Annotated in this window: 50 protein-coding genes; 28 read left to right on the top strand and 22 right to left on the bottom strand. The window is 67.3% G+C overall.

What is annotated here, in order from left to right:
• Positions 1-232 precede the first annotated feature (232 nt).
• The 6 genes from motA to repC all read left to right on the top strand — a co-directional run bounded on the left by motA (position 233) and on the right by repC (position 5,422).
• Positions 233-1,099 (top strand): flagellar motor stator protein MotA, encoded by an 867-nt coding sequence (gene motA / locus AC6RA4_RS01030; protein ID WP_500156527.1) that lies wholly within the window; start codon positions 233-235, stop codon positions 1,097-1,099.
• On the top strand, positions 1,096-1,365 hold the full coding sequence (locus AC6RA4_RS01025; RefSeq protein WP_500156525.1) for a hypothetical protein: 270 nt from the start codon (positions 1,096-1,098) through the stop codon (positions 1,363-1,365). Before motA ends, AC6RA4_RS01025 begins: the two co-directional genes overlap by 4 nt.
• Positions 1,355-1,783, top strand: coding sequence for a flagellar export protein FliJ (locus AC6RA4_RS01020; RefSeq protein ID WP_500156523.1), 429 nt, complete (start codon positions 1,355-1,357; stop codon positions 1,781-1,783). The genes AC6RA4_RS01025 and AC6RA4_RS01020 overlap by 11 nt, the downstream gene beginning before the upstream one ends.
• A gap of 157 nt (positions 1,784-1,940) precedes the next feature.
• Positions 1,941-3,116, top strand: coding sequence for a plasmid partitioning protein RepA (gene repA / locus AC6RA4_RS01015; RefSeq protein ID WP_500156521.1), 1,176 nt, complete (start codon positions 1,941-1,943; stop codon positions 3,114-3,116).
• Positions 3,116-4,063, top strand: a complete 948-nt coding sequence (gene repB, locus AC6RA4_RS01010) for a plasmid partitioning protein RepB (RefSeq protein WP_500156519.1) — start codon at positions 3,116-3,118, stop codon at positions 4,061-4,063. Before repA ends, repB begins: the two co-directional genes overlap by 1 nt.
• Positions 4,064-4,255: 192 nt before the next feature.
• Complete coding sequence (gene repC, locus AC6RA4_RS01005) at positions 4,256-5,422, top strand: plasmid replication protein RepC (protein WP_500156517.1); 1,167 nt, start codon at positions 4,256-4,258, stop codon at positions 5,420-5,422.
• 56 nt (positions 5,423-5,478) lie between these two features.
• On the opposite strand, the gene fliI is transcribed toward repC, so the two are convergent.
• Positions 5,479-6,825 carry a flagellar protein export ATPase FliI gene (gene fliI / locus AC6RA4_RS01000; protein ID WP_500156515.1) on the bottom strand — a complete coding sequence of 449 codons (1,347 nt, stop codon included), beginning with the start codon at positions 6,823-6,825 and terminating at the stop codon, positions 5,479-5,481.
• Positions 6,826-6,891: 66 nt separating this feature from the next.
• On the opposite strand from fliI, the gene flgB reads away from it, so the two are divergent.
• From flgB to AC6RA4_RS00930, 14 genes are all read left to right on the top strand, one after another.
• Positions 6,892-7,293, top strand: a complete 402-nt coding sequence (flgB, locus tag AC6RA4_RS00995) for a flagellar basal body rod protein FlgB (RefSeq protein ID WP_500156513.1) — start codon at positions 6,892-6,894, stop codon at positions 7,291-7,293.
• Between the two features lie 11 nt (positions 7,294-7,304).
• Positions 7,305-7,715 (top strand): flagellar basal body rod protein FlgC, encoded by a 411-nt coding sequence (gene flgC, locus AC6RA4_RS00990; protein ID WP_500156511.1) that lies wholly within the window; start codon positions 7,305-7,307, stop codon positions 7,713-7,715.
• A gap of 12 nt (positions 7,716-7,727) precedes the next feature.
• Positions 7,728-8,057, top strand: a complete 330-nt coding sequence (fliE, locus tag AC6RA4_RS00985; protein ID WP_500156509.1) for a flagellar hook-basal body complex protein FliE — start codon at positions 7,728-7,730, stop codon at positions 8,055-8,057.
• Between the two features lie 17 nt (positions 8,058-8,074).
• A complete protein-coding gene (locus tag AC6RA4_RS00980) occupies positions 8,075-8,344 on the top strand; it encodes a flagellar biosynthetic protein FliQ (RefSeq protein WP_500156507.1) in 270 nt (89 codons plus the stop codon).
• On the top strand, positions 8,344-9,168 hold the full coding sequence (locus tag AC6RA4_RS00975; protein ID WP_500156505.1) for a lytic transglycosylase domain-containing protein: 825 nt from the start codon (positions 8,344-8,346) through the stop codon (positions 9,166-9,168). The genes AC6RA4_RS00980 and AC6RA4_RS00975 overlap by 1 nt, the downstream gene beginning before the upstream one ends.
• Complete coding sequence (gene flhA, locus AC6RA4_RS00970; protein WP_500156503.1) at positions 9,168-11,264, top strand: flagellar biosynthesis protein FlhA; 2,097 nt, start codon at positions 9,168-9,170, stop codon at positions 11,262-11,264. The genes AC6RA4_RS00975 and flhA overlap by 1 nt, the downstream gene beginning before the upstream one ends.
• Position 11,265: 1 nt before the next feature.
• Positions 11,266-12,021: a flagellar biosynthetic protein FliR gene (locus tag AC6RA4_RS00965; protein ID WP_500156501.1), complete on the top strand. Its 756-nt coding sequence runs from the start codon at positions 11,266-11,268 to the stop codon at positions 12,019-12,021.
• A 3-nt stretch (positions 12,022-12,024) separates the two neighbouring features.
• On the top strand, positions 12,025-13,152 hold the full coding sequence (gene flhB / locus AC6RA4_RS00960) for a flagellar biosynthesis protein FlhB (RefSeq protein ID WP_500156499.1): 1,128 nt from the start codon (positions 12,025-12,027) through the stop codon (positions 13,150-13,152).
• Positions 13,153-13,236: 84 nt separating this feature from the next.
• Positions 13,237-13,464 carry an AbrB/MazE/SpoVT family DNA-binding domain-containing protein gene (locus tag AC6RA4_RS00955; RefSeq protein ID WP_500156497.1) on the top strand — a complete coding sequence of 76 codons (228 nt, stop codon included), beginning with the start codon at positions 13,237-13,239 and terminating at the stop codon, positions 13,462-13,464.
• Positions 13,454-13,849 (top strand): PIN domain-containing protein, encoded by a 396-nt coding sequence (locus tag AC6RA4_RS00950; RefSeq protein ID WP_500156495.1) that lies wholly within the window; start codon positions 13,454-13,456, stop codon positions 13,847-13,849. Before AC6RA4_RS00955 ends, AC6RA4_RS00950 begins: the two co-directional genes overlap by 11 nt.
• A gap of 135 nt (positions 13,850-13,984) precedes the next feature.
• A complete protein-coding gene (locus tag AC6RA4_RS00945) occupies positions 13,985-14,890 on the top strand; it encodes a sugar ABC transporter substrate-binding protein (RefSeq protein ID WP_500156493.1) in 906 nt (301 codons plus the stop codon).
• 16 nt (positions 14,891-14,906) lie between these two features.
• A complete protein-coding gene (locus AC6RA4_RS00940) occupies positions 14,907-15,917 on the top strand; it encodes a TAXI family TRAP transporter solute-binding subunit (protein ID WP_500156491.1) in 1,011 nt (336 codons plus the stop codon).
• 25 nt (positions 15,918-15,942) lie between these two features.
• Positions 15,943-18,078: a TRAP transporter permease gene (locus AC6RA4_RS00935; protein WP_500156490.1), complete on the top strand. Its 2,136-nt coding sequence runs from the start codon at positions 15,943-15,945 to the stop codon at positions 18,076-18,078.
• The gene (locus AC6RA4_RS00930) at positions 18,075-19,451 is read left to right on the top strand and encodes a hypothetical protein (protein ID WP_500156488.1); all 1,377 of its coding nucleotides are present in this window, start codon (positions 18,075-18,077) and stop codon (positions 19,449-19,451) included. The genes AC6RA4_RS00935 and AC6RA4_RS00930 overlap by 4 nt, the downstream gene beginning before the upstream one ends.
• A gap of 65 nt (positions 19,452-19,516) precedes the next feature.
• Here the strand turns inward: AC6RA4_RS00930 and AC6RA4_RS00925 are convergent, their stop codons facing one another.
• The 5 genes from AC6RA4_RS00925 to AC6RA4_RS00905 all read right to left on the bottom strand — a co-directional run bounded on the left by AC6RA4_RS00925 (position 19,517) and on the right by AC6RA4_RS00905 (position 26,504).
• Positions 19,517-20,242, bottom strand: coding sequence for an SDR family oxidoreductase (locus AC6RA4_RS00925; protein WP_500156487.1), 726 nt, complete (start codon positions 20,240-20,242; stop codon positions 19,517-19,519).
• Between the two features lie 42 nt (positions 20,243-20,284).
• The gene (locus AC6RA4_RS00920) at positions 20,285-21,769 is read right to left on the bottom strand and encodes an aldehyde dehydrogenase family protein (RefSeq protein WP_500156485.1); all 1,485 of its coding nucleotides are present in this window, start codon (positions 21,767-21,769) and stop codon (positions 20,285-20,287) included.
• A complete protein-coding gene (locus AC6RA4_RS00915; RefSeq protein ID WP_500156483.1) occupies positions 21,760-24,285 on the bottom strand; it encodes a branched-chain amino acid ABC transporter ATP-binding protein/permease in 2,526 nt (841 codons plus the stop codon). The genes AC6RA4_RS00920 and AC6RA4_RS00915 overlap by 10 nt, the downstream gene beginning before the upstream one ends.
• A gap of 4 nt (positions 24,286-24,289) precedes the next feature.
• On the bottom strand, positions 24,290-25,168 hold the full coding sequence (locus AC6RA4_RS00910) for a branched-chain amino acid ABC transporter permease (RefSeq protein WP_500156481.1): 879 nt from the start codon (positions 25,166-25,168) through the stop codon (positions 24,290-24,292).
• Positions 25,169-25,235: 67 nt separating this feature from the next.
• Positions 25,236-26,504: an ABC transporter substrate-binding protein gene (locus AC6RA4_RS00905; protein ID WP_500156479.1), complete on the bottom strand. Its 1,269-nt coding sequence runs from the start codon at positions 26,502-26,504 to the stop codon at positions 25,236-25,238.
• Between the two features lie 138 nt (positions 26,505-26,642).
• Between AC6RA4_RS00905 and AC6RA4_RS00900 the strand changes: the two genes are divergently transcribed.
• Positions 26,643-27,620 carry a LysR substrate-binding domain-containing protein gene (locus AC6RA4_RS00900; RefSeq protein WP_500156477.1) on the top strand — a complete coding sequence of 326 codons (978 nt, stop codon included), beginning with the start codon at positions 26,643-26,645 and terminating at the stop codon, positions 27,618-27,620.
• A gap of 21 nt (positions 27,621-27,641) precedes the next feature.
• Here AC6RA4_RS00900 and AC6RA4_RS00895 read toward each other — a convergent pair whose 3' ends face one another.
• The 5 genes from AC6RA4_RS00895 to tcuA all read right to left on the bottom strand — a co-directional run bounded on the left by AC6RA4_RS00895 (position 27,642) and on the right by tcuA (position 34,122).
• Entirely contained in the window at positions 27,642-28,019 is a 378-nt protein-coding gene (locus tag AC6RA4_RS00895) for a cupin domain-containing protein (protein WP_500156476.1), read from the bottom strand.
• Positions 28,020-28,045: 26 nt separating this feature from the next.
• Complete coding sequence (locus AC6RA4_RS00890) at positions 28,046-29,824, bottom strand: thiamine pyrophosphate-binding protein (RefSeq protein WP_500156474.1); 1,779 nt, start codon at positions 29,822-29,824, stop codon at positions 28,046-28,048.
• 13 nt (positions 29,825-29,837) lie between these two features.
• The gene (locus AC6RA4_RS00885; RefSeq protein ID WP_500156472.1) at positions 29,838-31,550 is read right to left on the bottom strand and encodes an FAD-dependent oxidoreductase; all 1,713 of its coding nucleotides are present in this window, start codon (positions 31,548-31,550) and stop codon (positions 29,838-29,840) included.
• A 120-nt stretch (positions 31,551-31,670) separates the two neighbouring features.
• Entirely contained in the window at positions 31,671-32,729 is a 1,059-nt protein-coding gene (gene tcuB, locus AC6RA4_RS00880) for a tricarballylate utilization 4Fe-4S protein TcuB (RefSeq protein ID WP_500156470.1), read from the bottom strand.
• Positions 32,719-34,122 (bottom strand): FAD-dependent tricarballylate dehydrogenase TcuA, encoded by a 1,404-nt coding sequence (gene tcuA, locus AC6RA4_RS00875; protein WP_500156468.1) that lies wholly within the window; start codon positions 34,120-34,122, stop codon positions 32,719-32,721. Before tcuA ends, tcuB begins: the two co-directional genes overlap by 11 nt.
• Before the next feature lie 80 nt (positions 34,123-34,202).
• On the opposite strand from tcuA, the gene AC6RA4_RS00870 reads away from it, so the two are divergent.
• Positions 34,203-35,114, top strand: a complete 912-nt coding sequence (locus AC6RA4_RS00870) for a LysR family transcriptional regulator (protein ID WP_500156466.1) — start codon at positions 34,203-34,205, stop codon at positions 35,112-35,114.
• A 137-nt stretch (positions 35,115-35,251) separates the two neighbouring features.
• On the opposite strand, the gene AC6RA4_RS00865 is transcribed toward AC6RA4_RS00870, so the two are convergent.
• From AC6RA4_RS00865 to AC6RA4_RS00850, 4 genes are all read right to left on the bottom strand, one after another.
• Positions 35,252-36,556 (bottom strand): TRAP transporter large permease, encoded by a 1,305-nt coding sequence (locus tag AC6RA4_RS00865; protein ID WP_500156464.1) that lies wholly within the window; start codon positions 36,554-36,556, stop codon positions 35,252-35,254.
• A complete protein-coding gene (locus AC6RA4_RS00860; protein WP_500156462.1) occupies positions 36,553-37,059 on the bottom strand; it encodes a TRAP transporter small permease in 507 nt (168 codons plus the stop codon). Before AC6RA4_RS00860 ends, AC6RA4_RS00865 begins: the two co-directional genes overlap by 4 nt.
• Positions 37,059-38,030 carry a TRAP transporter substrate-binding protein gene (locus AC6RA4_RS00855; RefSeq protein ID WP_500156460.1) on the bottom strand — a complete coding sequence of 324 codons (972 nt, stop codon included), beginning with the start codon at positions 38,028-38,030 and terminating at the stop codon, positions 37,059-37,061. Before AC6RA4_RS00855 ends, AC6RA4_RS00860 begins: the two co-directional genes overlap by 1 nt.
• A 112-nt stretch (positions 38,031-38,142) precedes the next feature.
• Positions 38,143-39,327 (bottom strand): LysR family transcriptional regulator, encoded by a 1,185-nt coding sequence (locus AC6RA4_RS00850; RefSeq protein ID WP_500156458.1) that lies wholly within the window; start codon positions 39,325-39,327, stop codon positions 38,143-38,145.
• A 206-nt stretch (positions 39,328-39,533) separates the two neighbouring features.
• Here AC6RA4_RS00850 and AC6RA4_RS00845 point away from each other — a divergent pair, with 206 nt between their 5' ends.
• The 5 genes from AC6RA4_RS00845 (at position 39,534) to AC6RA4_RS00825 (ending at position 44,501) form a co-directional block, all read left to right on the top strand.
• Positions 39,534-40,265 (top strand): PIG-L deacetylase family protein, encoded by a 732-nt coding sequence (locus AC6RA4_RS00845; RefSeq protein WP_500156456.1) that lies wholly within the window; start codon positions 39,534-39,536, stop codon positions 40,263-40,265.
• A gap of 114 nt (positions 40,266-40,379) precedes the next feature.
• Positions 40,380-41,345, top strand: coding sequence for a VOC family protein (locus tag AC6RA4_RS00840; protein ID WP_500156453.1), 966 nt, complete (start codon positions 40,380-40,382; stop codon positions 41,343-41,345).
• A 217-nt stretch (positions 41,346-41,562) separates the two neighbouring features.
• Positions 41,563-42,234, top strand: coding sequence for a 4-carboxy-4-hydroxy-2-oxoadipate aldolase/oxaloacetate decarboxylase (locus AC6RA4_RS00835; protein WP_500156452.1), 672 nt, complete (start codon positions 41,563-41,565; stop codon positions 42,232-42,234).
• Between the two features lie 43 nt (positions 42,235-42,277).
• Entirely contained in the window at positions 42,278-43,342 is a 1,065-nt protein-coding gene (locus AC6RA4_RS00830) for a 4-oxalomesaconate tautomerase (protein ID WP_500156450.1), read from the top strand.
• A gap of 208 nt (positions 43,343-43,550) precedes the next feature.
• On the top strand, positions 43,551-44,501 hold the full coding sequence (locus AC6RA4_RS00825; RefSeq protein WP_500156448.1) for a D-2-hydroxyacid dehydrogenase family protein: 951 nt from the start codon (positions 43,551-43,553) through the stop codon (positions 44,499-44,501).
• Between the two features lie 40 nt (positions 44,502-44,541).
• Here AC6RA4_RS00825 and AC6RA4_RS00820 read toward each other — a convergent pair whose 3' ends face one another.
• The 7 genes from AC6RA4_RS00820 to AC6RA4_RS00790 all read right to left on the bottom strand — a co-directional run bounded on the left by AC6RA4_RS00820 (position 44,542) and on the right by AC6RA4_RS00790 (position 51,236).
• Positions 44,542-45,549: an amidohydrolase family protein gene (locus tag AC6RA4_RS00820; RefSeq protein WP_500156447.1), complete on the bottom strand. Its 1,008-nt coding sequence runs from the start codon at positions 45,547-45,549 to the stop codon at positions 44,542-44,544.
• Positions 45,550-45,653: 104 nt separating this feature from the next.
• A complete protein-coding gene (locus tag AC6RA4_RS00815) occupies positions 45,654-46,334 on the bottom strand; it encodes an FCD domain-containing protein (RefSeq protein ID WP_500156445.1) in 681 nt (226 codons plus the stop codon).
• Positions 46,335-46,365: 31 nt separating this feature from the next.
• Positions 46,366-47,415 carry an Ldh family oxidoreductase gene (locus AC6RA4_RS00810; protein ID WP_500156443.1) on the bottom strand — a complete coding sequence of 350 codons (1,050 nt, stop codon included), beginning with the start codon at positions 47,413-47,415 and terminating at the stop codon, positions 46,366-46,368.
• A gap of 2 nt (positions 47,416-47,417) precedes the next feature.
• On the bottom strand, positions 47,418-48,941 hold the full coding sequence (locus AC6RA4_RS00805; RefSeq protein ID WP_500156441.1) for a tripartite tricarboxylate transporter permease: 1,524 nt from the start codon (positions 48,939-48,941) through the stop codon (positions 47,418-47,420).
• 42 nt (positions 48,942-48,983) lie between these two features.
• Entirely contained in the window at positions 48,984-49,436 is a 453-nt protein-coding gene (locus AC6RA4_RS00800; protein WP_500156439.1) for a tripartite tricarboxylate transporter TctB family protein, read from the bottom strand.
• 61 nt (positions 49,437-49,497) lie between these two features.
• A complete protein-coding gene (locus AC6RA4_RS00795) occupies positions 49,498-50,484 on the bottom strand; it encodes a Bug family tripartite tricarboxylate transporter substrate binding protein (protein WP_500156437.1) in 987 nt (328 codons plus the stop codon).
• Between the two features lie 65 nt (positions 50,485-50,549).
• Positions 50,550-51,236 (bottom strand): GntR family transcriptional regulator, encoded by a 687-nt coding sequence (locus AC6RA4_RS00790; RefSeq protein ID WP_500156435.1) that lies wholly within the window; start codon positions 51,234-51,236, stop codon positions 50,550-50,552.
• Between the two features lie 195 nt (positions 51,237-51,431).
• Here AC6RA4_RS00790 and AC6RA4_RS00785 point away from each other — a divergent pair.
• A partial coding sequence (locus AC6RA4_RS00785) for an SDR family NAD(P)-dependent oxidoreductase (RefSeq protein WP_500156433.1) occupies positions 51,432-52,040 on the top strand: 609 nt, incomplete at its 3' end.

Below are 52,040 nucleotides of genomic sequence, written 5' to 3'. Positions count from 1 at the left end.
CAAGGCACAGCACAAGCCCGATCTCCTCGGGCCAGTCCTCGAACACACTGCCGAGGTCGGAAGCATCGAAAAAGTAAGCCAGCTTCTCGGCGATCATGGTCTGTTGCCCCAACTGTCCTTCTAATTGCCAATCTATTCTTGTTTATACTTGAAAGAAAGTCAAATTTACTTATGAATTGATATAGATTGCCGGTGTGCCGGCATGGTGACCACAGAGCAGAGACCGCACCCGATGACGATGATACTGGGACTTGCCCTTGTGTTCGGCCTTGTTTTTGGGGGGTTTATGCTCTCCGGCGGCAAGATGGACATCGTGCTGCACGCCCTGCCCTTCGAAGGCATGATGATTGGCGGCGCGGCGCTTGGAGCGTTCGTCATCGCCAACAGTGTCGACGTGATCAAGAAATCCGCAGGCGGCATCGTCAAGGTTCTCAAAGGTCCGCGCTGGAAGGCCAAGGATTACGGCGACCTGCTCAACCTGATGTACGAGCTGACGCGCATCTATAAGGCCAAGGGCATCCTGGCGCTCGACAGCCACATCGAGTCGCCCTCGGACAGCGACATCTTCAACCGCTACCCGCGCATCGCCAGCGACCATTTCGCCATCGACCTGATTCGCGACAGCTTCCGCATGCTGTCGATGCAGTTCGACGACAAATACGCCACCGAGGATGTGATCAATCGCAAGATCAAGAAGCATCACCACGAGTCGCTGGCTTCGGTGCACGCGATCCAGCAGGTCGCCGACGGCCTGCCCGCCATCGGCATCGTCGCGGCGGTTCTGGGCGTGATCAAGACCATGTCTTCGATCGACCAGCCGCCGGAGATCCTCGGCAGCATGATCGGCGGCGCGCTGGTCGGCACGTTCCTCGGCGTGTTCCTGGCCTATTGCATGGTGCAGCCGATCTCCGGCCGCCTGAAGCAGATCGAGGAAGAGGACGGCGCGTTCTACCTGATCATCCGCGACGTCTTTGTCGCCATGGTCTCGGACCACCCGCCGAGCATCTGCGTCGAGATCGGGCGCGGCAACATTCCGACCCGGATGCAGCCCGATTTCTACGAGGTCGAGGCGGCACAGAAAGAGCTGCCTGCGGCATGATCCGCTGGGCCCCCCTGCCCTGTCTTCTGCTCTCTGCCGGGCTCGCCTCGGCCGCAGGCGCGCCTGCGCCGAAAGAGCCCGAAGAGGAAGAGACCAGCTTCACCTCTGCCGCTGTCGGCGGAACGTTCAGCGCCCTGCCGCCTTCGGAATACGGCTTTCCCATCGAGATCCTCGGCCAGATGCGCATCCGTCTTGGCGGCGAACCGCCTGTCACAGAGCCTGTTGTCGAGCAAGCGCCGGAACCGGAGCACTCCGGTGGCCACTGACGCAACCCGCCGCAGACTGCGCGCGCTCGAAGTGATGGAGCGGCTCAAGCGGCTCGATACCGAGCGCGAGGCCCGCAGCACCGCACAGCTGCGCGACCGGATGAACCAGCTCGATTCGGAAAAACAGGCTCTATTGCACCGTCTTTCGGGTGAATCGCGGATCGAGGGCCTCGAAGGTGCTCCCTATCTGGGCCGCTTCATCCGCTCGATCCGTGCCGAGGTGGACCGGATTTCGCATGAAACCTCCAAGCTCGCGCCCGAGGTTTCCGCAGCGGAAGAACGGCTTCGGGCCGCGCTGGCAGAGCAGAAAACCTATGAAATCCTGAGGCTTAAACGCCTTTCTGAAGAGCGCCACGCGCAGAAGAAACGCGAGGCCAAGGACCAGGACGAGCTGTCGCTGCTGCGCTGGAAGCGCTGACAGACCCTGTTTCCGCTTAGTGTCTACGGAAATCGCAGACACTAGATATTGCAGAAAAATCTTGCCCGAATCCGTAAACGAAGGCATTCAATTACGGAGAAACTCCAACAATACTAAAATAAGCGTAACAAACGCTTGTGGCACGAGGGCAGAATAGATGACACGACAGGACCGGATCGACCTTCTTGTGGGCGATCACGCGGCCAGATTGTCGGAGAGGCTGCAGGCGCACCGCGCCCAGCTCTTTCCCCCGCACGCGCGCAAGGAGTTGCGCAAGTTCACCTCCGGCGAGGTCGCAGCACTGCTTGGCGTCAAGGACGCCTACCTGCGCAAGCTGCATCTCGACGGCAAGGGCCCCGAGGTCGAGATCCGCGGCAATGGCCGCCGCTTTTATGCCCCCTCCGACATCGCCGAGCTGCGCAAGTTTCTCGAGAAAGGCGCCAAGGCGCCGGGAACCTACCTGCCCGGGCGGCGCGAGGGCGACCATCTCCAGGTCATCACGGTGATCAATTTCAAGGGCGGCTCGGGCAAGACCACGACAGCCGCCCATTTGGCACAGAAGGCGGCGCTCGATGGCTACCGCGTGCTGGCCATCGACCTCGACCCGCAGGCCTCGTTCTCGGCCCTGCATGGCTACCAGCCCGAGTTCGACATGATCGATGGCGGCACGCTTTACGACGCGATCCGCTACGACGATCCGGTCGCCATGCGCGACGTGATCCAGAAGACCTATTTCCACGATCTCGACATCGTGCCGGGCAATCTCGACCTGATGGAATTCGAGCACGAAACGCCCCGCGCGCTGGCGGAGCGCTCTGGCGAGATGTTCTTTACCCGGGTCGGCGACAAGCTTGCCGAGGTGCAGGACGATTACGACCTCGTCATCATGGATTGCCCGCCGCAGCTGGGCTTTTTGACCATGTCGGCGCTGTCCGCGGCGACTGCGGTCCTGGTGACGGTCCACCCGCAGATGCTCGACGTGATGTCGATGTGCCAGTTCCTGCTGATGACCTCGAACCTTCTGGGCGTGGTCAGCGAGGCCGGCGGCGACATGAGCTATGACTGGATGCGCTACGTCGTGACCCGCTACGAGCCGGGCGACGGGCCGCAGAACCAGATGGTCAGTTTCATGCGCTCGATGTTCGGCGAATACGTGCTGAACCATCCGGTGCTGAAATCGACCGCGATTTCCGACGCCGGCATCACCAAGCAGACGCTCTACGAGGTGGAAAAGAGCCAGTTCACCCGCTCGACCTATGAGCGGGCGATGGAGAGCCTCGATGCCGCGAATGGCGAGATCCTCGATCTCGTACAGAAAAGCTGGGGGCGCTGATGGCACGCAAGGATCTTCTCAAAAGCCTGATGGGCGATGCGCCCGCGCCAAGCCCCGAGACGACCGACGCCGCCGCCCCGCGACAGGCCCGCTACAGCAAAGGCGCCATCGGCGCGGTCAGCCAGTCGATCGCGCAGCTCAAGAGCCGCGCCATGGTCGAGGTCTCCGCCAGCCAGATCGAGGATGGCGGCCTGCAGGACCGTCTTGGCGAGGATCCGGCCGAGCATGAACGGCTCAAGGCCTCGCTGGCGGAATACGGCCAGCAGGTTCCCGTGCTCTTGCGCCATGTCGAAGGCAGCGAGGACCGTTTTCAGGTGGTCTATGGTCGCCGCCGGGTCGCGGCGCTGCGTGATCTCGGCCTGCCGGTCAAGGCGATGGTCCGCGATCTCTCGGATCGCGACCTGATCATCGCGCAGGGACAGGAAAACGCCGCCCGGCGCGATCTGAGCTTCATCGAGAAGGCCAATTTCGCGCGCCAGATGCGCGATGAAGGCTTCGAGCGCAAGATCATCTGCGACGCGCTGCACATCGACAAGACGGTGATCAGCCGGATGCTGAGCGTTGCCGACACGGTGCCGCAGGTGCTGATCGAGGCCATCGGCCCGGCACCCTCGGCCGGGCGCGACCGCTGGCGCAAGCTCGCCGACTCGCTGAGCGCGGGCGGGTTTTCACCGGATCGCGTCGCCAACGCCCTGACCGGCACGAATTCCGACGCGCGGTTCGAGGATGCGCTGCGCATCGTCACCCGTCAGCCCGCCAAGACCGCCCCTGCCCCGGCCCCTGAACAAGAGCTGCGTGGCGAGAGCGGGCGCATTGGTCGGGCGAAGAAATCGGGGAGGAAAACGGTGCTGACCTTTGACGCCGCCGAAGCCCAGGGCTTCGAAGACTGGCTCATCGACAACATCGAAGAGATCCACCGCAACTGGCGCAGCCAGACCGGCGAATAAGGGCGGAAGCCCCGAGGAAACCGAGCAGCAACAGGAGGCACAACACGGCAGAACCAAAGAAAAAGCCCCCCAGGACATAACATCCCGAGAGGCCTGATTTCGTTTTCGCACCTCGAATTTAGCCCCTTTTGTTGACAGCTGTCAACGCCGTGTGAGTCCGGCGGCCAGAAAAGTTTTGCCCCGTGAAACGATATGCAGAGACTGACAACGACGTCCTTCGGACGGCGGCCGGTGACGGCTGCCCAACTGGAGGCGGTGGCCCGGCTCGACCGCCCTGCCCCGCTGTCTTCCATCGACAAATGGGAGCTTCTCACGCAACTGACCTCGGCCCGCGAGGCCTATGAGCTCTCCGACCGGACGCTGCGGGTTCTCGCCGTGCTTCTCGGCGTACATCGCGAGCGCGAGCTGACCGATGGCGCACCGCTGATCGTCTACGCCTCGAACGCCACGCTCTGCGAGCGTGCCCACGGGATGCCGGAAAGCACCCTGCGGCGGCACCTCGCGGCGTTGGTCCAAAGCGGCCTCATCGCCCGTCATGACAGTCCGAACGGCAAACGGTACCAGCGCCGGGACGCCTCGGGCGCCGTGGTGCGCGCCTATGGGTTCGATCTTCGCCCGCTGCTGCTGCGCGCCGGTGAAATCGCCCACCATGCACGCGCCGCCGAGATCCAGCGCGCCGAGATCGCCCTGCTCCGCGAAGAGGTTGTGCTGCTTGTGCGCGACGCCTCGGAGCTTGCTCAGCTCGGACGCGCCTCTGAGCTCGACGAAGAACTCGACGCCATCGAAGACGCCGTGATCCTCGTCAAGCGCCACCTGCGCCGCAAGCTCGGGCTCGATGAGCTTGGCCAGATCCGCGCCCGTCTTCAGCCCCTTGTCACAGACCTTGTGGACAAGCTCACCCCCGAGGTCGAGGACACCGAGACTCTCACGCCTGAAATGATCACCTCGGACAGTCAAAATGAGCGGCACATACAGGTTTCAGATAAGACTCTTATTGATCTGAAAGAGCACGCTGCGGACAAACCGGACACTCGGCGCAGTCAGAAGGCGCTCAACCCCATTCTCAGCGCCTGTCCCGACATCCTGCCATATGCAGAGAAAACCGTGTCCGATTGGGGAAGCTTCGTGCATCTCATGGCCCGTGTCGCGCCAATGGCCGGGGTCGATGCAGCGACATGGCACGAGGCATGTCGGGCGATGGGACCCCAAGATGCCGCGACCACGCTGGCCGGGATCGTTCAGAATATCGGAAATATCCGGTCGCCGGGCGCGTATCTTCGCAGCTTGTCACGGAAAGCACGGGAAGGTGGGTTCACCCCGGATGCGATGATCTCGAGCCTTCAGAGGAAGGCGGCATGATCGCGCGGGCAGGGGCCGAGTTGACAGCTGTCAACTTGACGGCCCCTTGCCAATGGTTAGTCGTTGGAGACCTTGATCCCGGCCTCGGTCAGGCAAGCGAGGATGCCTTCGAAGGTTTCGGATGACTCCATCGCATCGCGCTTGCCTTGGCGGAGCAGATCCTCGAGCGGTTGGAACAGCTTGATCGCGGCGTCGACCTCGGCATCACTGCCCGGGCGATAGGCGCCGATGCGGATGAGTTCTTCCATGTCGGCATAGCGGGCGACGGCACGGCGAGCGGCTCGGTAGATCGCGTATTCCTCGGGCGCGTGGCAATCGGGCAGCATCCGCGAAATCGAACGCAGCAGGTTGACCGCCGGGAACCTTCCCTGTTCGGCGATACGGCGATCGAGCACGATATGACCGTCCATGATGCCACGGACCGCGTCGGCGATGGGGTCGTCCATGTCGTCGCCATCGACCAGAACCGTGTAGAGCGCGGTGATGTCACCCGCCTCGCCGCTGCCCGGTCCGGCGCGCTCCATCATCCTCGGCAGCTCGGCGAAGGTGGTCGGCGGATAGCCCTTGGCGGTGGGCGGCTCGCCCCCCGCAAGACCGATCTCGCGCTGCGCCATGGCGAAGCGGGTCACGCTGTCGAGCAGGAGAAGAACCTGCTTGCCCTGATCGCGGAAATGCTCGGCCACGGCCGTCGCGGTCCAGGCGGCCTGACGGCGCATCAGCGGCGGCTCGTCGCCGGTAGAGACGACGACCACGGCGCGGGCCAGACCCTCTTCGCCAAGGTCGTCCTGCAGGAAGTCCTGCACCTCGCGGCCTCGTTCGCCGACCAGACCCACGACGATCACATCCGCCTGGGCATTGCGCGCCAGCATCGCCATCATCGTCGACTTGCCGACACCGGAGCCCGAGAACACGCCCATGCGCTGGCCGCGGCAGAGCGGCGCGAAGACGTCCATCACCTTGAGCCGGGTTGCCAGCCGTTCGCCCACGCGGCGGCGGGTGAAGGCCGGAGGCGGGGAGGCGCGCAGCGCGCGGGGCGTGTCTCCCTCGGGCAGGCGCCCCTTGCCGTCGAGCGGCTGTCCCAGGGCGTTCACCACGCGGCCGATCCAGGCATCGTCCGGGCGCAGCTCGGCGCCGGAATGGGTGACCGCGACGGGATCGCCGGTGCGCACACCGTCCCAGCTTCCGAAGGGCAGAAGCTTGGTTCCGTTCTCATCGATGCCCACCACCTCGGCCAGAACCGGGCCGTTGGCACCCTGCACCACGCAATGCGCGCCGATGCCCACGGCACGCTCGAGTCCGGAGACGGTGAGCACGAGCCCCAGCGCCGACGTGACCTGCCCGGTTATACTTGCCCGTTCTATGGTCCGTGTAAGGCTAGAAAGCTCTGAAAAGGCTGTATGCATGGTTCTATCCATTGCTAAGCAAGATTTATTCATGCTATCTTTGATTGAGACAAAAGGAAACTGTTCATGAAGCTTGGTGGAATGTCCTTTTTTCAGCTAGCCTCACAGCGCATGACGTGGCTGGGAGCCCGTCAGGCTGTGATCTCTGAAAATGTCGCGAATGCCGATACGCCGAACTACAAGGCGAAGAAGGTGAGCGGCTTTGATGCGATGCTCGAGAATGCCGACTCGACGCAGGGGCTGAAGGTCACCGACACCAAGCACATCACCAGCAGTGGCGCCGCGCCGAACGGGGTCCGGGTGACCGCCGACGAGACCGCGTGGGAGGGCAGCATCGACGGCAACACCGTGGCGCTCGAACAGCAGACCATCGACGCGGCGGAAGTTGCCGGCAGCTACCGGCTTGCCGCCGAGCTTTACCGCAAGGGGCACAGCCTCCTGACCATCGCGGTCACCGGCGTGAGATAAGAGGGCAGGGCATGGATACGCTCAAGACAGTTCTTTCCGTGGCGGCAAGCGGCATGCGGGCGCAGGGCGAGCGGCTCAAGGTCGTCTCGGAAAACGTCGCCAACGCCAGCTCGACGGGCAATTCGGACGGCGAGGATCCCTATCGCCGCAAGATCATCTCGTTTCAGGAAATGGTCGATCACGGGACCGGCGCCTCGATGGTCGAGGTCGAGGGCATCCGCCGCGACGATGCCGATTTCCAACTCTCCTACGACCCGTCGCACCCGGCCGCCGATGAGGACGGTTTTGTGAAGGTGTCGAACGTCAACACCATCCTCGAGATGAGCAACATGCGTGAAGCCTCGCGCAGCTACCAGGCCAACCTGAACATGTTCGAGACCGGACGCAGCATGCGCTCCCAGCTTCTCGACCTGCTGAAATAAGACTGAAGATCCATGGCAACTGAAACCAACTCCTTCCTGTCGGTCAATGCTGCGTCGGGGGCCTACCGCGCCTCGCGCGACATGGCGGCCGAACCCGTCGCTGCCGCCATTCCCGACGAGACCAAGCCGAGCTTTGCCGATATGGTGGCCCAGGCTGGCTCCGACGCGGTGCAGACCATCCGCGAGGCCGAAGCCACGGCGCAGACCGGCCTGCGCGGCAATGCCGACACTCAGGCGGTGGTCGAGGCGACGCTCGAGCTCGACTCGACGGTCAAGGTCGCCGTTTCGGTGCGTGACAAGCTGGTCGAGGCCTACCAGGAAATCATCCGCATGCCGATCTGACCGGAGGGGAGGCGGTCGTGAACGAGAGCGATACCTACACGATCCTGTCCGACGCCTTCCTCGCGGTGCTTTACGGCGCCGGTCCGATCATGGCCATCGCGCTGGTCGTGGGCCTGATCATCGCGTTCTTCCAGGCCCTGACCCAGATTCAGGAGATGACGCTGACCTTCGTGCCCAAGATCGTGGCGATCTTTGTGGGCCTACTGGCGTTCACGCCGCTGATGTACGCGGTGGTCAAGCGGCTCTCTGACCGCACCTTCGATCTGATCATCAGCGGGGGGCTGTGATGCGTGGCCTGCGGATCCTTTTGATGTTGCTGGCGCTTCTGGCGGGGCAGGGGGCTCTGGCGGACTGGAGCAACTTCTACCGTCCGTCCGAGCGCGTGGCGCAGCCGCCGCAGGCTCTGGGGCCGCGCAACACCGGCAATCCGGCGGGGGTCTGCATCCACGAAATCCTGCGCGCGCAGTTGCGCCACGAGATCCCCGGTAACCTGCTTCTGGGCATCGGGCTGCAGGAAAGCGGCATGATGCACGAGGGCGAGCTGACGATCTGGCCCTGGGTCGCGAACGCCGATGGCGACGGGCGTTACTTCGACACCCCGGCCTCTGCCGCAAGCTGGGTGCGTGCGCGTCAGGCGGCGGGCGTCGAGTCGATCGACGTCGGCTGCATGCAGGTGAACCTGCGCTGGCATCCCGATGCCTTTTCCCAGCTCGAAGAGGGGTTCGACCCCGAGCGCAATGTCGAGTACGCGGCGCGCTTTCTGGTGAAGCTCTACCAGCGCACCGGAGACTGGATCGAGGCGGCGGGGCATTACCACTCGGCGACCGAAGTCCATCAGGGCGCCTATCTCGACCGGCTCAAGCAGAATGTCGCCATCGCCAACGAGCGTCTCGATATCTTCCGCCAGCTTGCCGCCTCCGGCAGCGGAGGCGGGGCAGGGGGGCTTGGCCTTGCGTCCGCGGCGGCGGTCGCCAGCGCGCCCTTGCCCTCCGGGCATTTCTGGACCTCCGACATGACCCTCCGTTCCGGCGCCGCTGACAGCGGCGCCCGCAGCCTTTTCGGGCGCGAGACGCTCTCGCCCGTACTGCCCGCATTCCGAAAGATGTTCTGATGGCCGTGACCGATCCCGCCTCCAAACAATCGCTGCCGGGCTGGCTGAGCCGGGGCCACGGCAACCGCGATATCGGCTTTGCCATCGCGGTGACGCTGATCCTCGCGGTGCTCTTCGTGCCGCTGCCCGCCGCGGTGCTCGATTTCGGTCTGGCCGTCTCGCTCTCGGTCTCCGTGCTGGTGCTGATGGTGGCTCTGTGGATTCCGAAGCCTCTGGAATTCAACAGCTTTCCCACGCTGCTTCTTGTCGTCACCATGCTGCGCCTGTCGCTCAACGTGGCCTCCACGCGGCTCATCCTGTCCGAGGGCCATACCGGCCCAAGCGCCGCCGGCGGAGTGATCGAGGGCTTCTCGCGCTTCATCGTCTCGGGCAATTTCATCATCGGGATCGTGGTCTTTGCGATCCTCGTGGTGATCAACTTCGTGGTCATCACCAAGGGTTCGACCCGGATCGCAGAGGTTTCGGCCCGCTTCTCGCTCGACTCGATGCCGGGCAAGCAGATGGCGATCGACGCGGATCTCGGCGCCGGCATCATCGACGAGGAACAGGCCCGCGCCCGCCGCAAGGAGATCGAGGACGAAAGCGGGTTTTTCGGCGCCATGGACGGTGCCTCGAAATTCGTTCGCGGCGATGCGGTGGCGGGGATCATCATCACCCTGATCAACGTCATCGGCGGCATCCTGATCGGCGTGGCGCAGCATGGCCTGTCGCTCTCGGAAGCGGCCGATTTCTACACCGTGCTGACCATCGGCGACGGGCTTGTGACGCAGGTTCCCGCGCTGATCGTGTCGCTCGCGGCGGGCCTCATCGTGACCAAGGGCGGCACCGAGGGCGCCGCCAACGAGGCGGTGCTGGGGCAGCTGTCGAAATTCCCCAAGGCGCTGTTCATGGCGTCGATGCTGCTCTTTGGCATCGGCCTCTTGCCCGGATTTCCGAGCCTGATCTTCACCGGGCTGGCGGTTCTGATGACCTTCCTGGGCATGATGGTGATGCGACAGGCCGAAGCCGTGCGCGTCTCGGCCGACCGCGCCGAGGCCGCCAAGCAGCGCGCCGAAGCGGCGGCGCCCGAGGACAACATCAAGGACACGCTCAAGCTCGACGGTCTGCGGCTCGAGCTGGGGCAGTCGCTGGTGCCGCTGATCTCCAACAGCGACGCGGCGCTGGCGGGCAAGATCAAGAGCCTGCGCAACCTCTTCGCCCGCGAGTTCGGCTTCGTGCTGCCCTCGGTGCGGATCAAGGACGAGCCGATGCTGCCGGGCCAGACCTATGCGCTCATGGTGCAGGGGGTCGAGGTGGCCCGCGGCGAGGTGCGCCCGGCTGGTTTCATGGTGGTCAACCCCGGCGATTGCGGCCTGCCCGGCGAGCGCGGCAAGGATCCGACCTTCGGACTGGAGGCGCTCTGGGTCGATGCCGCGACCGGCCCCAAGGCCGAGGCGATGGGCCTGACCGTGGTCGACCCCGAAAGCGTCATCATCACCCACCTGACCGAGGTGGTGAAAGAGCACCTGCCCGAGCTGATGACCTATGGCGCGACCCAGACCCTGATCGAGGGGCTCGACCGCGAGTACCAGAAGCTGGTCAGCGACATCCCGGGCAACGCGCCGATGGTGCTGGTGCAGCACGTGCTTCAGAACCTGCTGGCCGAGCGTGTCTCGATCCGCAACCTGCCGCTGATCGTCGAATCCATTGCCGAGGCCAAGCGCACGACCTCGAGCGTGACCCAGATCACCGAAGCCGTGCGGCGGCGCCTGTCGAACCAGATCTGCAAGTCCCTGGTCGACGACAACGGGTTCATCTCGGTGATTTCGATGTCGCCCGCCTGGGAGAAGGAATTCCTCGAGGCACTGCGCGTCAGCGGCGACGAGCGCAATTTCGTCATGTCGCCGCAACGGGTGCAGGAATTCGTGCTTCAGGCCCGCCGCGAGATCCAGAAGTTCGCCGAGCAGGACCAGTGGCCGGCGCTGCTGGTCAGCCCCGAAGTGCGCAGCTTCGTGCGCTCCATGCTCGAGCGGGTGAGCCCGATGACCGTGGTGCTGTCGCACAACGAGATCCACCGCAAGACCGCCCTGCGCACCGTGGCGACCGTGGGCCAGTAGCATGAACCTCGCCGCGCTCATCAGTGTCGAGTTCCTCGGTGTGGCGCTGGTCTTCGCGCGGCTCGGCGGGATGCTGATGTTCGTGCCCGGCCTTGGCGAGAACTTCATCCCGGTGCGCCACCGGCTGGCCTTTGCCGTGCTGTTGTCGCTGGCGCTCTACCCGGCAGTGCCGCAGGGGCCGGTCTCGCTCGACGCGCCGGGGCCGCTGATCGCGGCGCTCGGCATCGAGCTGACGCTGGGGATCTGGATTGGCGTGACCTCGCGCATCCTGCTCAGCGCGCTGGAATTCGCGGGCTACCAGATCGGGCTGGTCTCGGGCCTTTCAAACGCGTTTTCGCCGCAGCTCGGCTCGTTCGAAGGCTCGACGCTGATCTCGACCGGGCTGATGCTGGGCGGTGTGGCGGTGATCTTTGCCACCGACCTTCATCACCTGATCATCGGCGCCATGGTGATGAGCTACGAGATGTTCCCGCCGGGCCAGATCCTGCCCTCGGACCTGGCCCAGCAAATCGTCAAGGCGGTGTCGCAGAGCTTCTATCTCGGCCTGTCTCTGGCGGCGCCGTTCTATGTCATGGGTCTGCTTGTGAACCTTGGCATGGGACTGGCCTCGCGCATGATGCCGTCGCTGCCGGTATTCTTCGTCGCCGCCCCCGTGCTGATCGCCGCGGGGCTTCTGGTGCTGGTCATGGCCACCCCGGTGATGCTGCGCGAATTCGCTGAACGGTTCGGCGAATGGCTCGGCGTGATGGTGTTCTAGACCATGGCGGACCAGGACGAGGACAAGGACAACAAGACCGAAGAGCCGACAGAGCGAAAGCTACGAAAGGCGCGCGAGAAAGGCGACGTTGCCTCTTCCAAGGAAGCCGGCAACGTCATGGCGATGCTGTCGCTTTTCGCGATCACCGCCTTCGTGCTGCCCACTGTTTCGGCGCCGCTGGCGGGGGTCTTCCGCAACGTGCTCGAGAGCGCCGGGCAGATCCATATCGGCACCGATCTCACCGGGTTGCGCGACCTCGGCGGGGTGAGCTGGAAGGTGCTGCGCGGCGTTGGCATCCTGCTCGGGCCGCTGATGGTGCTGATGGTGGTCGGCGCGCTGGCAGGGGTGGCGCTGCAGGGCGAGGTGGTCGTCGCCTCCGAGCGGATGAAGCCGAAATGGTCCAAGATCTCGCCCATGGCAGGGTTCAAGCGGCTGTTCTCGGTCGCCGCCTTCGTCGAGTTCTTCAAGAGCGTCACCAAGGTGCTTCTGGTCGGGGTGATCGCCGGCTGGGTGGTGCTTCACGCGGTCGGACAGATCTGGCAGACGCAGGGCCTGTTGCCCGAGATGGTGACCGATTTCGTGCGCGCCGAGGCCTCGCGGATGCTGCTCATCACGCTGGCGCTGGTCAGCGTGATCGCGGTGGCCGACATCCTGTGGAAACGCTTCGATCACCGCCGCAAGCAGCGCATGTCGATGAAAGAGATCAAGGACGAGATCAAGGAGACCGAGGGTGATCCGCTGATCCGCTCCAAGCGCATGAGCATCCGCCGCGAGCGGGCGCGGCAGCGCCTTGCCCAGGCGGTGCCGCGCGCGACCGTGGTGCTGACCAACCCGACCCATTTCGCGGTGGCGCTGAAATACGAAAACGGCGTCGACATGGCGCCGGTCTGCGTCGCCAAGGGCGCCGACCTTATGGCGGCGCGGATCCGCGAGCTGGCGCAGGAGCACGAGGTTCCGATGATCGAGAACCGCCCGCTCGCCCGCGCGCTTTTTGACGTGGCCGAGATTGATCGCCAGATCCCGGTCGAGCACTGGGAGGCGGTGGCCGCCATCATCGGATACATCCTCGATCTCGAGCGCAACATCCGCCGCGCCCCGCCGGAGGGCTCGAGCCTGCGCGAAGAGGCATAGCGCCGCGCGAGGCGGGGGAGGGTTGAGAAACCGCTGCGTTGGATATACATTGGCCACTGTATATCCAAACCGGAGGAGATCACCATGCAGGTCGCAAAATGGGGCAACTCGCTTGCCGTGAGGCTGCCCGCCGAACTCGTCCGCAAGCTCGGGCTCAAGGAAGGCGACGAGATCGACCTCACCGCCGGTGAGGCCGGGCTCGCGGTCACGCGCCACGCGCGCCCCGACGAGGTGCTGGGCGGTCTGCGGCGGTTCCGGGGCCGGCTCGCGGCGGCGGACCGGCTGAGCCGTGACGCCGCGCATGAGCGCTGAGTTCCTCGACACCAACGTCATCCTCTACCTGCTCGACGACGGCGCCAAGGCGGACCGCGCCGAGGCGCTGCTGCTGCGCGGCCCGCGCATCAGCGTGCAGGTGCTGAACGAGGCGCTGGTGAACTGCCGCCGCAAGGCGGGGATGGACTGGGACGAGGCGGGCACCTTTCTCACCGGCATCGAGCAACTCTGTACCGTCGAGGATCTCACGCCACGCACCCATGCGGTCGGGCGCGCGCTGGCCGAGCGCTACCGGCTCTCGGTCTACGACTCGATGATCGTCGCGGCGGCGCTTCTGTCGGGCTGCACCACGCTCTATTCCGAGGACATGCAGTCGGGCCTGCTGGTCGAGGGCCAGCTGCGCATCGTGAACCCCTTCCTCTGAGTGGCCGCCAAGGGCTATCGCCTTCGCTTATGGCTCCATTGCTATTTCGTTTTTCGTCTCGGTCATCGCTTGCGCGTAATGTGAGGGCGAAGGCTGCGGTCGGACCGTGGCAAGGCACCGAACGGAAAGACCAGAATGGCGAAGCGCATCGTCTGCATCACGAAGAACGGGACCAACCCCGCCTACGAGGGCGCGCGTGTCGGCGCGCGCCGCATCGCCGAAGCCGCCGGGGTCGATATGGTCTCGCTATACCCCACCACGCCGGACGATCCGGTAGAACAGGCTGCGCTGCTCGAAGGTGCGCTCGCCGCGGCCCCCGATGCGATCATGATCTCGGTCACCGATGCGGAGGCGCTCGATCCGCTGCTTCTCAAGGCGCGGTCGCGCGGCATCCCGGTGGTCTCCTTCGTCAGCCGCTCGCGGGCGGTGGCGCCGGAGTGCTTTGTCACCTCCGACAATTTCGCCCTTGCCGAGGTCATCGCCGAGCGGCTCTTTGCTGAGCTTGGCGGGCAGGGCCGGGTGGCGCTGATCGAGGGCAACCCGGCCTCGGAAACCAGCCCGCCGCGCACCGAAGGGTTCCTCGCCGCGATGGCGAAGGCGCCGGGGATCATGCTTGCAGGCCAGGCGGTCGGGCTTTACCAGCGCGAGCCCGCCCGCGCCGCGATGGCCGGGCTGCTTGACGCAGGGCCGGCCCCCGACGGCGTGCTGGTGGCCAATGATTTCATGGCGCTCGGCGTCATCGACGCGCTGAAGGCCGCCGGCCTCTCGGTGCCGGTGGTGAGCGTCAACGCCATGCCGCAGGCGGTCGAGGCGCTGCGCGCCGGCGATCTGCTGGCGACCGCCGCCTTCGACGCGATGAAGATCGCCTGCGCCGCGACCATGGCGACGCTGCGGCTGATCGACGGCCAGAGCGTCCCGTCCGAGATCACGCTTCCGGTCGACATCGTCGACCGCAACAACTGTGCCCCTTGGGGAGAGGGGTACGAAGACCGGCCTCTGCCGGATTGGCAAGAGGTCACGGCCGCCGAACCGGCGGTCTGACAACAGGGAGGAAACCATGAACATCTTGAAAACCGCTGCTGCGGCAGCGCTGGGTCTTGTCGTTGCCACGCAGGCGATGGCGCAGGACACCCGCGATTACCTGATCTCGACCGCCGGTACCGGCGGCTCGTTCTACCCGGTCGGCGTTGGCATCGCGACGCTGGTCAAGCTCAAGCTCGGCACCCGGCCCGAGAACAAGATCAACCTTTCGGCGCTGACCTCGCAGGGCTCTTTCGACAACGTCAACATCCTCTCGGACGGCCGCGCCGAGTTCGGCATCATCCAGTCGCTGATGACCGATTTCGGCTATCACGGCACCAACGATTTCGAGGGCGAGCCGCGCGAGAACCTGCGCGCCGTCTCGGCGCTGATGTTCAACACCAACCAGTTCATCACCTTCAACGACAAGGCCCCCACCGGCACGATCAGCGATATCCTCGCCATGGAGGGTGAGAAGGTCGTGCTCGGCGCCAAGAACTCGGGCGGGCTGCTGGAATACCGCATGTTCATCCAGAAGCTCGGCGCGCCCAAGGGCGAGGGCTTCTTCGACGAGAGCTACATGGGCTTCCGCCAGCGCGCCGAGGCGCTGATCAACGGCAATCTCGACGGCATCAACCTGACTTCCGGCGTGCCGAACTCGTCGGTGACGCTGGCGATGTCGAGCCTGCAGGGCAAGGTGAAGCTCCTGGGCTTCAGCGACGAGGAGCTGGCCAAGGTGACCGACGGCACCGTCTGGGGCCCCTACACCATTCCCGCCGGCACCTATCCCGGACAGGACGAGGCCGTGCAGACCGTGGCGCAGCCGAACCTGCTGGTGAGCACCGCCGATGTCCCCGAGGATGTGGTCTACGAGATCACCAAGGCGATGTACGAGAACCTGCCCTTCCTGCAGAGCGTGCACGGCTCGCTCAAGGACATGATGCTCGAGAACGCGATGAAGGGCATCACCATCCCGCTGCATCCCGGCGCGGTGCGTTACTACGAGGAGGTCGGGCTGACCGTTCCCGAGCATCTCCTGCCGTCCTGAGCAGGAGCAGGGGAGGGCAACCCGCATGACACAGGCAACGGATACCTCATCCGGCGACGGGATCGGCCTCAAGGCCGATCCCAAGGCGCTCAGATGGTTCATCGCCGCGGCGGCGCTCGTCACCGCCGCGATCCATATCTACTACAATTCCATCGGGCTGATCTCTGAGCTGCAATTCGCGGCGCTGCATTTCGGCCTTTTCGGGCTGATGTGCGCGTTCACCGTGCCCGCCCGCAAGGACAGGCTGCGCGGTCCGGCGGCGCTGACGCTCGATATCGCTCTTGGGCTGCTGGCGCTGGCCTGCGGCATCTATTTCATCTTCGCAGAAGACGGCTACTGGGCGCGCGGCGGCCACATGACCGGGCTCGACTGGGTGATGGCGCTCTCGGCCATCCTGCTGGCGCTCGAGTTCCTGCGCCGCACCATGGGCCCGGCGATCCCGATCCTGCTGCTCGTGGCGCTGAGCTATGCCGGCTTCTGGGGCAGCCATATCGGCGGCGTGTTCCGCTTTCCCGGCATCTCGCTCGAGCAGCTGGTGGCGCGGGCCTATTTCGTCAATCTCGGGCTCTTCGGCGACATCGCGCAGATCTCGATGAGCTATGTCTTCATGTTCGTGCTGCTCGGCGCCTTCCTGGTCAAGACCGGCGCCACCGGCTTCATCATCGACATCGCCCGCGCCGCGGCGCGCCGGATGATCGGCGGGCCGGGCATCGTGGCGGTGCTGGGCTCGGCGCTGATGGGCTCGATCTCGGGGGCGGCGGTGGCCAATATCGCCACCACCGGGGTGGTCACCATCCCGCTGATGAAGCGTTCGGGCTACAAGGCCACCTTTGCCGGCGCGGTCGAGACCGCCGCCTCCACCGGGGGCCCGCTGCTGCCGCCGATCATGGGGGCGGGGGCCTTCGTGATGTCGAGCTACACGCAGATCTCCTATCTCCACATCGCCGCGCTGGCGCTGTTGCCGGCGCTGCTCTACTTCATGTCGGTGATCTACCTGATCCGGATGCAGGCGCTGAAGGACGGGTTGACCGAGTTCGAGGATGACGAGGCCAAGCCCATCGGCGAGGTGCTGAAGGCCGGCGGGCTGACCTTTGCCCCGGTGATCGTCCTGGTGATCCTGCTGATGATGAAGTTCACCGCGACCTATGCCGCGGCGGGCGCCATCGTGGCCTCGATCGTCTTTTCCTGGCTGACGCCGAACAAGCTCGGCCCGCGCCAGATCATGGAGGCGGCCATCGACGGGGTGAAAAGCGCCGTGCCGACCTCGATCCTGCTGATCTCCATCGGGCTGCTGGTGGGGGTGCTCGGCACCACCGGCTTCGGCCCGACGTTTTCGCTGATGATCATCGACTGGTCGGGCGGCAACCTCATCATCATGCTGCTGCTGGTGACGCTGGTGTCGCTGGTGCTCGGCATGGGGCTGCCGGTGACCGCCGCCTATATCGTGCTGGCGACGATCTCGGCGCCCTCGCTCGCCGATCTCATCACCACCTCGAACATGATCGAGGCGCTGACCTCGGGCGCGGTGCCCGACAGCGTGGTGATGATGCTCTCGCTCGCCGATCCCGAGATCGCCGCCAAGATCGCGGCAGGGCTGGGGGCGGACGAGGCGCGCACGCTGCTGGCAAGCCTGCCGGTCGACCTGCGCGCCGCGCTCCGGCCGCAGATGCTCGACCACGACGTGATCATGGCCTCGCTGCTGGCGGCGCATATGATCATCTTCTGGGTCAGCCAGGACAGCAACGTGACGCCGCCGGTCTGCCTGCCCGCCTTCGTGGCGGCGGCGATCGCCAAGAGCCCGCCGATGGCCACGGGCTTTGCCGCCTTCCGGCTGTGCAAGGCGCTCTACATCGTGCCGCTGCTCTTCGCCTTCACCCCGCTCCTGAGTGGCGACTGGGGCGAGATGCTGGGGGTGTTCGTGCCGGCGCTGATCGGGCTGCACGCGCTCAGCGCGATGATGAGCGGCGTGATGGAGACCCGTCTGGGCCTGCCGGCCCGCGGCCTTGCGGGGCTGATCGGGGCGGCGCTGCTCTGGCCGCTGCCGCTGGTCTGGAAGCTGCCGCTGGCGCTGGCCTATCTCGGCTGGCTGGCGCTCGACTGGCGCCGGCGCAAGCAGGGCGTCGGGGTGCCGTCGCCGGCCACCGCCGTCGCCGGGTCGTGATCGGCGCGCGGCTGCGACAGATCCGCATTGGCGGTGTGCTGCCGCCGGGGCTCTCGGCGGCGGTCTTTGCCACCGCGGCGCTGATGACCGTGGCCGGATCGCTCACCGGCATCGAAGGGCTGACACGGGCGGCGGGGCTCTGCCTCGCCGCCTTCGTGCTGCTCGAGTTCCGCGCCGTGAAGCCGCCGCAGCAGATCGCGGCGCTCGTGCTGCTGGCCATCGCCGCTGCGGTTGCGCTGCGGGATGGAGCGCTGTTTGAGACCCTGCTGCGCGGGCTCGAGCGCACGCTTCCCTTCCTGCTGATCTTTGCCTCGATTGGCTGGCTGCGCTCGGCGGCGATGCAAAGCCCGGCGGTGCACAGCATCGGCGTGACCCTGCCGCGGCTCGCCCCGGGCCGCCGCTTCGCGGCAATGGCGGTGACGGCGCATCTCATCGGCTCGGCCTTCAACCTCGCGGGCATCGGCCTGCTGGCGCCGATGGTCGATGGGGAGCAGCTCGGCCCCGAGAACGAACGCCGCCTGCGCTGCGCCATCCTCTGGGGCTTTGCCGCGGCGCCCTGCTGGTCGCCCTTCATCGTCGGCACGGTGGCGATCCTGTCGGTCTTCGACGGGCTGGGCTGGACCGAGGCGCTGCCCTACGGGCTGGCGCTGGCGGCGCTCTTCCTGCTCTGGGCCGCGCTCTGGAACCGGCTCTCGCGGGGGCCGGCGGAGGGCTCTGCCAGCAGCGCGGAGCTCGACGAGCTCGCGGCCCCCGCGGCGCGCATGCTCGGCGTGCTCGCGGCGCTGTTCCTGCTGGTCTTCGGGCTGATGGAGGCCGGCGGCGTGGCGCTCACCATCGCCATCGCGCTGGTGGCGCCGGTCTTCGCGCTGGTCTGGGTGCAGCGCGCGGGCTCGGGCGAAAAGGGCGCGCGCTTTGCCCGCGCGGTGGTCGCGGGCTATCCCGGCATGCGCGGCGAGACCACGCTCTTTGCCGCCGCCAACATCTTCGGCACCGCCGTTTCGGCGGCGCTGGCGGGAGGCGAAGGGGCCAATGGCGCGCCCGCTGCCCTGACCGGGGTCTTCTACCTCGATTGCCTGCTGATGCTCTGGGGCTTTCTTGCCGTCAGCGCGGCGGGTCTGCACCCGGTGGTCTCGCTGGTGATCTTCGCAGCATTGGTCGAGCCGCAATCGCTCGGCGTGCCGGTGCCGCTTCTGGCGGCGGTGATGATGGCGCTCTGGGGTGTCGGCACCTCGGTCTCACCGCTCTCGGGGACGACGCTGCTGATGTCGCAGCTCTCTGGGGTGTCTTCGTTCCGCATCGCCTGGCGCTGGAGCGGGGCATTCTATGCCCTGTCCTGCCTGTGGCTGGCGCTATTCGTGACGCTGCTGCGCTAACGCATGAAAAACGCCCCCGCAGGGATCTGCGGGGGCGGCGCTCTGCTCGATTGTCCGTTCTGCCGTCAGACCAGCCCGCCATTGGGCTGGACGATCTGGCCATGCACCCACGACGCCTTGCCAGAGGCGAGGAAGGCCACCACCTCGGCGACTTCCTCGGGGCGGCCGACCCGGTTGAACGGGCTGAGTCCGGCCGAGCGCTGGATCGCCGCCTCGTCCTTTCCGGCGCGGAAGAGATCGGTGTCGACCGGCCCCGGCGCCACGCCGTTCACCCGCACGCCGCGCCCGGCGAGCTCTTTCGACATCGAGCGCAACAGGCATTCGACCGCCGCCTTGGTCGCGGCATAGGGGCCGACCCCGGGCACCGCGACGCGCACAAGCGAGGTGGTGAGCCCGATGATCGTGCCGCCATCGGCAACGTTCTGCGCCGCCGCGCGCAGCACGTTGAAGGCGCCAATGATGTTGACGTCCACGAGATCGCGGAAGCGCTCGTCGGGGAACTGGCCCACCGGGGCGGGCGGCACGTTGATGCCGGCATTGGCGACGACGCAGCTCACGGGCCCCGCATGCGCCTCGGCCACCGCCTCGAACACCGCCGCGATCTCGTCGGGGCTGCGGATATCGGCCTTATGGGCGGTGATCTTGCGCCCCGAGCCCGCCGCCGGGAGCGGATCGGGCGCGGCGCTGGTATAGGTGAACGCGACGTCGTAGCCGTCGGCGGCGAGCGCCTCGACGATGGCGGCACCGATGCCGCGGGAGCCGCCGAAGACAAGAGCTGTCTTGCTGTCCATGATATAACCTTTCTGTCTGGGGACCGCCCGGCGCGGGGCGGCTTACGTGCTGATGGTGACGACGCGCTCTTCGGTCATTTCCTCGACCGCGTATTTCGGGCCCTCGCGCCCGAAGCCGCTGTCCTTGCTGCCGCCATAGGGCATCAGATCGACGCGCGAGCTGGAGGTCTCGTTGATGTGCACCCCGCCGACTTCGAGCTTGCGGGCAAACTCGAAGGCGGGGCCGATGCGGTTGGTGAAGACGCCGGTGGCGAGGCCATAGGGCGTGGCGTTGACGGTGCTCACCGCGTCGTCGAGCGTGTCAAAGGGCACGAGGGAGAGCACCGGGCCAAACACCTCCTCCGACATCACCCGCATCCCGGGCGTGACGCCAGCCAGCAGCGTCGGGCGCACCACCGCGCCCTCGCGGGTGCCACCGGCGAGGCACTCGGCCCCGGCGGCGATGGCCTCGTTGATCCAGCCCTCGACGCGCCGCGCTTCACCCTCGTTGATCAGCGGGCCGGTGATCGTGCCCTCGATTGCAGGATCGCCATAGCGCACCTTGCCCACCGCCTGCGTGAAGCGTGCCTTGGCCTCCTGGAAGAGGCTCCGATGGATCAGCGCGATCTGCACCGAGGTGCAGACCTGCCCGGCCTTGCGGTAGGAGGCGCCCACCACCTTGGGCACGGCGACCTCGAGATCGCAATCGTCGCAGAGCACGGTGAAGGCGATGGAGCCAAGCTCCATCTGGGTGCGGCGCAGCCCGGCGCTCTGCTGGATGAGCCGGCCGACGCCGGTCGAGCCGGTGAAGGCGATGAAGCGCACCCGCGGATCGGCGATGGCGCTCTGGGTGATCGCACCGCCGCCGAGCAGCACCGAGACGAAGCCGTCGGGCAGGCCCGCGTCGTGCAGGATCTCGGCCAGCAGAAGCGCGGTGCCGGGCGTCGCCGAGGACGGCTTGACGATCACCGCGTTGCCCGCGGCGATGGCCGGGGCGACCTTGTGCGCCACGGTGTTGAGCGGCGAGTTGAACGGCGTCACCGCCAGCACCACGCCAAGCGGCACCCGCAGGGTGAAGGCGAGGCGGTTGCCCTGATTGGGCGCGCCCGAGATCGGGATCATCTCGCCCGAGAGGTTGCGCGCCTCCTCGGCGGCGAGCCGCAGGGTCTCCAAACAGCGGTTCAGCTCGCCCCCGGCGTCGGCGGCGGTGAAACCGCTCTCTGCCTGGATCACCTGCCGAACCTGTGCCGAGCGCTCGACCAGCAGCGCCGCCGCCCGGTCGAGGATGGCGCCGCGCTCGTAGGGCGAGGGGGCGCCGCCGCGGAAGGCGGCATGGGCCGAGGCCATGATCTGCTCGAGCTGCGCCGCGCTGGCCTCCTGCCCGGTGGCGATGGGCTGGCCGCTGAACTTGTCGAGCACCTCGAAGGCCTCGCCCTTGCCGGGCAGGGGCTGGCCGGCACAGAACAGCGGCAGCGTCTCGGGATAGGCGGCAGCGCCTGCGGGGGGCGTGGGGGCGCGCATCGCGGGCTCCTCGGGGGTCACAGCCATAGGATTTCCTTTCGCTGGTCGATGTCGTTCAGAAGGCAGCTGGCGGGCCCTTCGTGGAAGACCTTGCCCTGCTCCATGGCATAGACGCGGTCGCTCAGGGCCAGCACGAGGTCGAGATTGTGCTCGACGATGACCACGGGCACCTCGCGGCGGAGCCGGTCGAGCACGCGGAACAGGTCTTCGATCACCGCCGGGGCGAGGCCCTCGAAGGGCTCGTCGAGAAGGAGCAGCTTCACGTCGGCAGAGAGCGCCCGGGCGATGGCCAGCATCTGCTGCTCGCCGCCCGAGAGGAAATCCGCGTGCGAGGTGATGCGCTCCTTGAGGCGCGGGAAGAATTCGAAGATCTTCTCCTCGCTCCAATGCGCGCCGCCTTCGCCCACCGGGCGAGCGAGCCGCCCGAGCGCGAGGTTGTCGCGCACCGTCATGCCCGAGAACAGCCCGCGCCCCTGCGGCACGTAGCCGATGCCGGCGCGGGCGATGTCGGGGGCGGGGGTGCCGGCGATGTTCTGCCCGGCGAATTCGACCACGCCCTCGCGCGGCTTCACCAGCCCCGAGACGGTCTTGAGGAAGGTCGACTTGCCGGCGCCGTTGCGGCCCAGCAGGGCCACGATCTCGCCCTCGCGCACCTCGAGCGCGGCGCCGTCGAGGATGTGGCTCTTGCCATAGTAGGTGTGCAGGTTCTCGACCTTGAGCACCGTCTTGCCGGCCTCGGCTCCGCCGGCGCCGGGGCCCGTCACCGCCGGGGTGCCGGTGCCGGTGTAGATCTCCTGCACGCGCTCGTTGCGGCGGATGAACTCGGGGCTGCCGGCGACCAGCACCGCGCCTTCGTTCATCACCGTCACCACGTCCGAAAAGCCGAGGATGCGGTCGATATCATGCTCGACGATGAGCACTGGGATATGATGCGCCACCGTGGTGATCAGCCGGCCCACGCGCTCGCGCTCGGCCGCGGCAAGCCCGGCCAGCGGCTCGTCGAGCAGCAGCACCGAAGGCTTGCTCGCCAGCGCGATGCCCAGATCGACCAGCCGCTGCCCGCCATAGGAGAGGTCGGCGCCGAGCGTGTCCTCGATGCCCTCGAGCCCGAGGAAGCGGATCAGCTCGGCGGTCTCGGCGTCGATATCGGCAAAACTGTCGGTATCGCGCCAGATGTTGAAGCGCCCGGAATGCTTGGCCTGGAACGACAGCCGCAGGTTCTCGCGGATCGAGACGCCCTCGAACAGGCTGGTGATCTGGAACGAGCGCGCCAGCCCGGACTGGCAGATCGCCTCGGGGCTCTGGCCGGCGATGGAGGCGCCGTTGAGTTCGATCTCGCCCGAGCTCGGCATGTGCTTGCCCGAGATCAGGTTGAACAGCGTCGTCTTGCCGGCGCCGTTGGGGCCGATCAGGGCATGGATCTGCCCCGGTCGCACCTCGAGCCCGGCCTTGTCGACGGCGCGGATGCCGCCGAAATTCTTCGACACGTTGCGCGCCGACAGCACCGTCGCGGCGGTGGAGGGGGCGGGGCAGAGCGTCTGCGGCAGGTCGAGCCCCTCGTAGATCTTGCGCCGGCTCATCGCCGCGCCCTCCTCGGGCGGCGGGTTCAGCTTGTGGCGGATCTTCTGCACGATGCCGACGATGCCGCCGGGCAGGTACATGACGAAGCCCACGAAGATCAGCCCGAACCAGAACATCCAGTCCGAGGTGTAGGTCGAGAGCAGCTCGCGGAAGGTGACGAAGAAGAGCACGCCCACCGCCGGCCCGAGGATGTGGCCGCGCATGCCGCCGATCACCACCATCGCCAGCAGCTCGCCCGAGAACTCGATCGCGGTGCTCTCGGCGGTGACGATGTAGTGCTGGAAGCCCGACAGGATGCCGCCCAGCGAGGTGACCATGGCCGAGAGCACGAAGACCACCAGCTTGTAGCGGTTGACCGGGTAGCCTTGGAACTGCGCCCGCTCCTGGTTTTCGCGGATCGCCACCAGCACGTGGCCGAAGGGCGAGCGCACCACCCGGATCAGCAGGTAGAGCACGCCGAGCCCGATGGCGGCGGTGAAGTAGTAGTAGGTCAGGTTGTTGTCCAGATCGAGCGGCAGCAGCGTGTCGCGGGTCAGGCCGCCGAGCCCGTCCTCGCCGCCGGTGACGGCGGTCCAGCGGAAGGCGATGGAGAAGGTCAGCGCCGAGAGCGCCAGCGTCATCAGCGCGAAATAGACCCCGCGCCGGCGCAGAAGCAGCGCTCCGATGAGCAGCGAGAGCACGCCCACGAACGCCACGCCGAAGACGATGGGCACGACGATCTGGCCCGGAAACAGATGCTGTTGCGACAGCGCCGCGGCATAGGCTCCGATGCCGAACCAGGCGGCATGGCCGAAGGAGACAAGCCCGGTATAGCCCATCATCATGTTGAGCCCGAGGGCTGCGATGACCAGCACGACGATCTGCGTCGCCGTCGAGGTCGTCAGCCCGACCAGCGGCAGAAGGAAGGGCATCAGCAGCAGGGCGAGGGCCGCGCCCAGAAGGGTTGAGGTCTTTTGGCTCATCGGATCAGGTCTCGAACTTGGCGATGGATTCCCCCAGCAGGCCGCGCGGGCGCAGCAGCAGGACGAGGAACATCAGGACGTACATGGAGGCCTCGGAGGCGGCGGGGGCGAAGTAGATCGTCACCCCGCGGGTCACGCCCACCAGCACCGCCGCCAGAACCACGCCCCAGAAGCTGCCGAGGCCTCCGATGATCACCACGACGAAGGCGATGGTCAGGATCTCGGCGCCCATGGCCGGGTGGACGGTGGTGATCGGCGCGAACATCGCCCCGCCGAGGGCGGCGAGCCCGACGCCCAGCATCACCACGGCGGTCATGTAGGGCTGAAGGCGGATGCCGAGGGCTGCGACCATGTCGGGATCCTGGATCCCGGCGCGCACCACGCGGCCGAAGGAGGTCTTGTTGAGCAGCAGCCAGATGCCAATCAGCGCGCAGGCGATGACCAGCAGCATCAAGAGCCGGTACTTGGAGAACAGGAAGCTGCCGAGGATCACCGAGCCGCGGATCTCCTGCGGCAGGGTGGCGGGCAGGGGGGCGGCGCCCCAGATCATCCGGATTGCCTGTTCCGCCACAAGCGCGAGGCCGAAGGTCACCAGCAGGCTGAGGATCGGGTCTTCGTTGTAGAACCGCCGCAGGATGAAGCGTTCGAACAGGATGCCGAGCAGCGCCACGAGGATCGGCGAAACCGCCACCGCGGCGGTGAAGCCAAGCGTGCCCGAGAGCTGCACGAAGACATAGGCGCCGAGCGCGTAGAACGCGCCATGCGACAGGTTGACGATGCCGCCGACGCTGAAGATCAGCGACAGGCCGAGGGCGATCAGCAGATAGTATCCGCCGAGCACGAGGCCGTTCACGACCTGCTCGAGAAGAAAGATGACTTGCATGGTGAACCGGGGTGTCCGCTGCTAGGCGGGCCGCGACGGGGAAGCTCCCGCGACGCGGCCCGGGATGTCAGAGCTTGCAGGCGCCGCCCTCGACCGAGGGGTAGATCGAGTCGAGCGGCTGATCGGAGGCCGGCACCGCGCCGTCGAGCTTGAGCATGGCGTGCACGTCGTCCGCGCCCTCGTCGACGGTGAAGGCATAGGCCTCCTGGATCAGCTGGTGATCCTCGGGCCGGAAATAGGCCTGCCGCGGCTTCATGATGTCGAACTTGGCGCCCGACTCGAGATACTCGATCATGTCGGGCGTGGCCGCGCTGCCGGTCTCGTTGATCGCCTTCGCGGCGATCTGCACCGCGATATACGAGATCCAGGCGTGGTTCTCCGGCACCTTGCCGTAAGCCGCCTGGAAGCGCTCGACAAAGGCCTTGCTCTCGGGCGTGTCGATGCTGTCGAGCCAGACCGTCGGCCAGGTGCCCGAGAGGTTGCCCACCCCGGCGGCCCAGGCATCGGCGGTGTTGAGGTTGAAGCCCACCATCGGGTAGGGCAGGCCGAACTCGGCATATTGCTTGACGAAGTTGGTGACCTGGTTGCCCGCGAGGTTGAGGCAGACAACGTCGGGGTTGGCCTGGCGGATCTTCAGGATGAACGGGCTGAAATCGGTCACGTCGGTGGCGATCAGCTCGTCGCCGATGAGCTCGGCATCGTTCGCGGCAAAGAAGTTCTTGGCCGCCGCCAGCAGGTCATGGCCGAAGACGTAATCGGCGGTCATGGTGTAGAACTTCTTGCTCGAGACCATGCCATCCTGCTTGAGCGCGGTGCCAACCGCGTTGACCATGGCGGTGTTGGGGATGTCGGTGCAGAACATGTAGGGCGAGCAGCGCTCGCCGCGCAGCACGTCCGAGCGCGGACCGACCGCGACGAAGAGCTTCTCGTTGCGCGCCGCGACCTCGGAGATCGCCAGCGAGGTCGCCGAGCTGATCTCGCCGAGGATGAAATCCGCCCCGTCGCGCTCGAGCATGCGCTGCGCCTTGGTGGCGCCGTTCTCGGGGTTGATGGAATCCTCGCTCATCAGCTCGATCTGACGCCCGGCGGCGCCGCCGGCGGCGTTGATCTCCTGCACGGCAAGCTGGGCGCCCTCCACCGCCCAGCCTCCCAGGGTGCCGAGAAAGCCGGTCATCGGGGTCAGGTGGCCGATGCGGATCGGCCCGCTCTGCGCCCGCACGATCCCCGGTGCGCCGAGCGCGGTGGCGACCACGGTGCCGCCGGCGAGCTTCAGTGCGGTGCGGCGTGTGAGCACGCTCTTGCGCCCCGCATTCAGCGAGTTCTGATAAAGCTTCATTGTCTCCTCCCAGATATGGAGACCCCTTTCGCGGGTCCCATGGGGGGAGCGTATCAGCCCGAATTTTCCCGCAAAAATATGGAATTCGGAAGGGCATATAAGCTAGGCATATGGCCCCGCGCGATGATAGGCTCTGCCATGGACATCAGACAGCTCAGATATTTCGTCGAGATCGTGGAGAAGGGCAGCCTCTCGCGCGCCTCGAAAAGCCTGCACATCGCCCAGCCGGCGCTCAGCCAGCAGGTGGCCAAGCTCGAGGACCAGGTTGGCAAGGCGCTGCTGGTGCGCTCGCCCAAGGGGGTCACCCCGAACGAGGCCGGGCGCTCGCTCTATCATCAGTCCAAGCTGATCCTGCGCCAGTTCGAACACGCCATGACCATCGCGCGCTCCGAGGATGGTCAGGTCAAGGGCGTGGTCTCGATCGGCCTGCCGGCGACAACGGTGGCGGCGATCGGTCTGCCGCTGGTCAAGCGGGTGCGCGAGAACTACCCCGGCATCTCGATCAACGTGGTCGAGGCGATGAGCGGCCATCTTGATACGCTGATCCGGCAGAACCGGCTCGATCTCGCGGTGCTGTTCTCGCGCGACAACACCGACGAGCTGTCGGTGGATCCGCTGATGGTCGAGGAGCTGTTCCTGATCCTGCCTGCGACGAGCGATCTGCTGCGCGGGCGCGAGGATGTCACCATGGCCGAGATCGCCGAGGTGCCGCTGATCCTGCCCACCGCGGGCCACGGGCTGCGCCGGCGCATCGAGGCCGAGTTCGAGAGCCGGGCGCTGTCGCCCAACGTGGTGGCCGAGATCGACTCGCTGTCGCTGCTGATGAGCTGCGTGAACGACAATATCGGCGGCACGATCAAGCCGATGGGCGCGGTGATGCAGGAAAGCGCGCGCGGGCGGGCGTTTCGCCGGCTGCGGGTGAGCGACGCGCAGCTGCGGCGCTCGAACTTCCTGTATTCCCTGCCGCCCGACATCATCACCTCGGCCTCGACCGCGGTGGCGCAGGAGCTGAAGATCGTGGTCGAGGAGCTGGTGGCGCGCTCGGACGGCATCGGCTTTCTCGAGCGCCCCAGCCCCAAGCGGCTGCAGCGGACGGAAGAGCCCGAGACGGCCTGACCAGCCGTCCCGGGCGGTGGCTCATTCGTCGGTGACCGGAGTGGTCACCACGATGAAGGTCAGGTCGCCCAGCCCGGTGTTCTGGATCGAATGCCAGGTGCCGGGCGTGATGAAGATCACGTCGTGCTTGCGTACCACGTGGCGCTCCTCTCCGATCTCCATCAGCCCCTCGCCGTCGAGGATGTGATAGACCTGCTCCTGCACCTTGTGCACATGCCGCTCGACATAGGCCATCGGCTGGTAGGTCGAGATCCGGTAGTCGATCTGGCGCGATCCGGTGGTGTCGGGATGCACCAGCGCCTTCGACAGGGCCGAGCCGTAATGCGCCGGGAACTGCTGCCACGGCTCTTCGGCGATGTTGCGGATCACGGTCTTGTACGCGGGGGTTTGGTCGGGCATCGGGTGTCCTCCTCCTCGGGTCTGTCTCAGGGCCGCCAGGGCGTGCCGAAGACCGGCTCTTTCGGCTTCAGCGGCGGCAGCTCCCACGAGCCGGTGGCAGGCGGGCGGATATCGGCATCGACATGCACGTCGATCAGCGCCGGCCGGTTGAGCGCGATGGCCTCCTCCAGCGTGCCGGCGAAATCGCCGGGGCGCTTGACGGTGTAGCCCGCCACCCCCGCGGCCCGCGCCCAGGCGGCGAAATCGGGATTGTAGGGGGTCTTGTTGTCGCCCTGGTAGAAGCCGGTGCCGTATTCGCGGCCCTCGAAATAGCCGTATTGCAGGTCGCGGATGGCGCCCCAGGCGAAGTTGTTCCACACCACCCAGACCACGGGGATGTTGTATTCCACCGCGGTGCAGAGCACATGCGGCACCATGGTGAAGCCACCATCGCCGCTGATCGAGACGCAGACCTTCTCGGGCGCCGCGAGCTTGGCGCCGAGGATCGCGCTCGGGCCGAAGCCCATGCCGGAATAGCCCCAGGTGTTGAGCATCGATTGCGGGTTCCGGGCCTTCCAGAACTGCATGTACCAGTTGTGATGCACGCCGGAATCGAGCGACAGGATGGCGTCGTGCGGCAGCACCTTCTGACACTCCTCGACCATGCGGAAGGGCGAGATCGGCACCGCCTCGCTGCCCCAGTTGGGCGCGATGAAGGCCTCCCACTCGCTGCGCCAGCCGGCGATGTCGCTGGCCCAGCCCTCGAGCCGGGCGGTGCCGTCCAGATCGCGGGTGGCGATCTCGGCGAGGATCTGGCGCAGAAAGCTGCGGGCATCGGCGAGGATCGGCAGGTCGGGCTGGTAGTTGCGCCCGATCTCGGCGTGATCGACATCCACATGCACCAGCTTGGTGTGCGGGAAGTTCCACGAATAGCCCGGCTTCCACGACGAGGCCGAGCGGTCGTCGAAGCGCGCGCCGATGGCCAGCACCAGATCGGCGTGGCGCCCGGCCTGGTTGGCCTGGTAGGCGCCGTTGCGGCCGATGAAGCCCAGAGACAGCGGGTCTTCCATGTCGATCGCGCCCATGCCGTTGGGCGAGGAGATCACCGGCACGTTGAGCAGGTGCGCCAGCTCGGTCAGCTCCTTGCCGGCCTCCGACAGGGTGATGCCGTGGCCGATGAAGATCACCGGGCGCTCGGCGGCGAGCAGCATGTCGACGGCGGTGACCACGTCCTCGGCACTGGCGCCGCTGCGGCGCTTGCCGAAGCCGTTGCCGATGGGCTCGTCCGGCACCTCGGCCTCTTCCTGGAAGAGGTTGTAGGGGATATCGAGATTGACCGGCCCGGGGCGCCCGGTGGTCATCTCCTGCATCGCCTGCCGCATCGCCAGCGGCAGCATCTCGACCCGCGTCGGCTGGAACGAGCGCTTCACCACCGGGCGGATGACGTTGTTGAAATCCGCCTGGTTGTGGCGGTTCAGCTCCTGGAACGGCGCGCGGTTGAACTGCGAGGTCGGCACGTTGGCGGTGATCGCCAGCACCGCCGAGCTGTCGGTCTGCGCCACCGCCAGCCCCATGATCTGGTTGGCCGAGCCCGGCCCGGTCGAGGTCAGCGTCGCGGCGGGTTTGTGCGAGACGCGGAAATAGCCGTCGGCCATGTGTACCGCGGTCTGCTCGTGGCGCGGCGAAATGAGCTTCAGCTCGTCACGGCGCTCGTGCATGCAATCCAGCAGGCCGACATTGCCGTGGCCACAGATGCCGAAGACATGGTCGATGCCCTCCGAGATCAGGCGATCGGTGATGACCTCGCCGCCCTTGCGTTTCGTCATGGGTTCTCCTCCCTCATGTGTCCTGTCCGGCGGCGTGCCGTCCGGCGCACCACCCGAATGTCATCCCCAGCCCGAGCTGCGCGCCCGCTCCGGGATACTCGCCGCCGAAGGGCGAGTGCATGTCGTTGCCGCAGGCATAGAGCCCCGCGATGACCTCTCCCCGGCCATCCAGAACCTGCGCCTGCGCGTTGGTCACCAGCCCGCGGCTGGTGCCGAGCGGTGTCGGCCAGAGGCGCACCGCAAAGAGCCGCCCCGTCCCGATCCCGCCGAAGCACGGGTTGGGGCGGTGCCCGGGATCTCCAAGCGCCCGGTCATAGGCGCTCTCGCCCCGTCCGAACGCGGTGTCCGTGCCGGTGATCGCATCGGCGTTTACCAGCGCCAGCGTCTCGGTGAGGGCCTCGGGTGGCATTGCAAGCTTGCGCGCCAGCGCTCCGGCATCCTCGGCAGTGACGAGATAACCGCGCCTGATGTAGGGGCCGAGCCACGGGGTCCGGGGCCGGATCGCGCCAAGACCGTAGCGGGCGATGAAGCGTCGGTCGCAGATCATCCATGCCGGGATCGTGCGGCCTTCGCCATTGGCGCGATACATCTCGCGGACGAAGTAGTGATAGGGCAGCGCCTCGTTGGCGAAGCGGCGGCCATCCCGACCGACGATGATCGAGCCGGGCTTGGCGCGGTCGAGCACGATATGCGGATAGGGCGCGATGCTGCCATCGGCGCGCGGGAAGAGCGAGCTTGGAAACCACAGGCTGTTGTCGACGCTGGGCGGCCCGAGGTCGCCGCCCGCCTCGAGCCCGAGCCGGATCGTCGAGCCATCGGAGCCCTCTGCCGCGGGGGTGGCCGGGGGCACGGGGCTTGGCATCTGCTCGGCCCGCATCGCTTTGCTTGCGGCAAAGCCACCGCCCGCCAGAACCACGCCCTGCCGCGCCGCGATCTCCTCGCCCGAGGCCAGCGCCACGCCGGTGACCCGCCCGCCGTCGCGGAGAAGCCGCTCGGTCTGCACGCCAGTCTCGACCCGCACGCCCAGCTCGCGGCAGGCGGCGTAGAGCCGCGCGACCAGCGCGTTGCCGATCACCAGCCGGGTGCCCCTGGGATAGCCGCGCAGCCGGTCGGTCACGGCGCGCAGCAGCAGGCGCAGCCCCGCCAGCGCGGCCTGCGGCGAGCGGTCGGCGCGCAGAAGCTCGGAGGCCTCGGCGCGGCTGATAATGATCTGCCCGAAGAGCATCAGCTCGCGCAGTGGTGCCCCGAGCCGGGCGAACTCGGTGCCGAGCGTGCGGCCATCGAAGGGCAGGGGCTCCAGCGCGCGCGATCCCGGTGCCGCGCCGGGCAGGTCGGGGCGGTAATCCTGCGCGCCGGTCAGCGGGCGGAAGGCCAGCCCGGCGCGGGTGCCAAGGTCGTCAAGCATCCGCCGCGCGTCGCGCAGGAAGGCCGCGCGCAGCTCCGGCGCGGCGTTTTCGCCCACCAGCGCGTCGAGATAGCGCGCCGCCTCGCTCAGATCGGCGTCGCCGCCCGCATGGCGGTTGCCCGGCACCCAGACCGTGCCCGAGGACCGGGCCGAGGTGCCGCCGATGCGCGGCGTCTGTTCCAGCACGAGGCAGCTCAGCCCGCCGAGCGCCGCGGTGAGCGCGGCGGTCAGCCCCGCCGCGCCGCTGCCGAGCACGATCAGGTCGGTGCTGGCAGGCAGAGCGGCAGGCGCGGTGTCCGGGGTGGTTCGTGCAGGGGCCATCTAAAGCGTCCGGCGATGGGATTGCGTGTCTGAACATAGTGTTAACCGCCGTTCTCCGGCGCACCAAAAACGAAATGACGATACGGCCATAAGCCTGCGCTATGGCACGCATCGTGCGGCTCAGCGCTTGCGCTGCGCGTCGCGCAGCAGCGCCGCGAGCCGGAAGAAGCCATGCGCCATCTTGGAATAGGGCGTCAGCAGGAAGAAGGCGAGGACGGTGCCCAGATGCAGCGCCAGCAGCGGCTCGAGCGCGACGGTGCCGCCAAGCGCATAGAGCCCAAGGCCGGAGGCGCTGACCGCGAAGAGCAACGCGATGAAGCCGAACTCGCCGCCGCGGATCGCGGGGGCCTGCAGCGCAGGGTTGGCGCGCATCTTGAGATGCATGAGCCCCGCGGTGCCGATGCAGAGCCCGAGCCCGCCGGTGATGCCGAAGAGTTTGGGCAGCGAGAACAGCTGGTAGGGCGCCTCGATCCCGAAGCCGTAATGCAGGATCGTGCCGGTGGAGGTGGCGGCAAAACAGAGCAGGAAGCCGTACATCACCAGCTGGTGGTAGATCCGGCGCCGGTGCGAGAACACGTCCTTGGCCTCGAAATTGCAGCCGTCGCCATGGCCGCCGGCAAGGTTGCGCATGGTCGCCGCTGAGGCAAAGGCCGCGCGGACATCCGACAGATGCAGCCGCTCGCCCCCGACGCGGGCCCAGTAGCGCTGCAGCGCCACCGCAAGGGCCAGCAGCGGCAGCACGAAGGCTGGCAGGAAGATCGCCACCAGCGCGTTGTGGGCGATCACCGCGTAAAAGCCCTCGCCCTCGCCGGGCAGGTGGCGCGCCGCCCAGAACAGCAGCGCCATGGCGAGCACCGTCGCCAGCGCGATCAGCGATCCGTTGCGGGGAAACGCCCGTCCGAGCGCCGCCGGGTAGCTCGCCTCCTCCCAGCTCTCCTGCCGCAGTTCGGCCAGCGCGCCGGGCAGGTTCAGGTCAAACTCGTGCGGGGCCGTGTATTGGCAGGCGTGATAGCAGTTCTGGCAGTTGTGGCAGAGATTGGCGAGCTGAGTCAGGTCACCATCCGCGAAGAAACGCTCGGCATGCATCGCCGGGAACACGGCGCAATAGCCCTCGCAATAGCGGCAGGAATTGCAGATCTGCGCCTGGCGGCGAACTTCTTCGATGGGGTTATCGTACATGGTTTGCGGCCTCCCGTCCGGCAATCCGGCCGAACACGGTTCCGATGGTCATCCCGTAGCCCGCGAGGTAGCCCTGTCCGAGGATCGAGCCCGCCATGGTCTCGCCGGCGGCCCAGAGGTTCTCGATGCGGCCACGCTCGGTGCTGCAGCGCGCGGTCTCGTCGACCTTGAGCCCGAGATAGGTGAAGGTCACGCCGGTGCGCAGGCTGTAACCGTAGAAGGGCGGCTCGGTGATTGGCCGCGCCCAGTTGGTCTTGGGCGGCTCAAGCCCGGTGGTGGCAACACCGTCGAGCTCGGTCGGATGAAAGCCGGAGGTGTCGCCGCAGGCGGCGTTGAAGCGCGCCACCGTCTCGGCCACGCGGTCGGGCGGCAGGCCCATCTTCTCGGCCAGCTCTTCGAGCGTATCGGCCTGGATCGGCGGGAAAACCGAGGGCATGAACAGCGGCAGCGCGCGCGAGTCGATGATGGCATAGCCCACCTGAGCGGGCTGCGCGGCCACCAGCCGGCCCCAGATCGCATAGCGCTTGGGCCAGACATCCTCGCCCTCGTCGTAGAACCGCTCGCCCTCCTTGTTCACCACGATGGAGAAGGGGACGCAGTCGAGCCGGGTGACGATGCCGCCGTCATATTTCGGCGCCCGCCCGTCGATGGCGACGGCGTGGCACTGGGTCGGGTCGCCGACCGAGGTCACGCCCTGATCGAGCAGGTCGCGCAGCACGGTGCCGCGGTTGTAGGGCGTGCCGCGGATCAGGAAGTTGCGCGCCGGCGGGCCCCAGGCATCGGCGAGCCAGTCGATATCGGCCTGGAAGCCGCCCGAGGCGACGATCACCGCCTTGGGGCGCAGCGCGCATGGCTGGCCGTCGTGCTCGTACTCGACCCGGGTGATCCGGTCGCCCTCGAGGGCCACATGGGTCACCGGCGCGTCGTAGAGCACCTCGACCCCGAGCGCCTCGGCGGTGCGGTAATAGGCATTCACCAGCGACTTGCCGCCACCCATGAAGAAGGCGTTGGTCCGCGCCAGCGACAGGGTGCCCGACAGCGAGGGCTGGAAGCGCACGCCGTGGGCCTCCATCCACGGCAGGCACTCCTGCGACTGCCGGATCACCATGCGGGCGAGCCCCTCGTCGGTGCGCCCGGCGGTCACGCGCATGAGGTCTGCGAAATACTCGTCCTCGTCGTAGCTCTCGACCAGCACCGAGAGCGGGCCGTCATGCATGCAGCGGAAATTGCGGGTGTGGCGCGAGTTGCCGCCGCGATAGGCCTTGGGCGCGGCCTCGAGCATGAGCACCTTGGCGCCATCCTCGGCGGCGGTGATCGCGGCGCAGAGCGCGGCGTTGCCGCCGCCAAGCACCACGATGTCGTAGGGGTCGGTGGGGTCTGATCTGTTGGTCACGGTCTGCCTTCCTTGCCTGCAGGAAAGTAGCAGCGCGGTGTTCTATTGATAATTGCAATTGTTTTCGTGATTATGCCGAAATGCGCATCAATTTCGACTTCGCCGATCTCGAAGCCTTTCTCGTGCTCTACGAGACCGGCTCCTTCGTCGCCGCCTCCCGGCATCTGGGGGTCTCGCAATCGACGCTGACCCGGCGCATCCGCGGGCTCGAGGACGAGCTTGGCCCCGCGCTTTTCGAGCGCACCACCCGCTCGGTGCGTCCGACCTTCGCCGCCAAGCGCTTTCGCGCCCGCGCCCAGAGCATGCTCGACGATGCCCGCGAGAGCCTGCGCGAGATGCAGGACGAGACGGCGCGCTTCCGGCATCAGACCTCGGCCATCGTCACCATCGCCACGGTGCCGAGCGCGATCCCGCGCCTGCTGATCCCGGCGGCGGGGCTGTTCGGCACCGGCGGGCGGGCCCGGCTGCGCGTCCTCGACCTGCTGGCCAACGAGGTCGCCGAGGCGGTGCTGGCGGGGGAGGCAGATTTTGGCGTCAGCTCGCACATCACCGACGATCCCGGCCTGCGCTTCGAGACCCTGCTCGACGACCGCATCGTGCTGGCGGTGCCGCGCGGTCATCCGCTGTCACGGGCGGGCGCGGTCCGCTGGCAGGAGATCGCGGCGCACCGGCTGATCCTGCCGACGCAGGGAAGCGGCAACCGCGCGCTGATCGACCGGGCGCTCGCCCGGCACAAGCTGACGCTCTACTGGAGCGCCGAGGTGCAGCGCACATCGACCTCGCTCGAGATGGTGCGCACGGGGCTCGGCGTGGCGCCGCTGCCGCTGGCGGCGGTACCGCTTGGCGCTGGCGACGAGGTGGTGCTGCGCGAATTGGTCGAGCCCGAGGTCACGCGGCGGTTCGGACTGGTGATGCGTGAACATGGCCAGTTGCCCGCCGAGGCCGCCCGGCTCTGCGACATGCTCAAGGCACGCGCGACAGCCGGGCTCTAGCGGCACTCGTTCCCTCAGCTTCCACGCATCGAGACGCCCATTGCCGTCGTGCACGGCCCTTGACCGACGCCCGGCAGGTGGTGTCCCGGGGCAACCCGCAAGGGCTGGCACGTCTGGAACGACGGACCCTCGATGCGTCAGTTGAACATCGAGTCCGGGATCGCGGTGGCGATCGGCGGGAACACGATGATCAGCACCAGCCCCGCGATCATCGCCAGCAGGAACGGGAACACGCCGCGGAACACGGTGCCGAGCGTCACGCCCTCGGCCACGCCCCGCACCACGAAGACGTTGAGCCCGACGGGCGGCGTGATCATGCCCATCTCGATGACAATCACCGCCACCACCCCGAACCAGATCGGATCAAAGCCGAAGCTGGTGATCACCGGGAACACGATCGGAATAGTGATGACCAGCATCGACAGCCCGTCCATGAACATGCCCAGCACCACATAGGCCAGCAGGATCACGATCAGCGTGCCATAGGCGCCGAGCCCCAGCGTTTCGAGCCCGCCGCCCAGCGTGGCCGGGATGTGGGTCACCGCGAAGAACGGGTTCAGCACGTTGGCGCCGATCACGATCATGTAGAGCATGGCCGAGGTCTGCAGCGTGTCGCGGAGCGCGAGCTTGAGCATGGCGAAGCTCAGCCGGCGCTGCGCCAGCGCCAGGATCAGCACGAGGCCCGCGCCGATGCCCGAGGCCTCGACCGGGGTGAAAACGCCTACGTAGATGCCGCCGATCGACAGCACGATGACCCCGATCAGCGGCCCGGCCTCCCTGAGCGCGGCGAAGCGCTCGACCAGCGGCACGGCGGCGCCGCGCGGGCCGGCCTCGGGGGAGAGGGTCGAGATCAGCCAGATCGTCGCCATGAAGAGCGCCATCAAGAGCAGACCCGGCAGGATGCCCGCCATGAACAGCCGCCCGATGCTTTCCTCGGTGAGGATGGCGTAGAGCACGAAGCCGGTCGAGGGCGGGATCAGGAAGCCCAGCGTGCCGCCGGCGGCGATGGATCCGGTGGCGAGGCTGTCGGCATAGCCAAGGCGGCGCATCTCGGGCAGGGCGACCTTGCCGAGGGTGACGGCGGTGGCGACCGAGGAGCCCGAGACGGCGGAGAACGCCGCGCAGCCCAGCACCGAGGCCGAGGCCAGCCCGCCCTTGAATCGCCCGACCCAGGCATAGGCGGCGTCGTAGAGCCCGCGCGAATAGCCTGCCGCCGAGGAGATGTTGCCCAGCAGGATGAACATCGGCACCACGATCAGCGAGTAGCTCGAGACCGCGGAATAGCTCTCGGTCAGCAGCACAGCGCCGGCCGAGCGGAAGCCCTCGAGCGACCAATAGCCGAAGAATCCGACCAGCAGCATGGCGAAGGCCACCGGTGTGCGCAGGATCATCAGAAGGAACAGGAAGGCGATACCGATCACGCCCGCAAGGGTCTCGGTCATGTCTTGGGCCCTTTCCCGGTCAGGATGAGGACGAGCTCGGCGGCAAAGATCAGCACGCAAAGCGCGGTGCCGGCGGCGAGGATGGCGTAGAAGGGCCAGATCTGCAGGCCCAGCATATTGGTGGCGTCGCCCCATTCCAGCGCATCGAGCGCCTTAAGGGTGGCGCGCTGGCACAGAACCGAGAGCACGTAGCCCGAGAGCACCCGGCTCAGCACGTCGCCGACGAGGCGGCCCCAGCGGCCGATGGCGCGGTCGAACACGTCGACGCCGACATGGCCGCCGCGGGCGGTGCAATAGGGCAGGGCGGTCATCACCAGCGCCACCGCGGCAAGCTGGATGATTTCGTTGAGGCCCAGGATCGGCTGGTTCAGCGCGTAGCGCATGAACACGCCCACGAAGATCAGCGCCATCATGCCCAGCAGGCAGAGCCCGCCGACCCAGGTCAGCGCCAGGGTCGCCCGGCCGAGAAGCCTCGCCCAGGCGGTTTCGTGAAGGGCGTCCATCAGTCGGCCAGCGCGTCGACGATGGCCTGCGCGTCGGCTCCGGCCTCGGCGACGACCTCTTCGGTCACCTTGAGGGCGGCCTCGTTGAACGGCGCGGCCTCTTCGGCGCTCAGTTCGATGACCTGCTTGCCGTCCATCTCGCGGAACGCCTCGATGCCACCTGCGGCGACGGTCAGCTGCACCTGGTTGCCCAGAACCGAAGCTTCGCGCCCGGCGGCCTCGACGGCGGCCTGCTCCTCGGCGGAGAGGCCCTCCCACGCGTCGCGGTTCATCAGGATGAAGAACGGCGAGTTGGTGGTCTCGAAGCCCAGCGTCAGGTAATCGGCCACTTCGCCAAGGCGGAAGGCGCGGGTGGCGGTGGCGTCGATCATGGCGCCGTCGATCACGCCGGTCTGCATGGCGTTGTAGATCTCGGTCACCGGCATCGAGACCGGGGTGGCGCCCCAGGCTTCGACCAGCTTGCCGGTGTTGCGCGAGGGCACGCGGATCTTCTTGCCCGAGAGGTCGTCGAGGCTGTGCACCGGGGTGTCGCGCATGTAGAGCACGTTCTCGGCCGAGGACCAGAGCGAGACCAGCTTCACGCGGCGGTACTCGGGGGCGAACAGGTCGATGTTCTCCCAGATCTTCGCGGTGCCGGTGTCTTCCTCGACCACGTCGGGCAGCTCGGCGGTGAGCGTCAGCGGGAAGGTCGACGCGGTGTAGCCGGGCAGCGAGATGGCGAACTCGGCGACGCCGTCGACCACGCGGGAATACTGCTCGACCGGGCCCGGTCCAAGCTCGCCACCGTTATAGAGCGTGACGGTCAGCTCGCCGCCGGTCTTCTCGCCCACCATGTCGGCGAAGGGCTGGAAGGCGCCTTCGACATAGGGGTGGGTCGGCGGCATGAAGTTGGCGAATTTCATGTCTTCCGCAAGGGCTGCGGATGCGCAGAGGCCGAGGGCCGCCGCGGCGGTGATAGTGCTGAAGCGCATGGTTTCCTCCCGAATGCGTGGGGTCTGGCTTAAAGCCTGAAGACGCCGTTCTTATTGACCCCGCGGCCCGCTTGCCGCCAATTCAAAGAGGGTGAACTTGGATAAGTTTTCGCTATGATGATCTCTGGATTGCCGCTTCGTCGCGCATCAGGTCGAGCAGCAGCGCCTGGGCCTGGGTCGGCACCCAGTCTTCGCGCAGGGTGAGGCCGATGGGCCGTGCCGGCCATGCCACCCGCATGTCGATCCGCGCCAGCAGGCCGCGGGCGACCTCGGCTTCGGCCTGTGCCGCGGAGATACAGCCAAGCCCCTCACCCCGCACGAGAAATTCGCGCATGAACAGGATCGATCCGGCCTCGATCACGCTCTCAGGCATGCCCGTCTTCAGGGCGCCGAAGACCGCGTCGAACTGCCCCCGCGAGGGCGTGCCGGCGCGCGGCACCACCCATTGATGATGCACAAGGCTTTCGGGCGTCAGCGCGCGGGCCTCCGCCAGCGGGTGCCCGGGGCGCGCCACCACCATCAGCCGGTCGTCGAAGAGCCGCTCCTGCGTGACATCGGCAATGGGAAGCGGGTCGCGCAGCGCACCGATCAGCAGGTCGAGATCGCCGCGCCGCAGCCCGGTGAGCAGGTCGCTGTAGAGCCCGTCGACCACCCGCAGGTTCTGGCGCGGGCGTTGCACGCGGAAGCGCGCCAGCGCCTGCGGCAGCAGCACCGAGCGCGCCAGTGGCAGCGCTCCGATGACGATTCGTCCCGCCTCGCGGCCATCGAGTTCGGCCAGATCGGCCTCGGCCTGCTCGAGCTCGGAAAAGGCTAGCCGTGCCGCCTGCGCCACGGCCAGCGCGGTGCGGGTGGGCACCAGCCCGTGCGGGCGGCGCTCGAACAGCGCCTGCCCGGCCTCGGTCTCGAGCTGCGAGACCGCGCGGTGTACGGTGGGTTGCGCCAGCCCGAGGCGGCGGGCGGCGAGGGTGAAGTTCTCGGCATCGGCCACGGCGATCAACGCGGTGAGCTGGGCGCTGGTGGTGGTCAGCGAGAGGCGCGGCGACAGCTCGGCCAGCACCGGGTCGAGCCGGGCGAAGGCGCGCCGCACCCGCACGCCGAGCAGCTCTCCGCGCTCGGTTGCGAACACCCCCTGCCGTGTGCGGTCGAACAGCGCCCCGCCGGCCTCGGTTTCGAGCTTGCGCAGCGCCTGTGTCACCGCCGGCTGCGAGACCCGCGCCCGGTCCGAGGCGGCGGTGAGCGAACCCAGCTCCGCCACCGCGAGGAACACCCTGAGATGACGCAGATTTCTCGAGATCATGGCACAGCCTTCGATTGTTTTCCGCTCGCGCGACAAGTCGCCGTTCGCGTTTCGCGGCGCTGAAAGAACGCCGTCGACATGGCCGTTTCGAGTGTTGTCCAGCCAAGCCGGAATAGCAAGAAGTTATGCAAGGGCACGGGTTTCGAAATTGCCGCCCTCGCGGCGTCTGTGAGACAAGCTTGGCAACCGTTTCGGAGGAGATATCCATGACCGCAAAGAAGACGGCGCTCGTCATCAGCGCCCACGCTGCCGATTTTGTCTGGCGCTGCGGTGGCGCCATCGCGCTGCACGCCGAGCTTGGCTACGAGGTGACGGTCGCCTGCCTGTCCTTCGGCGAGCGCGGCGAGAGCGCCCGCCTGTGGAAGGAAGGAAAATCGCTGCAGCAGGTGAAGGACATCCGCCGCGGCGAGGCCGAGAACGCCGCCGAGGCGCTCGGCGTGCACGAGCTGGTGTGCTTCGACAAGGGCGACTACCCGCTGCATCTCGACCAGGACGACAAGTACGAGCTCGTCGACCTGATCCGCAAGGTGCAGCCCAGCTTCATGATGAGCCACTCGCAATACGATCCCTACAACACCGATCACATGTACATGTCGCAGGTGTCGCTCGAGTGCCGGATGATCGCCCAGGCCTGGGGCCACAATCCCGGTGAAAAGGTGCTCGGCGCGCCGCAGCTCTACCTCTTCGAGCCGCACCAGACCGAGCAGATGGGCTGGAAGCCCGACACCTTCCTCGACATCACCCCGGTCTGGGAGAAGAAGCGCCGCGCGATGGAGTGCAACGAGGGTCAGATCCACCTGTGGGAATACTACACCCGTGTTGCGCAGCAACGGGCGAACCATTTCAAGCGCAATTCCGGCGGGCAGTCCGGTGGGCGCGACTGCAAGTACGCGGAAGGATTCCAGTCGATTTTCCCGCGCACCGTCGACGAGCTCTGAACACTGCCCCCGCCGCGTTATGGGGATGGCGCGGCGGGTTTCATTCTGACCAGACCGACACATGCGCGAACGGCCGGTCTTCATGGCGGAGATCCCGCCCCTCGGAGGAGACACATGACCCAGCCGACCAACCCCAGCTTCGACATCGCCCATCTCGGCCATGTCGAGATGCTCACCGACAAGTTCGAGGAGAGCCTCGATTTCTTCACCCGGATCTACGGGCTGAAACTGTCGGGGCAGGACAAGACCAGCGCCTATCTGCGCGCCTGGGACGATTACGAATACTGCACCCTGAAGCTGACCCGCGCCGGGACCACCGGCGTCGGCCATATCGGCTACCGCGCCGCCTCGCCGGAGGCGCTGGAGCGCCGGGCCGCGGCGATCGAGGCCTCGGGCTACAAGGTGCATGGCTGGACCGAGGGCGATCTCAGCCACGGCCGTGCCTTCCGCTTCGAGGATCCGTTCGGCCACGTCTTCGAGATCTATTACGACACCAACTGGTACGAGGCGCAGGACGCGGCCGAGAAGGCGGCGCTGAAGAACACCGCCTCGGCCTTCGATGGTGCTGCACCGCGGCGCATCGACCACCTGAACCTGCTCTCGGAGGATGTCACCGAGTTCAAGCGCTTCATGGAGACCTGCCTCGGCAGCCGGGTGACGGAATATATCGAGCTCGACAACGGGCGGCTTGGCGGCTGCTGGTTCACCGTGAACAACAAGACCTATGATCTTGCCTGCACCGAGGAGCATGGCGGCGGGCAGGGGCGTCTGCACCATGTGACCTATGCCACGGATCAGCGCGAGGACATCCTGCGCGCGGCGGATATCTTCCTGCAGAACGGCGTGCATATCGAGACCGGCCCGCACAAGCACGCGGTGCAGGGCACGTTCTTCCTCTACGTCTGGGAACCGGCGGGCAACCGGGTGGAGCTGGCCAACGCGGGCGCGCGGCTGATCCTCGCGCCGGACTGGAAGCCGGTGTGCTGGACGCAGGCCGACCGGATGAAGGGCCAGGCCTGGGGGCTGAAGACGATCGAGAGCTTCCACACCCACGGCACGCCGCCGGTGAAGCGGGACTGAGACGAGACGGCTCCGGGGGCGGCGTGGCCGCGCCGGGGCGCTCGTGATTGCGGAGGGCCGTTGTCCGGCGTGGCGCCGGGCGGGGCAGGGAGAGACGAGGGGCGACGCGCCGCACATCGCGGGGCGGGTGCGGTCGGAAGGGGGCGCTGCCCCCGTCGCGGCAGGGCCGCGACTCCCCCGAGGTATTTGGAAACCAGAGAAGAGCAGGAGCTTGGCGATGGCGGTTGTGGTTCAGGATGTGGCGCGGGCGGAGGCCTCGGTGATCGAGGCGCTGGGGCGCGCGGGCGTGGCGACGGTGCACGAGGCGCAGGGCCGCAAGGGCTGTCTGCAGAGCTATATGCGGCCGATCTACTCGGGCGCGCAGATCGCCGGCTCTGCAGTGACGATCTCGGCGGCGCCGGGCGACAACTGGATGGTGCACGTGGCCATCGAGCAACTGCAGGAGGGCGACATCCTGGTGCTGGCGCCGACCTCGCCCTGCGACAACGGCTATTTCGGCGACCTGCTGGCGACCTCGGCCATGGCGCGGGGCTGCCGCGGGCTGGTGATCGACGCCGGCGTGCGCGATATTCGCGACCTCACCCAGATAGGCTTCCCGGTCTGGTCGAAAGCGATCTCGGCGCAGGGCACGGTCAAGGAGACGCTGGGCTCGGTCAACGTGCCGATCGTCTGCGCCGGCCAGAACATCGAGGCCGGCGACGTGATCGTGGCCGACGATGACGGCGTGGTCGTGGTGCGGCGCGCCGAGGCCGAGGCGGTGCTCGAGAAGGCCGAGGCGCGGCTTGCCGCGGAGGAGGCCAAGCGCCAGCGGCTGGCCGCCGGCGAGCTCGGGCTCGATATCTACAACATGCGCCCGCGGCTGGCGGAAAAGGGTCTGAAATACATCTGAGGCCCTGGACCGGGGTCTGACACAGGGTCGGGAGGAACGAAGGATGGTGGACGAGATTGCGGGCATTCCCTGTCTCTGGATGCGGGGCGGCACCTCGAAGGGCGCCTATTTCCTTGCCGAGGACCTGCCACCGGATCCGGCGGTGCGCGACGATCTGCTGCTGCGGATCATGGGCTCTCCCGACCCGGCCCAGATCGACGGTATCGGCGGGGCCGACCCGCTGACCTCGAAAGTTGCCGTGCTCTCCCCGCCCTCGCGCGACGATGCGGATGTCGACTACCTGTTCCTGCAGGTCTTCGTCGATCAGCCGCTGGTGTCGGACGCGCAGGGCTGCGGCAACATCCTGGCCGGCGTCGGCCCGACCGCGATCGAACGCGGTCTGGTGGCGCCGGCCGGGGACGAGACCCCGGTGCGCATTCACATGCGCAACACCGGAGAGATCGCGGTGGCGCGGGTGCAGACCCCGGGCGGTCGCGTGTCCTATGACGGGGACGCCCGCATCGACGGCGTGCCGGGCCATCATGCGCCGGTGCCCCTGATGTTCGAGGGGCTGGCGGGCTCGATGTGCGGCGCGCTTCTGCCCAGCGGCAACGTGGTCGACATGATCGAGGGCGTGGACTGCACTCTGATCGACAACGGCATGCCCTGCGTGATCCTGCGCGCCTCCGACCTTGGCATCGACGGGACCGAGAGCCGCGAAGCGCTCGACGGGGACAGCGCGCTCAAGGCGCGGCTCGAGGCGATCCGGTTGCAAGCGGGGCCGATGATGGCGCTTGGCGACATGACCGAGAAGTCGGTGCCGAAGATGACGCTGGTTTCGCCGCCGCAAGCGGGAGGCGTGATCAGCACACGCAGTTTCATCCCGCATCGCTGCCACGCCACCATCGGGGTGTTTGCCGCCGTGAGCGTGGCCACCGCCTGCACGCTCGAGGGCTCTCCCGCGGCCGAGCTGGCGGTTCTGCCCGAGGGCGAGACCTTTGCGGTCGAGCATCCGGCCGGCGCGGCGGAGGTGCTGCTCGAGCGCGACGACGCCGGGCAGGTGGTGCGCGCCGGCACCCTGCGGACGACGCGCAAGCTGTTCGACGGGCGGGTGTTTCCGCGCCGCTGATCCGGGCGCTCGCTCTGGTGGTGGGAAGCGGTGAAAAAGCCACGTTTCCGGGCAATTGCCCCTTTTGAGAGGGGCGTTTCGGCAACGCGCCGCCGGGGGTTTGACCGCAGGTCGCATTGCCTCTGGCGGCTGTATGCGGCGGCCCTAGGCTGTGCCGCAGGGGGACGCCCGGGAGGGGCGGGGCGTCCGGAGACCGGAGGAGATGACGATGAAGATTGCCGTACTCGACGATTACGCCGATTGCGCCTTGGAGATGGCCGAGTGGGAGCGGCTCGGGGCCGAGATCACCGTGTTCCGGGCGCCGCTTGGCGCGCGCGTGGCCGAGGCACTGGCCCCCTTCGAGGTGGTCTGCCTGATGCGCGAGCGCACGCCGTTCCCGGCCGAGCTGATCGAAGCGCTGCCAAAGCTGCGGCTGATCATGACCACCGGCGCGCGCAACCTCAGCATTGATGTCGGCGCGGCGCGGGCGCGCGGCGTCGAGGTCTGCGGCACGCGCTCGCGCAAGACCACCACCTCGGAGCTGACGCTGGCGCTGCTGCTGGCGTTGTCGCGTCGGCTGCTGCCGGAGGCCGCGGCGCTGGCGGAGGGCGGTTGGCAGGGCCGGCCCGGGCGCGATCTTGCCGGGCTGCGGCTGGGGCTGGTGGGGCTTGGCAATATCGGCGGGCAGCTGGCGGCGCTGGGGAGCGCGCTTGGCATGGAGGTGGCGGGGTGGTCGCCCAATCTCGACGATGCCCGGGCCGAGGCGCAGGGGGTGGCGCGGGCCGAAAGCCTCGAGGCACTGGCGGCGCGGTCCGACGTGATGAGCGTGCACATGGTGCTCTCAGAACGCAGCGCCGGGCTGATCGGGCGCGCGGCTTTCGAGGCGCTGCCCGAGGGGGCGATCTTCCTCAACACCTCGCGCGCCGGGCTGGTGGATCGCGACGCGCTGTTCGAAGGGCTGCGCGCCGGCCGGCCCGCGCTGGCCGGCATCGACGTGTTCGAAACCGAGCCCTTGCCGGCGGACGATCCCTGGCGCCGCGCGGCGCAGGAGTTCGGCGAGCGCCTGCTGCTGACACCGCATCTGGGCTACGTCACCGAAGCGAGCTGGCGGCAATTCTACGAAGACACCGTCGAGGCCATCGCCGCATGGCATGCGGGCAGCCCGATCCGCCTGCTTTGACAGGTTCGCGGAGGCGGCGCGCACCGCCTCCGCACAAAGCTCAGCGCTTGAGCCGGCTGAACACCCGCAGGGCATTGCCCGAATGGATCGCGGCGCGATCAGCGTCGCTCAGATGCGGGGTGTTGGCGAGGTAGTGCAGCGTGTGGTCGAAGGGGATGCCGGTCTCGGGATCTTTCGAGCGCACCGCGCCGAAGGTCTCGGAGGCGAAGAGCACGTTCTTCACCGGCACGATCTCGGTCATCAGGTCGATGCCGCGCTGGTGGTAGACGCAGGTGTCGAAGAACAGGTTCTCGCCCATCATCTCGGCCGGCGGCTTGCGGCCCCGGTCCATCGCGAGCCCCTTGTAGCGGCCCCAGTGATAAGGCACCGCGCCGCCGCCATGCGGGATGATGAACTTGAGCTTCGGGAAGCGCTCGAACAGGTCGCTTTCGAGCAGCTGCATGAACACCGAGGTGTCGCCGTTGATGTAATGGGCGCCGGAATACTGGAAGTTCGGGTTGCACGAGCCCGAGACGTGGATCATCGCCGGGCAGTCGAGCTCTTCGAGCACCTCGTAGAGCGGGAACCACCACTCGTCGGTCATCGGCGGATCGGTCCAGTAGCCGCCGGCAGGGTCGGGGTTGAGGTTGCAGCCGACAAAGCCCAGCTCCTCGACACAGCGGCGCAGTTCGGGGATGACGTTGGCCGGCGCACAGCCCGGCGATTGCGGTAGCTGGCAGACGGCGGCGTAATCCTGCGGGAACAGCTCGACCACGCGGGCGATCAGGTCATTGCAGACCCGCGACCAGGCCATCGAGATCGCCTCGTCGCCCAGGTGGTGCGCCATCGCCGCGGCGCGCGGCGAAAACAGCGTCAGGTCGACGCCGCGTTCGCGCTGCACCGGGATCTGCGCCGCCAGCAGGGTCTCGCGGATCTCGTCATCCGAGATCCGCGGCCCGTCGGGATGGTCGAGCTGGCTGGTGTCGCCCTTGGCGGCAAGCTGCGCCTCGCGCCACGCGTTCAGCGCCTTTGGCGCGGTGGTGTAATGCCCGTGGCAATCGATGATCATGGTTCTCCTCCCTGTTATGTTCGCGTGACCGGAGGGCCGCGCGGGGGGGCCGGGTGCTGCACGGGGGTCTGCGGGTGTCGGTTATGGGTCGGGGTGGGGCGGGATCAGTCGCTGCCGAGCAGCCGGTCGAACCCGTTCTGGACATGGCCGCGCATGGCGGCTTCGGCGGCATCGGCATCGCGCGCCAGCAGCGCCGACATGATGCCGTGATGCTCGGCGTTCGAGACCGCGATGTTGCGCGCCGTCACCAGCCCGCGCCGGCGGGTCAGCAGGAGCTGCTTGACCGTGCGCATGTAGCTGTCGATCAGGGGCGGGCTGCCGGTGGCGGCGACCAGCGCCTCGTGGAACTCGAGATTGAGCTGGAAATAGGTCTCGGCATTCGAGGCCTCGACCGCCGCGTCCATGCGCTCCTGCAGGGCGCTCAGCGCCGCCAGCGTCGCGTCGGGCGCCTCGCGCACGATCAGCCGCCCGGCAAAGCCCGCCAGAATCGCCCGCAGCTCGTAGAGCTGGCGCGCTTCCTCGGCCGAGAGCGTGCGGACATACATGCCGCGATTGGTGAAACCTTCGAGCAGCCCGGCCTGCGCCAGCGTCTTGCACGCCTCGCGGATCGGGCCGCGGCTGATGCCGAGCCGGGTCGCGAGATGGCTTTCGTTGATCCGTTCGCCGGGCTGGAGCGCGCCCTCGACGATGAGCTGCTCGATCGCCTCGACGGCGATCTGGCTCAGGGTTCTCACGCTTTCCGAGAGTTTCTCGGGCAGTGAGGCATAGGGATCTTTCGCGCTCATGTGATGTCTCTGCGGCAAGGCGAAGCAAAGGTCAATCTCCGCCACCGGTCTGCAGCGCCGCAGATCGCAGCGTTTCCAGCAGCGCCTCTGGCAGGGGAACGCCGTCTCGGCGCGCGCCGTCAAGCTGCGCGCGGGAGCGGTCGAAGGGCAACCGGACCGGGGTGTCGGGGTCGCTGGGCGCGCTCGAGCACAGCCTGTGGCGGAAGGCGTCGAGCCGCGCCGCGCGCTCGGGCCCCGGCATCAGCCGGTCGGCGTCGATCAGGATGAGCATGTGGCCCAGATCCTGCCGCGCCCCGGGCGTGGCCTCGAGATCGGGGATGGCATCGAGAAACGCCGCCCCGGCGAGCAGACCCGCGAGCAGGTCCATCGAGAGCGACAACCCGGCGCCCTTGGCGCCTCCGATCGGCAGCAGCAGGCCCGAGAGCGCCGCCTGCGCGTCGGTGGTGGGCCTGCCCTCGCGGTCGGTGGCCCAATCCGGCGGGATCGGCTTGCCCTCGTCGCGGGCACGGCGGATCGCCGAGCGCGAGCTGACCGAAAGCGCGGCATCGAAGATCACGTGCGCCCCGTCGGGGTGGGGCATCGCAACCGCGATCGGGTTGTTGCCGAGCCGGCCCTCGCGCCCGCCTGCCGGCGGGATGACCGGCGTGGCGTTGGTGGTGAGGATGGCGGCAAAGCCCGCCTCGCAGGCGAGCTGGCAATAGGGGGCTGCGGCGCCGAAATGGTTGGAATGGCGGCAGAAGGCGGCCGCCATGCCGGTTTCGCGCGCGGCGGCCATGGTGGCGCGCAGGGCGGCCTGCATCACCACCGGGCCGAGGGTGTTGTTGCCGTCGACCCGCAGCAGCGCGGGCGCCGTATGCGCCACCAGGGGGCGGGCTGTGGCGTCGATGCCGCCGCTCCCGAGCCGGGCGATGTAGCTCTTCACGCGGTTGAGCCCGTGGGTGGTGATGCCCATCATCTGCGCCAGCGTGAGGATCTCGGCGGTGTCCTCGGCGGCGGCGGGCGACAGCCCCGCGCCACGGAACGCTGCCGCGGCGAGCGCACGCAGCTCGCTTTGGGGAATGCGCGTGCCCGCCGCGGCCATGCTCAGCTGCCCGCCTTCTCGGCGCGCGAGGCTGAGTTGCCGATCTTCTGGAAAAGCGGCAGCACGACGACCAGCACCACCGTGATCACGAGGATCCAGATCGAGCCCGGACGCTGCACGAAGATCGCGAACGACCCGCGCGAGATGGTCAGCGTCTGGCGCAGCGCTTCTTCCGCGAGCGGGCCGAGGACCAGCGCCAGCACCAGCGCCGCTGGCGAGAAATCATAGCGCCGCATGAAGAAGCCGACGATGCCCGCGGCGAACATGATGTAGACCTCCATGTAGGAGCTGGCGACCGAGAAGGTGCCAAGCGTGCAGACCACCACCACCACGGGGGCGAGGATGCGGTAGGGCACGCGCAGCAGCCGCACGAAGAGCGGGATGGCGAAGATGTTGATCGCCAGCAGCGCCATGTTGCCGAGATACATCGAGGCGATCAGCCCCCAGGCGAGCTCGGGGTTTTGCGACATGAAGAGCGGCCCCGGGCGCAGGCCCCAGAGCAGGAAGGCGGCGAGCAGCACGGCGGTCGAGGCCGAGCCGGGGATGCCGAGGGTCAGGAGCGGGATCATCGCGCCCGAGGAGGCGGCGTTGTTGGCCGCTTCCGGCGCCACGAGCCCGGCCATCTCGCCCTTGCCGAAGCGCTCGGGATGCTTCGACGAGCTGCGCTCGAAGGAATAGGCCATGAGCGAGGCGATGGTCGCGCCGGCGCCGGGGATCACCCCCACGACGAAGCCCAGAATCGAGCCGCGCAGCATGGTGAAGCGGGTGCTGATCCAGTCCTGCGCGGTGGGCCAGAAGCGGGTCTCGCTGGTGTACTCGATCACCCCTTCAGCGTTGCGCAGGTGCTGACCGCGCCAGAACGAGTAGTAGAGCTCGCCGAGGCCGAAGAGGCCGATGGCGACGGGGATGAAGTGGATGCCGCCGATCAGCTCTGCCGAACCGAAAGTGTAGCGGCTGAGCCCGGTTTCGAGATCGACGCCGACGGTGCCGAGGGCAAAGCCGATCAGCGCCGAGATCACGCCGAATTTCCAGTTCGTCCCGATCATCACCAGCAGCGTCAGCATGCCGAGGATCGCCAGCAGGAAATATTCCGGCGGCCCGAAATTCCGCGCCACCTGCGAGAAGGTCGGCGCCAGCCCGGTCAGCAGCAGCACACCCACGGTGCCGCCGACGAAGGAGGCCACCGCCTGCATCACAAGCGCCGGTCCGGCGCGGCCCTTCTTGGCCAGCGGGTGGCCGTCGAAGGTCGAGGCCACGGTGGCGCTTTCTCCGGGGGTGTTGAGCAGGATCGAGGTGATTGTGCCGCCATACATGGCGCCGTAATAGATCGCCGCCAGCATCATGATGGCGCCGATTGGATCCATCCCGAAGGTCACCGGCAGCAGGATCGCGAGGCCGGCGGAGGGGCCGAAGCCCGGGATCACACCCACGGTCATGCCGACGAAGGCCCCGACCAGCAGGTAGAAGATGTTGATCGGAGAGACGGCGACGGAGAAGCCGAGCGCCAGGTCCGAAAAGAATTCCATGAGTTCAGTCTCCGGTGGGGGACGGACGGCCTTTGGGGCCGGTCAGAAGCGCATCCCGATCAGCCCGTCGGGCATGTCGGCGTTCAGCAGCACCACGAAGAGCACGTAGACCGCCAGCGGCACGCCCACGGCGACGCAGACATTGCGCAGGTGCTCGCCTGCGTTGAAGATCGTGAGCGCCGCGAGCAGGAAGAGCGCGGTGGAGAGCACCCCGCCGAGCACCGCCAGCAGCACCACGTAGCCGAGGCCCAGCCCCATCATCGTGGCGACCGCCCGGTGCAGGCCGATCTCGCCCTCTCCGGCGGCGCGGGGGCGCAGCGCAACCTCCTCGACCAGCGACCAGAGCGTCAGGACAAGCAGCCCGCTGGCGAGGATGCGGGGGAAGAAGCCCGGGCCCAGCCGGCCTGAGCTGGTCAGGAAGGGCAGGTCGAGAAACGCGATCCAGCCGTAGAACACCGAGCCCGCGAAGAGCGTGAGAAGAAAGATCAGCCGCATGACATCTCCAATCGACACGCGGGCCGCGCGCGGATGCACGCGGCCCGTCAGGTCTGGCGGTTTACTGGATGACGCCCTGCTCACGCAGGACCTTGGCGAACCCCTCCTGGGTGTTCGACAGGAACGTCTTGAAGTCCTCGCCGTAGATGATGTTCTCGGTGAGAAGGTTGGTGCTGATATACTCGGCCCATTCCGGGGTCTCGGCGATCTTCTTCATCGTCTCGATCCAGAAGGTCTGCGCCTCTTCCGGGGCATCGGGGGGCAGGATCACACCGCGGGGCATCGACACGCCGATCTCGTAGCCCTTGTCGCCCATGGTCGGCACGTCGCCAAGCTCGGGCGGGGTCTTCACGCCGGAATAGACCAGCGCGCGCATGTCGCCCGAGTCGACCAGGCCGACGATCTCGCCGGGGTTGGCGACGATGCTGTCGACGGCGCCCGAAAGCAGCGCGGTCTGCATGTCGGACATGGAGTTGAACGAGATGTATTCGATGTCGAAGCCGGCCTTCTCGGAGAACAGCTTGGGCACGATGAAATCGACGTTCACGGTGCCGGTGCCGGCAATCGTCGGGGCCTGGGTCTTCCCGGCCTCGATGTAATCCTCGATGGTCTGCCACTCGCTGTCGCCGCGCACCATGATGGCGAGGTCATCGGTGGCCATCAGCGCGATCGGGGTGAAATCCTCGGGCTTCCACGGCGTATCGGCCTGCAGCGGGGTGGTGATCAGGCTGCCCGACGTGGTCGAGATGCCATAGCCGCTGCCCGCCTGGGTGTAGAGATGCCCCCAGCCCACGGCGCCCGAACCGCCGGCGCGGTTCTCGAGCCGGATGTCGCCGGGATAGAGATCGTACTTGGTGATGATGTCGACCATAGTCCGCGCCATGATGTCGTTGCCGCCCCCCGGGCCGAAGGCGATGGTCCAGTCCAGCGTCTCGTCCGGGTCGGGATAGGATTGCGCCACAGCACCGCCTGCGGCGAGACCAAGGCCAAAGAGCGCAAGCGTCGTGACGCGCGTGGCCCGGCCGAGCGTTTCGAGTGAAATGATCATGTAGTTCCTCCCAGTTTTGACCGTCTACGGTCATCGTTTGCCGGGCCGCCTTGCGCGGCTCCGGACTATCTGCTCCTCAAGGTTTCAAGCCACCTCTTCTTGCCGCTGGCGTGGTGCTCCTCCGCAGCACGCCGCGCCGCGTCCGGATCTCGCGCCCGGATCGCTTCGAGGATGCGGAGGTGCTCCGCATGTGATTTCTCCATAGAGTCACGCCCCTGCAGCACCCTGCGGCGGAGCAGCCGGACCTCCTTGCCGAGCGAGGCGTAAAGCTCGGCGGTCTTCTTGGCGTCGGACATCTCTGCAATCAGGTCGTGAAAGACGAGGTTGCGCGAGAAGTAGCCGTCTTCGTTGCCCTGCTCCATGCAGTGCGCCATCTCCTCGACCAGCGCCGAGAGGTCGTCCTGCTGCTGGCGCGACGCGTGCTGCGCGAGGCGGGCGCAGGCATAGCCCGCGATCACTGCGCGCAGGTCGTACAGCTCGAGCGCGTCCTCGATGGTGTGCTGGCGGACAAAGGCCCCCTGGTTGGTGCTGATCGCCACCAGCCCGTCCTGCGCCAGAAGCCGCAGCGCTTCGCGCACCGGGCCACGGCTGACGCCGAGGATCTCGGAGAGCTGCTGCTCGTTCAGCCGCACGCCAGAGGACAGCTCGCCGCGCAGGATCATGCTCTCGATCCGCTCGCGGACAGACTGGGTGACGGAGCCATCGCGGCGCCGGCTGCCTGTCTGGAAGGATGTCCTCGTGGTGCTGTTCATGGGGTGACCCTGCGCGCTAAAAAACAAACTGTCAACAGTTGTCTGTATGTTGACAACATGAATTTCCGCCGCCACTCATAAAGGCAGGGAGGCCCCGGGCCGCCGCGTATCGCGCGCGTTCGGAGGGCTGCGGACCCGTTGCGATTCCATAGGAAATCCGCTCGGGCCGTCATCGTCGGAGGAAGGAATACAGCGATGAACGAGACATCCAGCGCCGCCAAGATCGGCTCGGATCACGCAGGGCGCACCGCGTTCGTATCGGGCTCGGGCCGCAATATCGGCCGCGCCGTCGCGGTGCAGCTGGCGCGCCAGGGATGCAACGTAGTGATCAACGGGGCGCGCGACAGAGCCGCCTGCGAAGAGACCGCGCGGCTGGTCGAGGCCGAGGGCGCGCAGGCGCTCATCGCGATGGGCGACATGTCCGATCCCGCCGCCATCTCGACGATCCGCGACGCGGCGCTGGCGCGCTTCGGGCGGGTCGAGATCGTCGTCAACAACGCCGCGATCCGGCCGCACAAGCCGTTTCTCGAGACCAGCGAAGACGACTGGAACGCGGTGCTCGACACCGGGCTCACCGCCGCCTTCCGCACCGCGCAGGCGTTTCTGCCGGGCATGGTCGAGGCCGGCTTCGGGCGCTTCGTCAGCATGACCGGGATGAAGGCCATCAAGGGCTATTTCGAGGGCGCGCCGATCTCGGCCTCGAAGCATGGTATCGTCGGGCTGACCCGGGCGCTCGCCACCGAATTCGGCCCGCATGGCATCACCGTCAACGCGGTCTCGCCCGGCCAGACGCTGACCGAAGGC

This window comes from Salipiger sp. (assembly GCF_059781815.1).
Note: the sequence above shows the minus strand (reverse complement) of the source record. Positions and strands in the feature narration are given on the sequence as shown.

Excerpts from the sequence above, each read along its gene's own strand:
- motA (WP_500156527.1), top strand. The coding sequence starts at position 233 with ATGACGATGATACTGGGACTTGCCCTTGTGTTCGGCCTTGTTTTTGGG.
- AC6RA4_RS01025 (WP_500156525.1), top strand. The coding sequence starts at position 1,096 with ATGATCCGCTGGGCCCCCCTGCCCTGTCTTCTGCTCTCTGCCGGGCTC.
- repA (WP_500156521.1), top strand. The coding sequence starts at position 1,941 with ATGACACGACAGGACCGGATCGACCTTCTTGTGGGCGATCACGCGGCC.
- repB (WP_500156519.1), top strand. The coding sequence starts at position 3,116 with ATGGCACGCAAGGATCTTCTCAAAAGCCTGATGGGCGATGCGCCCGCG.
- repC (WP_500156517.1), top strand. The coding sequence starts at position 4,256 with ATGCAGAGACTGACAACGACGTCCTTCGGACGGCGGCCGGTGACGGCT.
- fliI (WP_500156515.1), bottom strand. The coding sequence starts at position 6,825 with ATGCATACAGCCTTTTCAGAGCTTTCTAGCCTTACACGGACCATAGAA.
- flgB (WP_500156513.1), top strand. The coding sequence starts at position 6,892 with ATGAAGCTTGGTGGAATGTCCTTTTTTCAGCTAGCCTCACAGCGCATG.
- flgC (WP_500156511.1), top strand. The coding sequence starts at position 7,305 with ATGGATACGCTCAAGACAGTTCTTTCCGTGGCGGCAAGCGGCATGCGG.
- fliE (WP_500156509.1), top strand. The coding sequence starts at position 7,728 with ATGGCAACTGAAACCAACTCCTTCCTGTCGGTCAATGCTGCGTCGGGG.
- AC6RA4_RS00975 (WP_500156505.1), top strand. The coding sequence starts at position 8,344 with ATGCGTGGCCTGCGGATCCTTTTGATGTTGCTGGCGCTTCTGGCGGGG.
- flhA (WP_500156503.1), top strand. The coding sequence starts at position 9,168 with ATGGCCGTGACCGATCCCGCCTCCAAACAATCGCTGCCGGGCTGGCTG.
- AC6RA4_RS00965 (WP_500156501.1), top strand. The coding sequence starts at position 11,266 with ATGAACCTCGCCGCGCTCATCAGTGTCGAGTTCCTCGGTGTGGCGCTG.
- flhB (WP_500156499.1), top strand. The coding sequence starts at position 12,025 with ATGGCGGACCAGGACGAGGACAAGGACAACAAGACCGAAGAGCCGACA.
- AC6RA4_RS00955 (WP_500156497.1), top strand. The coding sequence starts at position 13,237 with ATGCAGGTCGCAAAATGGGGCAACTCGCTTGCCGTGAGGCTGCCCGCC.
- AC6RA4_RS00950 (WP_500156495.1), top strand. The coding sequence starts at position 13,454 with ATGAGCGCTGAGTTCCTCGACACCAACGTCATCCTCTACCTGCTCGAC.
- AC6RA4_RS00945 (WP_500156493.1), top strand. The coding sequence starts at position 13,985 with ATGGCGAAGCGCATCGTCTGCATCACGAAGAACGGGACCAACCCCGCC.
- AC6RA4_RS00940 (WP_500156491.1), top strand. The coding sequence starts at position 14,907 with ATGAACATCTTGAAAACCGCTGCTGCGGCAGCGCTGGGTCTTGTCGTT.
- AC6RA4_RS00935 (WP_500156490.1), top strand. The coding sequence starts at position 15,943 with ATGACACAGGCAACGGATACCTCATCCGGCGACGGGATCGGCCTCAAG.
- AC6RA4_RS00925 (WP_500156487.1), bottom strand. The coding sequence starts at position 20,242 with ATGGACAGCAAGACAGCTCTTGTCTTCGGCGGCTCCCGCGGCATCGGT.
- AC6RA4_RS00920 (WP_500156485.1), bottom strand. The coding sequence starts at position 21,769 with ATGGCTGTGACCCCCGAGGAGCCCGCGATGCGCGCCCCCACGCCCCCC.
- AC6RA4_RS00915 (WP_500156483.1), bottom strand. The coding sequence starts at position 24,285 with ATGAGCCAAAAGACCTCAACCCTTCTGGGCGCGGCCCTCGCCCTGCTG.
- AC6RA4_RS00910 (WP_500156481.1), bottom strand. The coding sequence starts at position 25,168 with ATGCAAGTCATCTTTCTTCTCGAGCAGGTCGTGAACGGCCTCGTGCTC.
- AC6RA4_RS00905 (WP_500156479.1), bottom strand. The coding sequence starts at position 26,504 with ATGAAGCTTTATCAGAACTCGCTGAATGCGGGGCGCAAGAGCGTGCTC.
- AC6RA4_RS00900 (WP_500156477.1), top strand. The coding sequence starts at position 26,643 with ATGGACATCAGACAGCTCAGATATTTCGTCGAGATCGTGGAGAAGGGC.
- AC6RA4_RS00895 (WP_500156476.1), bottom strand. The coding sequence starts at position 28,019 with ATGCCCGACCAAACCCCCGCGTACAAGACCGTGATCCGCAACATCGCC.
- AC6RA4_RS00890 (WP_500156474.1), bottom strand. The coding sequence starts at position 29,824 with ATGACGAAACGCAAGGGCGGCGAGGTCATCACCGATCGCCTGATCTCG.
- AC6RA4_RS00885 (WP_500156472.1), bottom strand. The coding sequence starts at position 31,550 with ATGGCCCCTGCACGAACCACCCCGGACACCGCGCCTGCCGCTCTGCCT.
- tcuB (WP_500156470.1), bottom strand. The coding sequence starts at position 32,729 with ATGTACGATAACCCCATCGAAGAAGTTCGCCGCCAGGCGCAGATCTGC.
- AC6RA4_RS00870 (WP_500156466.1), top strand. The coding sequence starts at position 34,203 with ATGCGCATCAATTTCGACTTCGCCGATCTCGAAGCCTTTCTCGTGCTC.
- AC6RA4_RS00865 (WP_500156464.1), bottom strand. The coding sequence starts at position 36,556 with ATGACCGAGACCCTTGCGGGCGTGATCGGTATCGCCTTCCTGTTCCTT.
- AC6RA4_RS00860 (WP_500156462.1), bottom strand. The coding sequence starts at position 37,059 with ATGGACGCCCTTCACGAAACCGCCTGGGCGAGGCTTCTCGGCCGGGCG.
- AC6RA4_RS00855 (WP_500156460.1), bottom strand. The coding sequence starts at position 38,030 with ATGCGCTTCAGCACTATCACCGCCGCGGCGGCCCTCGGCCTCTGCGCA.
- AC6RA4_RS00850 (WP_500156458.1), bottom strand. The coding sequence starts at position 39,327 with ATGATCTCGAGAAATCTGCGTCATCTCAGGGTGTTCCTCGCGGTGGCG.
- AC6RA4_RS00845 (WP_500156456.1), top strand. The coding sequence starts at position 39,534 with ATGACCGCAAAGAAGACGGCGCTCGTCATCAGCGCCCACGCTGCCGAT.
- AC6RA4_RS00840 (WP_500156453.1), top strand. The coding sequence starts at position 40,380 with ATGACCCAGCCGACCAACCCCAGCTTCGACATCGCCCATCTCGGCCAT.
- AC6RA4_RS00835 (WP_500156452.1), top strand. The coding sequence starts at position 41,563 with ATGGCGGTTGTGGTTCAGGATGTGGCGCGGGCGGAGGCCTCGGTGATC.
- AC6RA4_RS00830 (WP_500156450.1), top strand. The coding sequence starts at position 42,278 with ATGGTGGACGAGATTGCGGGCATTCCCTGTCTCTGGATGCGGGGCGGC.
- AC6RA4_RS00825 (WP_500156448.1), top strand. The coding sequence starts at position 43,551 with ATGAAGATTGCCGTACTCGACGATTACGCCGATTGCGCCTTGGAGATG.
- AC6RA4_RS00820 (WP_500156447.1), bottom strand. The coding sequence starts at position 45,549 with ATGATCATCGATTGCCACGGGCATTACACCACCGCGCCAAAGGCGCTG.
- AC6RA4_RS00815 (WP_500156445.1), bottom strand. The coding sequence starts at position 46,334 with ATGAGCGCGAAAGATCCCTATGCCTCACTGCCCGAGAAACTCTCGGAA.
- AC6RA4_RS00810 (WP_500156443.1), bottom strand. The coding sequence starts at position 47,415 with ATGGCCGCGGCGGGCACGCGCATTCCCCAAAGCGAGCTGCGTGCGCTC.
- AC6RA4_RS00805 (WP_500156441.1), bottom strand. The coding sequence starts at position 48,941 with ATGGAATTCTTTTCGGACCTGGCGCTCGGCTTCTCCGTCGCCGTCTCT.
- AC6RA4_RS00800 (WP_500156439.1), bottom strand. The coding sequence starts at position 49,436 with ATGCGGCTGATCTTTCTTCTCACGCTCTTCGCGGGCTCGGTGTTCTAC.
- AC6RA4_RS00795 (WP_500156437.1), bottom strand. The coding sequence starts at position 50,484 with ATGATCATTTCACTCGAAACGCTCGGCCGGGCCACGCGCGTCACGACG.
- AC6RA4_RS00790 (WP_500156435.1), bottom strand. The coding sequence starts at position 51,236 with ATGAACAGCACCACGAGGACATCCTTCCAGACAGGCAGCCGGCGCCGC.